Source organism: Rhodococcus sp. UFZ-B548 (genome assembly GCF_903819475.1).
GTDB lineage: Bacteria > Actinomycetota > Actinomycetes > Mycobacteriales > Mycobacteriaceae > Rhodococcus_F > Rhodococcus_F erythropolis.
Window position 1 is genome coordinate 1 of the sequence record NZ_CAIJDS010000023.1, and the last position, 57,175, is coordinate 57,175.

General features: G+C 61.4%; 58 protein-coding genes, 1 tRNA gene and 1 other RNA gene (1 of these 60 cut by a window edge). 23 read left to right on the plus strand and 37 right to left on the minus strand.

All coding sequences use genetic code 11. From position 1 onward, the window contains the following. The first annotated feature begins 366 nt into the window (after positions 1-366). Positions 367-1,371, plus strand: a complete 1,005-nt coding sequence (locus H7C86_RS19745) for an AraC family transcriptional regulator (RefSeq protein ID WP_021342611.1) — start codon at positions 367-369, stop codon at positions 1,369-1,371. Here H7C86_RS19745 and H7C86_RS19750 read toward each other — a convergent pair. Then, positions 1,364-2,410 (minus strand): YeiH family protein, encoded by a 1,047-nt coding sequence (locus H7C86_RS19750; protein WP_021342610.1) that lies wholly within the window; start codon positions 2,408-2,410, stop codon positions 1,364-1,366. The genes H7C86_RS19745 and H7C86_RS19750 overlap by 8 nt on opposite strands. 101 nt (positions 2,411-2,511) lie before the next feature. Between H7C86_RS19750 and H7C86_RS19755 the strand changes: the two genes are divergently transcribed. After that, a complete protein-coding gene (locus H7C86_RS19755) occupies positions 2,512-3,420 on the plus strand; it encodes a LysR family transcriptional regulator (protein WP_182262102.1) in 909 nt (302 codons plus the stop codon). A 7-nt stretch (positions 3,421-3,427) separates the two neighbouring features. On the opposite strand, the gene H7C86_RS19760 is transcribed toward H7C86_RS19755, so the two are convergent. The 4 genes from H7C86_RS19760 to ffs form a co-directional block, all read right to left on the minus strand. Then, on the minus strand, positions 3,428-4,009 hold the full coding sequence (locus tag H7C86_RS19760) for an HhH-GPD-type base excision DNA repair protein (RefSeq protein WP_019746526.1): 582 nt from the start codon (positions 4,007-4,009) through the stop codon (positions 3,428-3,430). 18 nt (positions 4,010-4,027) lie between these two features. Then, a complete protein-coding gene (locus tag H7C86_RS19765; RefSeq protein WP_020968199.1) occupies positions 4,028-5,383 on the minus strand; it encodes a glycosyltransferase 87 family protein in 1,356 nt (451 codons plus the stop codon). A gap of 98 nt (positions 5,384-5,481) precedes the next feature. Then, positions 5,482-6,774 (minus strand): aminotransferase class I/II-fold pyridoxal phosphate-dependent enzyme, encoded by a 1,293-nt coding sequence (locus tag H7C86_RS19770; RefSeq protein ID WP_019746524.1) that lies wholly within the window; start codon positions 6,772-6,774, stop codon positions 5,482-5,484. A gap of 42 nt (positions 6,775-6,816) precedes the next feature. Beyond that, positions 6,817-6,916: signal recognition particle sRNA small type (ffs, locus tag H7C86_RS19775), an RNA gene on the minus strand. Between the two features lie 136 nt (positions 6,917-7,052). Between ffs and H7C86_RS19780 the strand changes: the two genes are divergently transcribed. After that, positions 7,053-7,140, plus strand: a tRNA-Ser gene (locus H7C86_RS19780). 56 nt (positions 7,141-7,196) lie between these two features. On the opposite strand, the gene H7C86_RS19785 is transcribed toward H7C86_RS19780, so the two are convergent. The 4 genes from H7C86_RS19785 to H7C86_RS37290 form a co-directional block, all read right to left on the minus strand. Next, on the minus strand, positions 7,197-7,628 hold the full coding sequence (locus tag H7C86_RS19785) for a YbaB/EbfC family nucleoid-associated protein (RefSeq protein WP_182262103.1): 432 nt from the start codon (positions 7,626-7,628) through the stop codon (positions 7,197-7,199). Beyond that, a complete protein-coding gene (locus H7C86_RS19790) occupies positions 7,625-8,215 on the minus strand; it encodes a hypothetical protein (RefSeq protein ID WP_020905887.1) in 591 nt (196 codons plus the stop codon). The genes H7C86_RS19785 and H7C86_RS19790 overlap by 4 nt, the downstream gene beginning before the upstream one ends. Then, complete coding sequence (locus H7C86_RS19795) at positions 8,212-8,490, minus strand: hypothetical protein (RefSeq protein WP_182262133.1); 279 nt, start codon at positions 8,488-8,490, stop codon at positions 8,212-8,214. Before H7C86_RS19795 ends, H7C86_RS19790 begins: the two co-directional genes overlap by 4 nt. A 112-nt stretch (positions 8,491-8,602) precedes the next feature. Then, entirely contained in the window at positions 8,603-8,821 is a 219-nt protein-coding gene (locus tag H7C86_RS37290; RefSeq protein WP_197941371.1) for an alpha/beta hydrolase, read from the minus strand. A 139-nt stretch (positions 8,822-8,960) separates the two neighbouring features. On the opposite strand from H7C86_RS37290, the gene H7C86_RS19805 reads away from it, so the two are divergent. Next, positions 8,961-9,779: a pentapeptide repeat-containing protein gene (locus H7C86_RS19805; RefSeq protein WP_182262104.1), complete on the plus strand. Its 819-nt coding sequence runs from the start codon at positions 8,961-8,963 to the stop codon at positions 9,777-9,779. Positions 9,780-9,833: 54 nt separating this feature from the next. Here the strand turns inward: H7C86_RS19805 and H7C86_RS19810 are convergent, their stop codons facing one another. Beyond that, positions 9,834-10,142, minus strand: coding sequence for a DUF6191 domain-containing protein (locus tag H7C86_RS19810; protein WP_007731580.1), 309 nt, complete (start codon positions 10,140-10,142; stop codon positions 9,834-9,836). 134 nt (positions 10,143-10,276) lie between these two features. Here H7C86_RS19810 and H7C86_RS19815 point away from each other — a divergent pair, with 134 nt between their 5' ends. Together H7C86_RS19815 and H7C86_RS19820 are read left to right on the plus strand one after the other, a co-directional pair. After that, positions 10,277-10,948: a response regulator transcription factor gene (locus H7C86_RS19815; RefSeq protein WP_019746521.1), complete on the plus strand. Its 672-nt coding sequence runs from the start codon at positions 10,277-10,279 to the stop codon at positions 10,946-10,948. Positions 10,949-10,987: 39 nt separating this feature from the next. Beyond that, on the plus strand, positions 10,988-11,767 hold the full coding sequence (locus H7C86_RS19820; protein WP_182262105.1) for a helix-turn-helix domain-containing protein: 780 nt from the start codon (positions 10,988-10,990) through the stop codon (positions 11,765-11,767). A 22-nt stretch (positions 11,768-11,789) separates the two neighbouring features. On the opposite strand, the gene H7C86_RS19825 is transcribed toward H7C86_RS19820, so the two are convergent. Together H7C86_RS19825 and argE are read right to left on the minus strand one after the other, a co-directional pair. After that, positions 11,790-13,079 (minus strand): MFS transporter, encoded by a 1,290-nt coding sequence (locus H7C86_RS19825; RefSeq protein WP_182262106.1) that lies wholly within the window; start codon positions 13,077-13,079, stop codon positions 11,790-11,792. Between the two features lie 27 nt (positions 13,080-13,106). Beyond that, complete coding sequence (gene argE / locus H7C86_RS19830; RefSeq protein WP_020905882.1) at positions 13,107-14,294, minus strand: acetylornithine deacetylase; 1,188 nt, start codon at positions 14,292-14,294, stop codon at positions 13,107-13,109. A 111-nt stretch (positions 14,295-14,405) separates the two neighbouring features. On the opposite strand from argE, the gene H7C86_RS19835 reads away from it, so the two are divergent. From H7C86_RS19835 to H7C86_RS19855, 5 genes are all read left to right on the plus strand, one after another. After that, positions 14,406-15,473, plus strand: a complete 1,068-nt coding sequence (locus tag H7C86_RS19835) for an Lrp/AsnC family transcriptional regulator (protein ID WP_232253112.1) — start codon at positions 14,406-14,408, stop codon at positions 15,471-15,473. A 51-nt stretch (positions 15,474-15,524) separates the two neighbouring features. Beyond that, entirely contained in the window at positions 15,525-16,085 is a 561-nt protein-coding gene (locus H7C86_RS19840) for a TIGR03086 family metal-binding protein (protein ID WP_182262107.1), read from the plus strand. Between the two features lie 51 nt (positions 16,086-16,136). Continuing rightward, on the plus strand, positions 16,137-16,745 hold the full coding sequence (locus H7C86_RS19845; RefSeq protein ID WP_019746515.1) for a TetR/AcrR family transcriptional regulator: 609 nt from the start codon (positions 16,137-16,139) through the stop codon (positions 16,743-16,745). A gap of 1 nt (position 16,746) precedes the next feature. Continuing rightward, positions 16,747-17,643 carry a tRNA glutamyl-Q(34) synthetase GluQRS gene (gluQRS, locus tag H7C86_RS19850; protein WP_182262108.1) on the plus strand — a complete coding sequence of 299 codons (897 nt, stop codon included), beginning with the start codon at positions 16,747-16,749 and terminating at the stop codon, positions 17,641-17,643. 255 nt (positions 17,644-17,898) lie between these two features. Beyond that, positions 17,899-18,639 (plus strand): EAL domain-containing protein, encoded by a 741-nt coding sequence (locus H7C86_RS19855; protein WP_019746513.1) that lies wholly within the window; start codon positions 17,899-17,901, stop codon positions 18,637-18,639. A 30-nt stretch (positions 18,640-18,669) separates the two neighbouring features. Here H7C86_RS19855 and H7C86_RS19860 read toward each other — a convergent pair whose 3' ends face one another. Further along, positions 18,670-19,323 (minus strand): DUF4190 domain-containing protein, encoded by a 654-nt coding sequence (locus tag H7C86_RS19860; RefSeq protein WP_020968190.1) that lies wholly within the window; start codon positions 19,321-19,323, stop codon positions 18,670-18,672. Positions 19,324-19,453: 130 nt separating this feature from the next. Here H7C86_RS19860 and H7C86_RS37860 point away from each other — a divergent pair, with 130 nt between their 5' ends. From H7C86_RS37860 to H7C86_RS19875, 3 genes are all read left to right on the plus strand, one after another. Then, on the plus strand, positions 19,454-20,176 hold the full coding sequence (locus H7C86_RS37860; protein ID WP_020968189.1) for an RDD family protein: 723 nt from the start codon (positions 19,454-19,456) through the stop codon (positions 20,174-20,176). Positions 20,177-20,186: 10 nt separating this feature from the next. Further along, positions 20,187-21,131 (plus strand): hypothetical protein, encoded by a 945-nt coding sequence (locus H7C86_RS19870; protein ID WP_230091064.1) that lies wholly within the window; start codon positions 20,187-20,189, stop codon positions 21,129-21,131. A 117-nt stretch (positions 21,132-21,248) separates the two neighbouring features. After that, positions 21,249-21,983 (plus strand): queuosine precursor transporter, encoded by a 735-nt coding sequence (locus H7C86_RS19875; protein WP_019746509.1) that lies wholly within the window; start codon positions 21,249-21,251, stop codon positions 21,981-21,983. Here H7C86_RS19875 and tgt read toward each other — a convergent pair. Further along, positions 21,974-23,263, minus strand: a complete 1,290-nt coding sequence (tgt, locus tag H7C86_RS19880) for a tRNA guanosine(34) transglycosylase Tgt (protein WP_019746508.1) — start codon at positions 23,261-23,263, stop codon at positions 21,974-21,976. The genes H7C86_RS19875 and tgt overlap by 10 nt on opposite strands. Positions 23,264-23,454: 191 nt before the next feature. Here tgt and H7C86_RS19885 point away from each other — a divergent pair, with 191 nt between their 5' ends. From H7C86_RS19885 to H7C86_RS19905, 5 genes are all read left to right on the plus strand, one after another. Further along, positions 23,455-24,246: an enoyl-CoA hydratase/isomerase family protein gene (locus H7C86_RS19885; protein ID WP_020723626.1), complete on the plus strand. Its 792-nt coding sequence runs from the start codon at positions 23,455-23,457 to the stop codon at positions 24,244-24,246. Positions 24,247-24,272: 26 nt separating this feature from the next. Further along, the gene (locus tag H7C86_RS19890; RefSeq protein ID WP_007731596.1) at positions 24,273-25,244 is read left to right on the plus strand and encodes an ABC transporter substrate-binding protein; all 972 of its coding nucleotides are present in this window, start codon (positions 24,273-24,275) and stop codon (positions 25,242-25,244) included. A 119-nt stretch (positions 25,245-25,363) separates the two neighbouring features. After that, on the plus strand, positions 25,364-27,700 hold the full coding sequence (locus tag H7C86_RS19895; RefSeq protein ID WP_259349251.1) for a CoA transferase: 2,337 nt from the start codon (positions 25,364-25,366) through the stop codon (positions 27,698-27,700). A 50-nt stretch (positions 27,701-27,750) separates the two neighbouring features. Next, positions 27,751-28,698 carry a zinc-binding alcohol dehydrogenase family protein gene (locus H7C86_RS19900; RefSeq protein ID WP_021332885.1) on the plus strand — a complete coding sequence of 316 codons (948 nt, stop codon included), beginning with the start codon at positions 27,751-27,753 and terminating at the stop codon, positions 28,696-28,698. Between the two features lie 15 nt (positions 28,699-28,713). After that, positions 28,714-30,237 carry an AMP-binding protein gene (locus H7C86_RS19905; RefSeq protein WP_182262110.1) on the plus strand — a complete coding sequence of 508 codons (1,524 nt, stop codon included), beginning with the start codon at positions 28,714-28,716 and terminating at the stop codon, positions 30,235-30,237. Between the two features lie 7 nt (positions 30,238-30,244). On the opposite strand, the gene H7C86_RS19910 is transcribed toward H7C86_RS19905, so the two are convergent. From H7C86_RS19910 to H7C86_RS19980, 15 genes are all read right to left on the minus strand, one after another. After that, complete coding sequence (locus H7C86_RS19910; RefSeq protein ID WP_182262111.1) at positions 30,245-31,147, minus strand: IclR family transcriptional regulator; 903 nt, start codon at positions 31,145-31,147, stop codon at positions 30,245-30,247. A gap of 167 nt (positions 31,148-31,314) precedes the next feature. Then, the gene (locus H7C86_RS19915; RefSeq protein ID WP_021342540.1) at positions 31,315-32,139 is read right to left on the minus strand and encodes an alpha/beta fold hydrolase; all 825 of its coding nucleotides are present in this window, start codon (positions 32,137-32,139) and stop codon (positions 31,315-31,317) included. Then, positions 32,139-32,459: a DUF362 domain-containing protein gene (locus H7C86_RS19920; protein ID WP_021342539.1), complete on the minus strand. Its 321-nt coding sequence runs from the start codon at positions 32,457-32,459 to the stop codon at positions 32,139-32,141. The genes H7C86_RS19915 and H7C86_RS19920 overlap by 1 nt, the downstream gene beginning before the upstream one ends. A gap of 3 nt (positions 32,460-32,462) precedes the next feature. Continuing rightward, a complete protein-coding gene (locus H7C86_RS19925) occupies positions 32,463-33,473 on the minus strand; it encodes an NAD(P)/FAD-dependent oxidoreductase (RefSeq protein ID WP_182262112.1) in 1,011 nt (336 codons plus the stop codon). Positions 33,474-33,607: 134 nt separating this feature from the next. Then, a complete protein-coding gene (locus H7C86_RS19930) occupies positions 33,608-34,393 on the minus strand; it encodes a class II aldolase/adducin family protein (RefSeq protein WP_182262113.1) in 786 nt (261 codons plus the stop codon). A gap of 13 nt (positions 34,394-34,406) precedes the next feature. Continuing rightward, the gene (locus H7C86_RS19935) at positions 34,407-35,243 is read right to left on the minus strand and encodes an ABC transporter permease (RefSeq protein ID WP_021342537.1); all 837 of its coding nucleotides are present in this window, start codon (positions 35,241-35,243) and stop codon (positions 34,407-34,409) included. Further along, on the minus strand, positions 35,240-36,103 hold the full coding sequence (locus H7C86_RS19940) for an ABC transporter ATP-binding protein (RefSeq protein ID WP_007731623.1): 864 nt from the start codon (positions 36,101-36,103) through the stop codon (positions 35,240-35,242). The genes H7C86_RS19935 and H7C86_RS19940 overlap by 4 nt, the downstream gene beginning before the upstream one ends. Continuing rightward, on the minus strand, positions 36,100-37,083 hold the full coding sequence (locus H7C86_RS19945) for an ABC transporter substrate-binding protein (RefSeq protein ID WP_007731624.1): 984 nt from the start codon (positions 37,081-37,083) through the stop codon (positions 36,100-36,102). Before H7C86_RS19945 ends, H7C86_RS19940 begins: the two co-directional genes overlap by 4 nt. Before the next feature lie 204 nt (positions 37,084-37,287). Next, positions 37,288-38,244 carry an NAD(P)-dependent oxidoreductase gene (locus H7C86_RS19950; RefSeq protein WP_019746501.1) on the minus strand — a complete coding sequence of 319 codons (957 nt, stop codon included), beginning with the start codon at positions 38,242-38,244 and terminating at the stop codon, positions 37,288-37,290. A gap of 109 nt (positions 38,245-38,353) precedes the next feature. Continuing rightward, positions 38,354-39,226 (minus strand): alpha/beta fold hydrolase, encoded by an 873-nt coding sequence (locus tag H7C86_RS19955; RefSeq protein WP_019746500.1) that lies wholly within the window; start codon positions 39,224-39,226, stop codon positions 38,354-38,356. 30 nt (positions 39,227-39,256) lie between these two features. Continuing rightward, complete coding sequence (locus H7C86_RS19960; protein ID WP_138871458.1) at positions 39,257-40,213, minus strand: catechol 1,2-dioxygenase; 957 nt, start codon at positions 40,211-40,213, stop codon at positions 39,257-39,259. Beyond that, positions 40,213-41,556 carry a M20 family metallopeptidase gene (locus H7C86_RS19965; protein WP_021342534.1) on the minus strand — a complete coding sequence of 448 codons (1,344 nt, stop codon included), beginning with the start codon at positions 41,554-41,556 and terminating at the stop codon, positions 40,213-40,215. Before H7C86_RS19965 ends, H7C86_RS19960 begins: the two co-directional genes overlap by 1 nt. Before the next feature lie 122 nt (positions 41,557-41,678). Continuing rightward, positions 41,679-42,968 carry a Rieske 2Fe-2S domain-containing protein gene (locus H7C86_RS19970; RefSeq protein ID WP_097388006.1) on the minus strand — a complete coding sequence of 430 codons (1,290 nt, stop codon included), beginning with the start codon at positions 42,966-42,968 and terminating at the stop codon, positions 41,679-41,681. Between the two features lie 81 nt (positions 42,969-43,049). Next, on the minus strand, positions 43,050-43,448 hold the full coding sequence (locus H7C86_RS19975; protein WP_021332874.1) for a hypothetical protein: 399 nt from the start codon (positions 43,446-43,448) through the stop codon (positions 43,050-43,052). After that, positions 43,445-43,930, minus strand: coding sequence for a MaoC family dehydratase N-terminal domain-containing protein (locus tag H7C86_RS19980; RefSeq protein ID WP_182262114.1), 486 nt, complete (start codon positions 43,928-43,930; stop codon positions 43,445-43,447). The genes H7C86_RS19975 and H7C86_RS19980 overlap by 4 nt, the downstream gene beginning before the upstream one ends. Before the next feature lie 101 nt (positions 43,931-44,031). On the opposite strand from H7C86_RS19980, the gene H7C86_RS19985 reads away from it, so the two are divergent. Beyond that, a complete protein-coding gene (locus H7C86_RS19985; RefSeq protein ID WP_046377785.1) occupies positions 44,032-44,883 on the plus strand; it encodes an alpha/beta fold hydrolase in 852 nt (283 codons plus the stop codon). A 7-nt stretch (positions 44,884-44,890) separates the two neighbouring features. Then, a complete protein-coding gene (locus H7C86_RS19990; protein ID WP_182262115.1) occupies positions 44,891-46,072 on the plus strand; it encodes a multidrug effflux MFS transporter in 1,182 nt (393 codons plus the stop codon). A gap of 5 nt (positions 46,073-46,077) precedes the next feature. Here H7C86_RS19990 and H7C86_RS19995 read toward each other — a convergent pair whose 3' ends face one another. The 5 genes from H7C86_RS19995 to H7C86_RS20015 all read right to left on the minus strand — a co-directional run bounded on the left by H7C86_RS19995 (position 46,078) and on the right by H7C86_RS20015 (position 53,723). Next, on the minus strand, positions 46,078-46,821 hold the full coding sequence (locus tag H7C86_RS19995; RefSeq protein ID WP_007731643.1) for an IclR family transcriptional regulator: 744 nt from the start codon (positions 46,819-46,821) through the stop codon (positions 46,078-46,080). Between the two features lie 70 nt (positions 46,822-46,891). Next, positions 46,892-48,823, minus strand: coding sequence for an ABC transporter ATP-binding protein (locus H7C86_RS20000; RefSeq protein ID WP_182262116.1), 1,932 nt, complete (start codon positions 48,821-48,823; stop codon positions 46,892-46,894). Beyond that, on the minus strand, positions 48,820-50,553 hold the full coding sequence (locus tag H7C86_RS20005) for an ABC transporter ATP-binding protein (RefSeq protein WP_021332868.1): 1,734 nt from the start codon (positions 50,551-50,553) through the stop codon (positions 48,820-48,822). Before H7C86_RS20005 ends, H7C86_RS20000 begins: the two co-directional genes overlap by 4 nt. Positions 50,554-50,667: 114 nt before the next feature. After that, positions 50,668-53,022 carry an MMPL family transporter gene (locus H7C86_RS20010; RefSeq protein ID WP_141487946.1) on the minus strand — a complete coding sequence of 785 codons (2,355 nt, stop codon included), beginning with the start codon at positions 53,020-53,022 and terminating at the stop codon, positions 50,668-50,670. A gap of 71 nt (positions 53,023-53,093) precedes the next feature. Then, entirely contained in the window at positions 53,094-53,723 is a 630-nt protein-coding gene (locus H7C86_RS20015) for a TetR/AcrR family transcriptional regulator (RefSeq protein ID WP_007731646.1), read from the minus strand. Positions 53,724-53,973: 250 nt separating this feature from the next. On the opposite strand from H7C86_RS20015, the gene H7C86_RS20020 reads away from it, so the two are divergent. After that, positions 53,974-55,083 carry a sensor domain-containing diguanylate cyclase gene (locus H7C86_RS20020; protein WP_182262117.1) on the plus strand — a complete coding sequence of 370 codons (1,110 nt, stop codon included), beginning with the start codon at positions 53,974-53,976 and terminating at the stop codon, positions 55,081-55,083. 12 nt (positions 55,084-55,095) lie between these two features. Here the strand turns inward: H7C86_RS20020 and H7C86_RS20025 are convergent, their stop codons facing one another. Then, positions 55,096-55,551: an Rrf2 family transcriptional regulator gene (locus H7C86_RS20025; protein ID WP_003943908.1), complete on the minus strand. Its 456-nt coding sequence runs from the start codon at positions 55,549-55,551 to the stop codon at positions 55,096-55,098. A 128-nt stretch (positions 55,552-55,679) separates the two neighbouring features. Between H7C86_RS20025 and H7C86_RS20030 the strand changes: the two genes are divergently transcribed. Further along, a complete protein-coding gene (locus H7C86_RS20030; protein WP_182262118.1) occupies positions 55,680-56,621 on the plus strand; it encodes a sterol desaturase family protein in 942 nt (313 codons plus the stop codon). Here the strand turns inward: H7C86_RS20030 and H7C86_RS20035 are convergent. Both H7C86_RS20035 and H7C86_RS20040 read right to left on the minus strand, forming a co-directional pair. Further along, positions 56,587-56,925 carry a DUF202 domain-containing protein gene (locus H7C86_RS20035; RefSeq protein WP_029254269.1) on the minus strand — a complete coding sequence of 113 codons (339 nt, stop codon included), beginning with the start codon at positions 56,923-56,925 and terminating at the stop codon, positions 56,587-56,589. The two genes, H7C86_RS20030 and H7C86_RS20035, sit on opposite strands and share 35 nt — an antisense overlap. Then, positions 56,926-57,175: the 3' portion of a YidH family protein gene (locus tag H7C86_RS20040; protein WP_029537421.1), read on the minus strand. 101 nt of this gene lie beyond the right edge of the window; only the last 250 of its 351 coding nucleotides appear in the window; the start codon falls outside the window, past its right edge — the gene reads right to left on this strand; it ends in the stop codon at positions 56,926-56,928.

The window sequence follows — 57,175 nt, forward strand, 5'->3', positions numbered from 1 at the left end:
ACCGACACGCCGTGCCTACCGTGCCTTCATCCTGATGCGGCGCTAGAGATAACACCGCTTCATGACGAACCCGAACCTCTCCGGTACCCGGTCGTCCTACCTCGATCTCTTCCCAACGCATGACGGACGGTGTGCCGATCTCGTGGAACCGAATGGCGTTTGCCATCAATGCTCTCCAATTCTGTGGGCGGGCTCGACTCGATTACGGTCGAGCTGTATTCGTACGCAACAACTTCCAGAAGTCGGTGCTCGACTTCGCGGTCGTGCCGAACTGATGTGAACAAAACTATGTGAGATCCGGCTCACATGCTTAACTTGACGAGACACACAACACAACATTTCGGGACATCGAGTAAAGGGGGCCCTATGAAGCCACTCGCCCGCTACGCGTCACTGAACCGATACGTCGACCTGTGCCGAACAGTGGACGTGGACGCTGTGGCCCTCATGAGAAGTGTCGGCCTGAGCCCGGCAAGCCTGGCGAACCCCGACCAATGGGTACCGGCCGCCTCCATCGCATCGCTCCTGGAGCGATCGGCAGCGGAGTCCGGACACGAAGACTTCGGGCTTCTACTCGCCGGCCTGCGTCGACTGTCCAATCTCGGTCCCCTCAGCTTGGTCATCAGGGAAGAACCAGACGTCAGGAGCGCGCTCGACGTATTGATGCGATACGAGCACACGTACAACGAGTCATTACGCATTCGACTGAACGAGGTCAACGGACTCGCCACCCTGCGAATCTCGCTCGAGGTCGGCGAACCGGTCGACACCAGGCAGAGCGTCGAACTCGCAGTCGGCGCGACGCTGCAGATCCTGCGAAGTTTCCTGGGTTCTCGATGGCATCCGGTCAGCGTGGGATTCACGCACAATGCCCCGAAAGATACGAGCACGCATCGACGAATCCTCGGCGACACCGTGGAATTCGATCACGAATTCACCGGAATCGTTTTCTTCGCCGCCGACCTGGATGCGGCAAACCAACTGTCCGACGAGTTGCTCCGGCCGTACGCTCGCCAGTTCCTCGACTCACTTCCCGCATCGGAAACCTCCGACACCCTCAGCCGCACCAAGGAATTGATCGAAGTTCTGCTTCCGACCGGCCGCTGCTCTGTCGAGCAGGTGGCACGAAGCCTCGGGTTCGACCGGCGGACACTGCACCGTCATCTCGCCGAATCCGGAGATACGTTCACGGCCGTTCTCAATTCGGTCCGAAGCACCCTCGCGGAACGATTTGTCGCCAACCCTCGCTATTCATTGACCGAAGTGGCGGTCCACCTGGGGTTTTCGACGCAGGGTAGTTTCTCGCGCTGGTTTCGCACTCAGTTCTCGACGAGCCCGAGCGCATGGCGGACTCAACGCTCGATCAGCTGACCAGCACGACTCCGACGTAGGCGATCGTCGCCACCCACACGGTGGAAATCGCGGCCAGAACGAATGGTCGTGCGCCCACTCCACGAATGACGCTCAGCCGCACCCCCAGCCCGAGAGCGAACATCGCAGCAGCCAACAGCGCCGTCTGCACGGTCTTCGCCAATCCGAGAAGCTCATTTGGCAACATTCCGGTGGAGCGCAAACCCATGCAGCCGATGAATGCCACGACGAACAACGGAATCAGCGGGGGCCGCTTGGTGGCGGTGTTGTCGACCATCGTGCGTTGCCGAATGCTCAGAAACGCCATGACCGGCGCCAACATCAATACGCGCGCAAGTTTGACCACGGTCGCGACACCCAACGCGGTGGCGCCGAGAGCGCTGCCGGCAGCCACTACTTGTGCCACTTCGTGGATCGACCCACCGGCCCACATGCCCGCCTCGATCTCGTTCATACCGAAAGCATCGGCCAGCAAGGGGATCGTCGGAATCATCAGAGTTCCGAAGATCACCACCAGCGCTACAGCGGTCAGCAACTCTTCCTCTCGCGCATTCACCACACCGTCCGCAGCAGCCACAGCGGCTGCGCCACAGATCGAGAAGCCGCAGGCAATCAGAATCCTCTGCGACCAACTCAATCCCAGAAGCTTTCCGGCATACATGGTCCCGGCGATACCGAGGAACACTATCGCCACCACAACGGCGATCACTCCCCAACCCAAACCGACGATGTCGGAGAACATCAATTGCAGCCCGAGCAGAGCGATACCCACCCGAAGTAGCCGTTTCGCCGAGAATGCCAGGCCAGGTTGGAATTTCGCCGGCAAAGAGACGGTATTCGCCAACACCGCACCCGCCACGATCGCAATCAGCAACGGACTCACGGCGGAGGTGAACCGACCGGCTATCAGCGCGACCGTGGCACCCAAGGCGCACAACGCAACTCCGGGCACCAATGCAGCCACACTCGACCACCGTCGTACTTCTGACGAAGGGGCGACTGCGGGTTTCTCGGCCACGGACTTCACATCACGGTTCACTCATCCAGCGTCCTTGAGCCACCATCGCTCCGGTAGGGCGATTTCTACCATCACGACATATCAGATCGATATGGAATAGATGCTGGGTATAGCCTGTCTGCATGACCAGAAGGTGGCCCGACCTCACCACACTCGAGCTACTCGTCGGCATCGACGATCACGGAAGCCTCAGTGCTGCAAGCCGTCTGGCTCACATCGCACAACCGAATGCCAGCCGCGCCGTCAAAGCCCTCGAGCGGCAGCTCGGGACGCCACTCATACACCGAAGGTCGACGGGTGCGACTTTGACTCCGCAGGGGACCGTCATCGTCCACTGGGCGCGCCGCGTCCTCGCCAACTCGAGGCAGCTTCTCGACGTCGCCGAAGGGATGCGGACCGAACGATCCGCGGAATTGACCGTGTGTGCCAGCATGACCGTCGCCGAACATCTGATCCCGGCCTGGCTCGGCGTCTTTCGATCACTGCATCCTGGTGTCACCGTCCACCTTCAGGTCTACAACTCGACACGCGTACTCGAAGCCGTCGAAGTAGGAATGTGTGACCTCGGATTCGTCGAGTCACCGACCGTTCCGAAGAGCCTGCCCAGCGTCACCGTCGCTCGTGACTCGCTGGTCGTGGTCGTTCACCCGGATCATCCATGGGCGCGTCGACGAAAGCCGCTGACCGTCGCCGAACTGGCAGCGACACCGCTGCTGGTGCGTGAGCCCGGATCGGGAACCAGAACGACTCTCGACCTGGCGTTACACGAATACGAGCGCGGTGCACCGTTGTTGGAACTGGGTAGTTCGGCCGCGATTCGAACCAGCGTGCTCGGTGGCGTCGGCCCGGCGGTACTGAGCACGCTGGCCGTCGACGACCAGGTGAAGCAGGGAGAACTTCGGGTCGTAGCCGTCGAAGGCTTGGAACTCGACCGATCCCTGCGTGCAGTGTGGCGCCCGCCGCGTCAGCTCGAGGGCCCCGCAGGCGACCTGATGAAAGTAGTGCGTGCGAGCGGGTCCCGGAAATCCTGAAAGCGGCTTACTTCTTGTCGGCCTTCGCTGCGGCCTTTGCGGCCTTCTTGAACTCGCGGACCTCGAGCAAAGACTGTTCGTCGACCACGTCTGCAATCGAGCGCCTCGAGCCCTCGAGCCCGTAGTCGCCGGCCGCTTGGCGCCAACCTTTCGGCTCGACGCCGATCTGTTTTCCGAGCAACGCCAGGAAGATCCGGGCTTTCTGATCCCCGTAACCGGGTAGGGCTTTGAGCCGCTTCAGCACTTCCTTGCCGTCGGGATTTCCCGAAGTCCAGATCGCCGCGGTGTCGCCGTCGTAGTTCTCGACGATGAACTGGCACATGAGCTGGATACGCTCGCCCATCGACTTGGGGAATCGGTGCACAGCCGGAGGCTCGGCACAGATGGCGATGAACTCGTCGGTGTCCATGTCGGCGATACGCCTGACGTCGATACCGCTGAGCCGATCCGCCAGCTTCTTCGGACCGAGGAAGGCCGTTTCCATCGGAACCTGTTGATCGAGAAGCATTCCGATCAACAACGCCAACGGGTCCTCGGCGAGGAGGGCATCAGCTTCGGGGTCACCGACAAGGTTCAGTTGAAGTGCCATGAGTCGGATACTGCCACGTCAGGCGGCAGTTGTGACCGGCGCCGACGCATCCGGAGCCGGAATCTTCCACTTCTTCCAGCCGAACAGAACCAACGTCGAGACCGCGGCAAGCGTGAAGACCCAGAGGTAGACGCCGACGGTCGGAATCCGCAGATACTCGGGTGGCACGAACATGAACAGGCCCATTCCGACAAAGCGATCCGTACCCGGAATGACCGACGGGTCCCACCAAGTGTGAGACCAGTTCAAGACTGGGAGCAGGAAAACGAACGGCGCCACCCACGCCCAGCGCTTCTTCGACACCATCGCGTAGTGCGCGGCGAGGACGACCAGCGGGACGAACCACACCCAGTGATGACCCCACGAGAACGGCGAGACAGTGGTCGCAGTCAACCCCGTCATGGTGAGGCCGAGCAATTTCTGGCCGTGCCGGTGAGCAATCCACGCGGCACCGAGTCCGAGGCATACCGCCAGCGCACTGAAGACGAGGACCAGGACCCGCGACGGCGTCGGAGTGTGAGTGAGCTGAGCAATCAGACCGGACACGGACTGGTTGCTCGGAGCATCCGTCGGTCCGACGCGTTCGCTGTCGACAAGAGTGCCGGTCCAGTACTTGTACGCATCGTTGTAGATCACGACGAAACCAATCGCGACGGTCGCCGCGAACGTCACGACGGCCGTCACCAACGCACGCCATTGACGAGTGATGAAGAGGTACGCCCAGAAGAAGGCCGGAGTGAGCTTCACACCGGCGGCGATGCCTGCCCCGATTCCTCGGAGCCGACTCTTCTCGTCCCGACCGAGGTCCCACACGATCAAGAGCAGCAGGAAGATGTTGATCTGCCCGAGCCAGAGCGTCGTACGTATCGGTTCCATGAACAGAAAGATCGTGGTGGCCAACGCACTGACGGCGTAAGCCTTCACGTCGAGCCGATAACCGAGGTACTTCCAGCACAACACGATCACTGCGAACAACGCAGCGATGTTCAAACCCGTCCACACGACAATCGCCTGTTTGAACGAGAGCACCGCCCACACCGTGAACAGCAAAGCCGCAAACGGGGTGTACGTGAACATCATCCCTTCCAGGACTGGCCCGTCGTACAACGGAAGGCCCTGAACCACAACGCTGCCGCCGTGGCGGTAGACGTCGAGATCGAGGAAATTTTCGAAGATCCCCCAGTACCGCGTATTCATCGGCACGGCGAAAAGAACCATCAGCACGGACGCGACTGCCAGAACACCGAGCACAGAGAATCCGAGAACACCGACACGGAGACTGCGTCGCGGTATGTCAGCTTCGATGACCGACTCTGATTTCGCGGTGTGCGCCTCGAAAGAAGGCCCATCCGAAGCGTTGATCGCGCCCGTCACTACAACCTCCGGGATTTACACCCTATGTCGGGAATTGATGCTCCGAACGGTACAAGACGAGACCGAAAAGTACCGACCGGGCACGCCGCTTAGAGAACTCAGATCTCGGAGAGACGCGATTCGGTGGCTGCGAGCAGGACACACGTCGCCACGCCGTCCATGGCAACTTCGAGTTCAGCCGTGGACGGGAAGCTCGGGGCCAACCGGATGTTCCGGTCGTCCGGATCCGTGCTGTACGGGAAAGCCGATCCGGCAGCGGTGAGCGCGATACCCGCGTTCTTCGCCAGTTCGATGACGCGCTTGGCCGTGCCGTCGACCACGTCGAGGCTGATGAAGTATCCGCCCTTCGGCTCCGTCCAGGACGCGACCTTCGAAGCACCGAGACGATCCTCGAGGATCCGCAGTACGAGCTCGAACTTGGGCGCGAGGAACGCGCGATGCTTCTCCATGTGCGCACGAACGCCGTCGGCATTGCCGAAGAAACGCAGGTGGCGAAGCTGATTGACCTTGTCCGGTCCGATGCTCTTCTTACCCAGGAACTTCTGGTACCAGGCAAGGTTTTCCGCCGAGCTACCGAAGAAGCTCACACCAGCGCCGGCGAAAGTGATCTTGGACGTCGACGCGAACACGAGCGGACGGTTGGGGTGTCCGGCCTCCGCTGCCATCGAGAGAATGTCGTAGGAAGGCGCGGTCTCGCCGACGAGAGGGTGCACGGCATACGCATTGTCCCAGTACAGGCGGAAGTCCGGTGCGGCCGTCGGCATCGACGCGAGCGTCCGGACAATTTCTTCGGAGTACACGGCACCGGTGGGGTTCGCGTAAACCGGAACCGCCCACATGCCCTTGATCTGCGGATCTGACGCAACAAGTTCGGCGATCTTGACGACATCCGGGCCGTCGTGGTTCATCGGCACCGCAATCATCTCGATGCCGAGGGACTCGGTGATCGCGAAGTGGCGGTCGTAGCCCGGTGCGGGGCAGAGAAACTTGATCTTCTCTTCCTGTGCCCACGGCCGGGCCGAATCCGGAGTGCCGTGCAGCAGTGAGAACACGACGTTGTCGTGCATGATCTCGAGGCTCGCGTTGTTGCCGGCGAGAAGGTTCGCAACGGGGATACCCAGCAGCTCACCGAAGATGGCGCGCAGTTCCGGCAGACCGGTGAGTCCGCCGTAGTTACGGCAGTCGGTGCCGCTGCCGTCACGGAAGTCACCGTCACCGGGCAGCGTCAGCAGCTCTGCGGAAAGGTCGAGTTGTTCCGGGGAAGGCTTACCGCGGGTCAGATCGAGTGCGAGCTTCTGCGCCTGGAGCTGCGTGTACTTCGCGCTCTGGCTCTCATGCTCGGAGGTGAGTTCTTCATGGCTCATCAACCCGATCTGGGTTTGGATAGGCATCCGGAGCGGCCTTTCACCGACGAGGCGGGGTCGGGTATGTGAAAAAAATAGAGGACCCCGCGCACCCGGCAGAGCCCGTTGACCCTTGCTGCCTTCCGGCCCTGGGGGAGTTCACAGGATGCGCGCCGCGCGGGATCCAATGAACAGTGTAGACGGCTTTCGTCGGCCGCTGCACACCACCTACCGGGGCGGAGATGCAAACCCTGAGATCCACCGGTTCTTCGCAGGTCAGGTACCCGTTTAACGCTTCACGCTCGCAATTGGGTATGCTGCTCCACGGAGGATTCGCCTAGTGGCCTATGGCGCTCGCCTGGAACGCGGGTTGGGTTAACGCCCTCAGGGGTTCAAATCCCCTATCCTCCGCCAAAGGAACCCCTGTGAACTGCTGAGAAGCGGTTCGCAGGGGTTCTTTTTGTCCGGGCTCAGGCACGTCGCATGAACGAACCGCCGTCGAAGGGTAGGTCGTCGTCGACTGACGCGCGGTCGGCTCGTTTCACCACGTGAGGTTCAGGTGCGGCCGGCGCCTGATCGAACGCGTCCACTGCATTGAAAGCATTCATTGCCCTGGCGACGCGAGGGTCACGGAGGAGTGGGGCGCGTAGTTCTTGCGCGGCAGACGCTGCTGACGCAGAAGCGGTTCGGTGGGCCGCTGCGATCGAGGCGGAGAGCGCAGCCGCGCCGGCCCGGAGACCGCTCTCGGTGAGTTGCAAGTCAATGATCGCGCCGTACGCGTCGACCTCGACGCTGACTGCACCACCTCCAGCATCTGCGCGAGCGCGAACCTTCCCGACCTCGGCGTCGACTTGGCGAGCGAGGACAGTCAACTCGGGAAACGAGGACGCGGGCCCGGTCAAGGTTGATCGATCTGCACGGGCGCGTTCGGACGATCCGATGCATCGGGTCGGGGGAAACACGGCGACGACCCGGTCAAACTTGCTCCCCGCGCGTACTCCTCCAGAACCATTCGATATCCATCCGGCAAGATTGTCTCGGTGCTCGTCGAGTCCCCAGCGGAGTCGTACGTTCGAAACTTCCAGCCGCGCTCAGTCCACAGATTGCGAATCGGATCACCGAAACCTGGGATGTCGGCGGTTTCAGTTGAGGTGAGGAAGTACGTCACGCCGTAGTCCACGGATGTGTCCTTCGACAGATTGCTGTCATTGCACGGGACGGTGCCGCCCGGATCGAGGGTGACCTTCTGGTTCAGTTCGGAATACCGCGTCAAGTAGGCGCCCGGCGGCAGTACCGTGATCGTGTCCGTCATGTATTCGATCACCTTGGCCTGTGCCTGCATGAGGGTTAGATTCAAGTTGGCTTCCATCACTTTCCCGTTCTCCGTCGTCGTACACGCCGACAGCAGGGTCGTACACGCCGACAGCAGGATTGCCACCGCGATACTGCTCATGCCGAGTGCTTTACGGCGTCGCGTTGCGTTGGTCATGGCGCTCCTAGTCCGGCGATCACGTGGCCCATCCCGGCAAGAGCCGGGTTGGTGCGTTCCCAATACTCGCTGTGTGCGACTGGGCTGGGGAGCTCGCCCAACAGACCCGCGTCGATCCCGGTTCCGGGTGCTGACTCGACGACGGTGGCACCGAATCCGATCAGCGGAAGATCATTCGCGGGGATCGCTCCGTGCGAGAGACCGCCGTACACGTCCCCGATCATCGGAACCGGATCATTTGCCGGCGGCGGCGGCGTACACGTGGCCACCGACATGTTCCGGGGCTTCCCACGAAGAACAGATCATTCGCGTCCATTGATCGTCCGTCCGAGGCGCCGCAGCGCCGATCACGGTCGATCCGTAAATGTGTCCGATGACCGTGTTGCATTAATGCGTGCCGTCGTGGGATGCACGCAGTCCGTCTTGGAATCGATCCAGCGATCCCGCGCCGCCGTCGGCGTACCCGTCGAGCCCTGCTTGTGGAATCGTTTGCGGCGCATCATATCCACACCAGGCCATCACCGAAGTCGACCCGAAAGTTCCGGCCTTCCAACGCCTTTTGCCCCGAATCCAACCGCCGCCCGCTTGCAGTACTTCGTTCCCCACCCAAGCCCCCCGGCTTCGAATCGACATGCGAAAAGCAGCGTAGCAGCGCATCGACTGCTTCAGAACCACGAAAATTCGTTTGACAGACTCACGAACTCGAAGCCAGACTTTCCGTCCAACCCAACAATCGGGAGTACGCGTGCTTGCCGGCCAGACCAATCTGCTCGCGGATTGCAGCAGTTGCTTCGGCCTGTGCTGCGTCGCACTCCCCTTTTCCAAGTCCTCCGACTTCGCGACCAACAAGAATGCCGGCGACCCCTGCAAGAACCTGCAGCAGGATTTCCGTTGCGGCATCCACACCGGATTGCGAAAGAAGGGCTTCACCGGTTGCACCGTCTACGACTGTTTCGGTGCGGGACAGAAGGTTTCACAGCAGACCTACGACGGCATCAGTTGGCGTGATGCCCCGGAGACCGCGTCAGACATGTTCGAAACGTTCCCTGTCGTACGCCAGTTGCACGAACTGCTCTGGTATCTCGCCGAAGCCCGCTCGCTGAAGCAAACCCACTCGATACGAAAGGAACTCGACGCTGCACTCGCAGAGACGGAAAGCCTGACCAACGGCACGCCTTCGCAGATTCAAGCCGTCGACGTCTCAGCACACCGAGCGGCAGTCAACACACTGCTCTTGCAGACGAGTAACCTTGTGCGCTCGCCGATCTCAGGCAAGAAGGGTCGCAAACTCGACCACCGCGGCGCAGACCTCATCGGCGCCAGATTTCGTGGTTCCGATCTACGTGGAGCCAACTTTCGCGGGAGTTACCTGATCGGTGCAGACCTCCGCGACTGCGAACTCGATCGAGCCGATCTGATCGGTGCAGACTTGCGCGGCGCCGACATTCGCGGCGCAAAACTCCGCCGCAGTATCTTTCTCACTCAGTTCCAGATCAACGCGGCGGTTGGCGATTCGGCTACCACACTTCCCGATTCAATGACCCGCCCCGGCCACTGGGCCTGAGCCCGACGATCGTCAACTCCGTCGACTGTCAACTCCGTCGACTGTTGGCGACTGTCAACTCCGTCGACGGAGAACGACCTTGTTAGCTTCCGGATCGACGGATACCCACGGCGGGTCACCGTCGGTTCCGTCCTCACGATGCATCAACGCGCTCTGCCGCTGTTCGAATTCATGATGCTTGGACCCCTGAAACAGGGCAGCAACCTCTTCGAAGCCCGCAGCCGAGACCGGACGAGTCGTGCGCCCCCTGGTCCACGGCAGGGCCCGGCCACCGGTGAGCCGGTTCCAGAGAGTCTCGGCGAACGCGAACAGGACCAGCAGCACGAGCAAGCCTGGCAGCGTCAACGCGAACAGAGTGCCCATGAAAGAAGTCTAGCGACGAACGCCCCCAGGTTCCCTCAACTTTTGATCAGCCACCTTGTTGTGGCCATGCGGTGGATGATCTGCCAGAATGCAAGCTGTTACGACTAGTAACACCTTCGGGGGGAGGATTTCACGTGAGCTTGATACTTGCAGCTACCGACCGTTCGGAGCTTGCCCAGACACTCGGGGCCGAATTAGTACATTTTGGTCATCAAACACAGCTCGTCCGCACCGGGCGCCGCCTACTCGACGACCTGGACACCGACAGTTTCGATATCGCCGTGATCGATCTCTTGTTGCCGGACATCGACGGCTACGAGATTGCACGACAGATCCGCTTGCGCAGTTCGATGCCGATCATGATGTTGGTGGATACCCACGAGGACATCGACGAAGCACCACATGGCGCTGTCTCGGACTTCGTACTGAACCCGATCGATTCTCACGCGCTCGATCTTCGGGTCACCGCGATCCTTCGTGAAACCGCGCATCCCGCCGCCGGAAAACACCAACGTCACGGTGACCTGCTCCTCGATCGACGTGCTATGACGGCGACGATGGGCGGAAAGCTGCTCGTCCTCAGCCGGACCGAATGGCGGGTACTCCTGGAACTGTCGACCGAGCCTGGGCGCGTGTACTCGCGTGATCATCTGATCCGAAACGTCTGGGGTTCCGACCACGAAAAGACACGTGTGGTCGACGCGACCATTCTCAGCTTGCGGTCCAAACTCGAATCCAATCCCGCGAAACCGAAGTACATCAAAACCATCCGGGGGTTCGGATATCGCTTCGGCCCGGTCGAATGAACTCGCCTTCGTGTCGGTGGCGCTCGATAGGCTCTTGTCATGGGTTGGTACACACCACAATCGGTCGCCCCGGATCTCTCGGACATCCTGGTGTGTGGCTGGACGGCGTGCGCAGAAGGTGAACACCTGCTCGTGCCCGATGCTTGCATGGACGTGCTGTGGATACGTGGCGTCGGCATACGCGTCTGTGGCCCCGAAACCGCTGCATGGTCATTCACTCTTCCGCCCGGAACACGCTCCGTGGGTGTTCGATTCCGCCCTGGATCGGCATCGCCGATGTTGCGAACCTCGGCGTCCGAGCTTCGAGATTCTCGCGCTGACCTCAGCGCTGTAACCGACGCACGCACGGAACGAATACTGTTGAACCGCTTGGAAAATTCCGAAGACCACGAACAAGTCTCGATCCTCGAAAGCGCTGTCCGGAGTTGGGCAAGTTCGAGTTTCCGTCACGATCCGGTGATCAACCACGTCCGCACCGCACTGTCCGAACATTCGTGGAATGTCAGCACTCTCGCCGACGCGGCGGCACTGACTTCGCGCCAACTCCAGCGTCGATGCAACGACGCCTTCGGATACGGCCCTGCAACGCTGCGCTCGATCCTGCGCCTCCAGCGTTTCATGGCGCTCGCCCGCAGTCGACCCGCACTGGGCCTCGCTGAATCCGCAGCCCACTGCGGATTCAGCGATCAGGCCCACTTGACGCGTGAATGCCGCCGAATCTCTTCGCTGACCCCGGCAGCTCTACTGCGAACCCAAGCCCCCGACTGGCACGGGTCGGATACCGTTGTCGCGCCGGCAGAGGGAGACGCGGTCGCATGATCGCTAACGCGCTCCCCCGCCGTCACTTCTGACTGAAAAGCGTCCTGGCAGACCACAGCCCGCCGAGGGAGAGCACTGCGACCGTCATGTAGTAGTAGCTCGGAGCGTCGAGCGAGCCTGTTGTACTGATCAACCAGGTCAAGACCAACGGCGCGATTCCGCCGAGCAAGGTCACGCCGAGGTTGTACGACAAAGACATCCCGGTAGCCCGGATCTCCGCCGGGAACAGCGAACTCATCAAGGCAGGCAACGGGCCGAAGGCAAACGCCATGATGACGCCCAGGACCGAAACAACCAGGACGAGCGTCAGAGTCGAGGGGTGATCGACCATCAGTTTGAAGAGCGGCCAGGCCAGGACGATTGCCGCAACGGCGGCCCAGGTCATAACTCTCGCAGGTCCGACCCGGTCTGCAAGATGACCGATCAACGGCACGGTGATCAAGGTGACCAGCCCGGCGACGATTCCGCCGAGGTAGCCGGCAGAGGCGGATACTCCGAGGTTCTTCACGGCAAACGTCGGCATGTACAAGATGAGGTAGATCGAGATCGTCGCGACGCCGACTACTGCGGCGCCGGTCAGCACCCGGCCGAGATGCCTGGTCAGCGTCGTCTTCAGCGGGGTCTTTTCCGGGACGCTCGTCTTGAAATCGTCCGTTTCATCGAGCTTGGCGCGGATGTAGAGACCGACCGGCCCGACGATGATGCCGAAGAAGAACGGAACGCGCCAGCCCCACGAGTAAAGCGCTTCATGCGAGAGATGGGTATTGAGCACGTATCCGAACAACGATGCCAGGAAAACCGAAGCACCCTGGCTGGCAACCTGCCAGGAAGAGTAGAACGCCTTCTTGTGCGGTGCAGTTTCCACGAGGAAGGTTGTAGCAGTACCGAATTCACCGCCAGCGGAGAATCCTTGAATGAGTCGCGAAACCAGGATGACGACGCCGGCCCACGGCCCGATCATCGAGGTCGTCGGCGCCACCGCCATGATGAGCGTGCCGATCATCATCAGCATCATCGTCAACGTCAAGGCGTTCTTGCGCCCGCGACGGTCGGCATAGCTTCCGAGAACCATCCCGCCAAGCGGCCGGATGACGTACGAGATCGCGAACGTCGCGAACGTCAGTATCAAGCCGAGAGTGTTGTCGCCGCCGGGAAAGAAGTTATGGGCGATGACCACTGCAAATGATGCGTAGACGATGACGTCGAACCATTCGAGCGCAGCGCCGAGCGAACTGCTGATCACCGCCTTGCGAGCAGCGGCCAGGCGTTCCGGGGTGACTGCTCCGGAGGTTGGCGTAGTTGCCGTGGACATGGTTTTCCTTAGGGGGGTGAGGGTGGGTCAGGCGCGGGCGTGAGCGATGACGTTCCGAACGAACTGCTCGCACTGTGCCAATTGGTCAAGTGTCACGTACTCGTCAGGTGCATGCGCCTGAGTGATGCTTCCCGGCCCACACACAACAGTGGGGACACCGATACTCGCGAACATCCCGGCCTCGGTGGCGTACGCGACCTTTTCGTCCGAGGGCCGACCACCCCATTGTTCGACCAGTGCGGCCGCCGAAGCATTCGCATCCGTCTCCAGGGGAGGAACCGAGGCCGACACGTGCATCGTCACGGAGGCTGACGGGTTTTCTTCCTGCATCAGGTTTTCGATCCGATTCGCCTCGGCGGCAAAGCGTTCGAGCAAATCTGCGGCGCCAGCTGAGCTGATGCTCCTGAATTCGAAAGTGATGGAGCAATCCTCGGGGACAGTGTTCACTGCGATCCCGCCGGATACGAGATTGACCGAACACGTCGTCCAGGCCACGTCGAATGCGTCGTCGTACGGGCCGGACGCACGGAGCTCGTCGGCCGCGCTTCTGACGAATCGAATCAACTCCGCGCCGTATTCGATCGCGTTGACTCCTCGCGGAGTAAGCGACGAGTGCGCCGAAACACCATGCAGATCAACACGTATGACGTTCATCGACTTGTGTGCGCGAATGACCCGCATCTCCGACGGCTCTCCGACGACGCACACATCAGGGCGCAGGTTCCGGGAAACAACCTCCTCGACCAACCCGGCCGCACCGATGCAGCCGACTTCCTCGTCGTAGGAGAATGCAAAGTGAATCGGCTTCGCCAGCGGCCGAGCAACGATGTCGGGGATCGCCGCGACAACGATCCCGATGAACGACTTCATGTCGCACGTGCCGCGTCCGTACAGACTTCCGTCGCGAATTTCGGGAGTGAAAGGGTGGCTGCTCCAGTCTTGATCGTCGACCGGCACTACATCTGTATGGCCGGAAAACATCACTCCACCGGCAGTGCTTCCGTCAGGAGGCGTGAATGTTGCCAACAGGTTCAGCTTGGAACCCTCGTCGTCGGAAACGAGTATCGGCTCGACCCCGTGGCGACGTAGTTCCGCGGCGATGAGATCGATCAACGGTCGATTGCTCACGGCACTCGTCGTATCGATTCCGATGAGGCGCTGCACCCAGTCGAGACTTCTCTCGGTTGGAACAGCGGACAACGTGGTGGACGACATCTGGGTTCTCCTTTCACAGCACGAACGCGGTGGGCACTTGCCACCGCGTTCTGCCCTTCGAGCATGAATGAAGTGATCCCAGACACAATGAAGATGCACGATACTTGCAACATGATCGAAGAAACGCAGGATTCCGCCGTGCTCGACGACGTCGACCTCGCCCTGATCAATTGCCTGCAACTCGACCCGCGAGCGTCGTGGCGCACGGTTGGTGACGCGCTCAAAGTTGATCCGGTTACCGTCGCGCGCCGCTGGCAACGGCTACAGGACTCCGGCACCGCCTGGGTCTCCGCGAGGGCAACCGGCCACGGCCGTCCGGAATCGTGTCTGGCTTTCGTGGAAGTCGACTGTACGACTTCGAACGCCTTGGCGATTGCGGAACGTCTTGCCCGCTGGCCGCAGGTTCTGAGCGTCGAACACACAAGCGGCCCAGGCGACTTGACTCTTCTCGTCGAGGTCAGAGACATGGCTTTCCTGTCGCGTTTCCTGCTTCGCTCACTCGCGTCGGTGCCCGGGATCGTCAGTTCGCGTGCGCACCTCGTCACCGAGGTCTTCGCGATCGGAGACGACTGGAAATTGCAGGTACTCGATGCCACGCAGCGGGCGGTGATGACAGACCGGCCTGTGCGCTACAAATATGCTCCGACGGATCAGCGCCATCACGGGAAGACTTTCGACGCGGTCGACCGCCAATTGATATTGAAGCTGGGCGAGGACGGTCGATCCTCGATTGCCGAGCTCACGGTCGGTACCGGCCTCAGCGAAAGTACGGTCAGGCGGCGACTTGCCGAACTGACGTCGCGCAACCAAATCGTGTTCCGCTGCGACGTGTCTCTACCGCTGTCCGGCTGGCCCCTCGTGACCTGGGTGTGGGGATATGTCGATCCCACGGACCGGTCGACGATTCGTGCTCTGGTGGAGCGAGTGTCTGGAACACGAGTGTGCATGCGGATATCCGGTGGACGCGCCAACACACTGCTCGCGATCGCCGCACACTCCCTTCGCGAAACTCCCATTACCGAAGTACAACTCGCACAAGAGGCACCGGGCCTGGTGGTGCTGAACAGGTCAGTGGTGCTGCGATCGATGAAAAGGGTGGGCCGACTTCTCGATGACGAAGGCAAGAGCGCCGGGGTCGTACCGATGGACATCTGGGCGGAAGCCCCGGAGATCGAGTGAATGTCCGAAATAATCAATCATGACGCGCCGCGGTGGAGAAGGATTGCTGTCATGACTTCAACAGAGATCTCCCCCGCCCAGCGTTATCGGGATCTGGCCGCCGGATTCACGGCGCGGATCGACGCCGTACCCGCCGACCGCTGGGACAACGATTCCCCCTGCGAGGGCTGGACCGCCCGCGACGTGGTGAGACACGTGCTCGACAGCGAACGCGACATGGTCAAGGTAGTCGGCCTGGAATTGGCACCCGGTCCGTCGGTCGACGACGACCCGTCGGCAGCCTGGGCGGCCGTCCGAGATTCGATGCAGGCCATTCTGGACGATCCGGCAAAGTCCACCCTCGAATACGACGGGCACTTCGGCCGGACCAACCTCGGGGCCACGGTCGAGGGGTTCTTGTGTTTCGATCTGGTCATCCACGGTTGGGATCTCGCAGCCGCGACCGGCACCGATACGACGATGCGTAACACGGACGTGGAGTGGGTGTCGGAGATCGCCGCGGGCCTCGGCGAGTCGATCCGCATGAGCGGTGTGTGCGGCCCGGAAATACAGGTTCCGGACAACGCTGACAAAGCGACGAAACTCCTTGCCTTCCTCGGCCGGAAGGCGTGAAAAAGTACCCCTGACGTGGGCATTACTTCCATACACATGTAATGTCGCGGTATGCCGGAACGCCGAAAATCCTCCACGAGTCCAGACCTGCTTGCGGCGGCATTGTTCGATGTCGCCGCGGAATCCGGACTGGAAAATGCCAGCGTTCGCGAGGTCGCAAAACGGGCGGGTGTCTCGATCGGCGCAGTGCAACATCATTTCTCGACCAAGGACGAGATGTTCGCATTCGCACTGCGAACACTCGTCGATCGATTGTTGACCAGACTGGCCGAATCGTCCGCCGACGCGGACCCGCATACCGCCCTGTTCCAGGCGCTCTCGCAACTCCTGCCCCTCGACGAGCAACGCACGCGTGAGGCGCATGTGCTCGCCGCGTTTGCCGTGCGCGCCGCAACCAGTGAGTCACTCTCCGAAATCCGCCGGACAACCCTGTTCACAATCCGCACCGGCATCTCGACAGTTCTGATCGGGATCGGAACTCCGGAAGCGGAAACCAGAGCGGCACTTCTACTTTCAACCGTCAATGGATTGGCCCTCGACGCACTCGGAAGCCCCGCCATGTATCCGCCGCAGTACCTCGATCACGCTTTGGAAACCCAGATCCGCCTCACCCTGCACGACGCCGAGAACCCGCTCGCCTCCGTCGGGCTCGCCAGCTGACGTGGCCGGAGCAGGACGCTTCGCGCCGAGCCCGTCCGGCGATCTCCATCTGGGGAACCTCCGTACCGCCCTCTTGGCCTGGCTGTTCGCCCGCACCAGCGGGCGCGACTTCCTCATTCGCGTCGAGGATCTCGACCGTGTCCGACCCGGCTCGATGGAGCGACAACTCGACGATCTGCGCAGGCTCGGCCTCACATGGGACGGCTCAGTCGTCTTACAATCGCACCGTCTTCCCTTGTACCACAACGCTATCGAGCTACTACGCGAGCGCCACCTGACCTATCCCTGCTTCTGCACACGCAAGGAGATCCTGCAGGCACCGTCCGCTCCCCATGCTCCCGATGGCGCCTATCCCGGCACTTGCCGGAACCTGTCGGCGGCCGAACGCGCCGAGAAATCGGCAAGCGGCCGATCCCCCGCGCTGAGGCTACGGGCCGACATCGATTCGTTCACCGTGCACGACGAACTGTTCGGCGAGGTGACGGGGCAAGTCGACGACGTCGTCCTGCTCCGCGGAGACGGCGTACCCGCCTACAACCTCGCCGTTGTCGTCGACGACGGTGCGCAGAACATCGATCAGGTGGTCCGCGGCGACGACCTCCTGACCTCGGCGCCGCGTCAGGCGCACCTTGCTCAACTGCTCGACATCGAACCGCCGTCGTACGCCCACGTTCCTCTCGCGTTGAACAGTGAAGGCAAACGACTCGCGAAGCGCGACGGCGCAGTGACTCTGGCCGATCAACTCGAGGCCGGACGCAGTGCCGAACAGGTCCTGACAATGATCGCGTCGAGCATCGGTCTCGCTGAACCCGGCGAAGTTGTCACACCACCCCAATTGGCGGATCGATTCGACTCTCGCAAGATCCCCCGAACCCCGTGGATTTTCCCGGCGAAGTAAGTGAAGTTTCAATCGACACCTCGTCGGGACAAAAGCTCGATTGTCCGATATGACAAAGCCGTCCGCAATAGCTATTCGTTGGCAATTCTCGATTAGTGAAGTACGGTCAAGACTGGCGAAGGAAATTCAGGGCGAGTAGTCCCTGCAAAACTACGCCCGGGATCTGAACCTGGGATCCGACCGCAGTACCCACTTGCAGCATCCACGCTGACACGCACGTGCGGCACGGGCGACTCAGGACGAAAAGGAATACGCATGGTCCGCGAGCTTCGCGAGGCACTCGACGACCATCAATTCGAGGTGTTGTATCAACCCCAGGTCAATCTGAACTCGTCAGCAATTATCAGCTATGAAGCACTTCTGCGGTGGCGCCATCCGCTTCGAGGGTTGATCGAACCCCAAGATTTCATGCGCTCCGCCGAATCCTCTGGGCTCATCATTCCCATCGGGCTGCAGGCTCTGGACATGATCTGTGCCCAAACAGCGTCGTGGCCTGAGCACATGATGGTCGCGGTCAACTTTTCACCTCGCCAACTCGCTACCCCGCACGCCGCCCACGAGATCCTCGGAGCGCTGGACAGTTCAGAAACCCCACTTAGCAGAATCATCGTGGAAGTCACCGAACTCGGCGTCGTGGGTCGGCATGCCGCCGAGACCCTTCACGTCTTGCATAACGAGGGAATTCGAATCGCGCTGGATGATTTCGGGGCGGGCTTCGCGTCTTTCTCCGCGTTGTCGGAATTGCCGCTCGACATTCTCAAGATCGACCAATCCTTGACCTGGGCCGTCAGCGCAGCGGGTCGTGCTGGAGACCGCGCCTTCATGGTCATGGAGTCAATCGCCGACATCGCTCGAAAACTCGGGCTTGATTCGATCGCCGAGGGCGTCGAAACTGCCGAACACGCAGCCAACGTCTTGCAGGCCGGCTGCGACATGGGCCAGGGCTATTACTTCGGGAAGCCGCTTCCTGCGTCGTCCATAGTCACTCCCGTGTGAGCGCCAGCCACTTCAGTACGACGCCAAACTTCAGTACGACGACGATGCGCTCGCGATGAGTGCGACCACGAGAATCACGGCAAAAATGGCCAAGAAAGTTGCTCCGACCGCAATTCCGGCTATCGCAAGCCCGCGTCCCTCTTGACCTGTCTGCTTGATCTGATTGAGCGCGACAATTCCCAAAATGATTCCGATGATTCCGCCGAGACTGTAGAAGCAACCGCCTGCAAGCGATACCACCAACGACGCAATTGCGAGACCATTGGTGCCGACTGGCTGCATCGGCGGGATGTATCCACCAGCGAATTGGTTCGGTTGACCGTACGCATTCGGCGGTTGACCGTATTGGGGCTGTCCGTACTGAGCTTGTCCGTATTGTCCGGGTTGCTGATATTGATTCGGCTGATATTGATTCGGCGGTCCGAAATTCTGCGGCGGCAGGTATGGATTGGGTTCACCAATTCCACCCGGCTGAGGCGTATTACCGGTTGGGTTGTACGACGGCGGCGGATAACCCGGGTACTGCTCGTTGGGAGTGGTATATCCGGGAACTTCGGGTGAAGACTGCGTTTCGGACGGGGACACGCCGTACCCCTCGGGCGGCAGGCTCGGAAATTCTCCGTATCCAGGTTTTGCCTGGTAATCGCTCGAAGAATCGTCGTTGTTGCCCCCAGAACTCGTCATACAACGCAGCCTAAACCACAGGTGACCTCCGAATCCAAGTGAGCAGATGTCATCCACATCGCTCTTTGATCCCAGTAGGGTCATATCCACTGTCACACTCGAGCGCGATATTTACGACTGAGGGGAACACATGACAACCGGCGGGTACGACCCCAACCAGAATCCAGAAGGAGGGAAGCAATTCCCACCCCAGGATCCATATGGCCAGCAGGGAACACCTCCTCCCGGAAGTTACCCACCTCCCGCAGGCCCCCCGCAGGGCGGTAGCTACCCGCCTCCTCCACAGGGCGGGAACTTCCCGCCCCCTCAGGGTGGCAACTACCCGCCGCCCGGTGGATACCCGCCGCCTCCGCAGGGCGGCAACTTCCCGCCGCCTCCGCAGTTCAACGACCAAGGTGCGTACGGCGGAGGAAATCGACTGCCTTCGGGTGCTCAGCCGGGTGATCTGTGGATTCGACTCGGCGCCCGCATCATCGACGGAATCATCGTCGGCATCATCGCCGCGATTCTGGCTCTCTTGGTCAGTGACTCCGACAGCTTGATTCTGATCTCGGGACTGTTCTCGGGAATTCTGACCTTCGCTTACTTCATCGCAATGGAAGTAACGCAGGGTCGGACTTTGGGAAAGATGATTCTGGGCCTTTCAGTGCACGGTCCGGGCGGCGCACCTCGCCCCTCCGTCCAGCAGTCTGCGATTCGCAACGCCTTCACGTTGCTCTCGATCATTCCGATCATCGGCGGAATCCTCGCGCTGGTCGCCTACATCGTCATCGCGGTCACCATCAACAACAGCCCCACCAAGCAGGGCAAGCATGACGAGCTCGCTGGTGGGACTCAGGTAGTCAAGGGTTAGGTAGACATATATGACAACCGGTGGGCAAGACCCCAACCAGAACCCAGAAGACGGGAAGCAATTCCCACCCCAGGATCCGTACGGCCAGCAGGGAACACCCCCTCCGGGGAGTTTTCCTCCACCGGCCGGTCCTCCGCAGGGTGGAAGCTATCCCCCGCCCGGCGGCTACCCGCCGCCCCCACAGGGCAACTTCCCTCCACCCCCGCAGGGTGGAAGCTATCCCCCTCCCGGCGGAAACTACCCGCCTCCCGGTGGGTACCCGCCTCCTCCCGGTGGTGGCAACTTCCCGCCTCCGCCCCCGAATGACTACGGCGCAGGCTTCGGCGCCCCCCAGCTTTCTGTGGGTGCGGCAATTACCTACGGCTGGAACAAGTTCAAAGACAACGCACTGGTCTGGATCGGGATCTCGATCATCGCTTTTCTGATCGCCGGACTCATCCAGGGTGCTTTCAACGGCTTCGACTACACCAATACCGAATTCAGCGCGCTGTCGATCGTGGGTGGATTGGTCACCGCAATCGTCGGCTACATCATCCAAGCCGCATTCCTTCGTGGAGCGTTGAGCGAATTGGACGGAATCAAGCCGGCTTTCGGCACCTTCTTCCAATTCACGAACATCGGTGCAGTTGTTCTCGGCGGTTTCCTTGTCGCCGTCGCCACCTATGTCGGTTTGGTTCTGTGCATCATTCCCGGCATCATCGCGGCGTTCCTGCTCTACTACACGCTGACCTTCATCGTGGACAAGAATCAGGATGCGATTTCGGGCATCAAATCGAGCTACGCGTTGACCTCGTCGAACGTCGGAACGTTGATCCTGCTGGCGCTCGCTCTGATCGGTATCAACATCATCGGCGCACTGCTGTGCGGAATCGGTCTTCTCGTGACGGCGCCCGTCGCGCTGATCGCCAGTACCTACGCATACCGCGTGCTGACCGGCGGCCATGTAGCTGCCTGATCAGTTCGTTTGCATCACCGAAGGCCCTGCGGTTCCACGTGAAACCGCAGGGCCTTCGGTGTGTTCTGCGCAACTGGACGGTCGCCAACTCGCATCCGAGCGCCTTGTGGTGCTTGGATGACGGACGTGACAGCTCAGGATCAGCAAGACGAATCGACCCACGAAACCAAATTTGCGCACGTCAGCCGGGGTTATTACCCGACAATCGTCGCGCTCTTCACCGCAACGCTGCTGATCTCGAACGTGGCGGCGACAAAGGGGGTCGCCTTCTTTGCGGATTCCGACTTCTCGCTCGGTCCCTTGCAGATTCTGCCCATCATCACCGATGGTGGATTCTTCTTGTTCCCGCTTGCCTACGTCCTCGGTGACGTACTCAGCGAGGTGTACGGCTTCAAAGCGACCCGACGCGCGATCTACCTGGGCTTCGGCGCACTGATTCTTGCCGCCGCATGCTTCTGGATCGCTGTGCAACTCCCGTCGGCAGAGTTCTACGAGAACCAGGCCGCCCTCGAAACCGTGGTCGGCGTCATTCCCCGGCTGCTGGTCGCAGGATTGGCCGCCTACCTCGTCGGCCAGCTGCTGAACTCCCTGGTCCTGGTCATGATGAAAAAGCGCATGCAGGAGAAGCACCTGTGGGCGCGGCTGATCGGCTCGACCGTCGTCGGCGAATTCGCCGACACCCTTATCTTCTGTTCCATCGCAGCCGGTGTCATCGGCATCAGTACGTGGGAAGACTTCATCAACTACGTGCTGGTCGGCTTCCTGTGGAAGACGCTTGTCGAGGTTCTGGTCATGCCGATCACCTACCGCGTCATCGCCTACGTGAAGAAGCGCGAACCGACCTACGTCTGAGGTGCAGGCGTCTTCGCCGCATAGAACTTTCCGAGCATGTCCGCTTTGAAGTCGTGGAAGTATCCGCCTTCGATGCTGGCTCGGATGTCGTCGACCAACTTCACGGTGAATCGCTCGTTGTGGATGGTGCACAGCGTCGACGCGAGCATTTCCTTCGCCTTGAACAGGTGATGGATGTACGCGCGGGTGTAATTGGCGCAGGTGTAGCAGTCGCACTCGTCGTCGATAGGCGTGAAGTCACGACGGAATCGGCTGGTATTGATGTTGAACCGGCCGGAGCGGACGTAGATCGCGGCATTGCGAGCAACACGCGACGGATTGACGCAGTCGAAAGTGTCCGCGCCGTTCTCGATTGCGACGAAGAAGTCGTCCGGTTCACTGATGCCGAGCATATGACGCGGCTTGGTCTCGGGTAGTTCCTCGTTACACCAACGCACAATTGTGCCGAGGTTCTGCTTCTCGAGGGCGCCGCCGATGCCGTACCCGTCGAAGCCGTATCCGTTCTCGCCTTCGATCGACTCGAGGCCACGGCAGGCTTGACGACGCAGATCTTCGTACTGCGCGCCTTGGATCACCCCGAAGAGAGCCTGATAGGGCTTCTCGGCGCGTTCAGCGGTGAGCTTCTCGTGCTCGTTGATGCAGCGGATCGCCCACGCCTGCGTGCGCTCGACCGATCGCTCCTGATAGCCGCGGGTGTTGAGCAACGTGGTGAGCTCGTCGAACGCGAACATGATGTCGGCACCCAGCTGATGCTGAATCTGCATCGACACCTCGGGGGTGAACCGATGCTTGCTGCCGTCGAGGTGCGATTTGAACGTCACGCCCTCGTCGTCGACCGTCGCGAGACGCTCCTTGCCCTTTGCGATGACGTCGTCGGACTGCACGCCGACGGCTTCCATCGCGAGCACCTTCTTGAACCCGACGCCAAGGGACATCACCTGGAAGCCACCGCTGTCGGTGAAGGTGGGCCCGTCCCAGTTCATGAACTTGCCCAACCCGCCGGCCTCGTCGACGATGTCGGGTCCCGGCTGCAGGTACAGGTGGTACGCATTAGCGAGCAACGACTGCGCACCGAGTTCCTTCATGGACTCCGGCAGCACGGCCTTGACCGTGGCCTTGGTTCCGACGGCCACGAACGACGGCGTCGCGATATCGCCGTGCGGTGTGTGGATGGTGCCGGTTCGTCCGAGTCGGTCCTCGAGCCTGGTCCCTATGGTGAAAATCGACTCGGGACGCTTGTCGACGGAGGGCGCGGGCGGTGTCGGTACTGCAGAAGTCACGGGCTCAATCCTGTCACAGGAGCAAATATCGCCGTGATCACAGCGAAGAAAGTTCCTACGCGATCAGCATCCGCATTGGTCTACTGACCGAACCCGAGCGGTACCGCCGCGTGAGGGTCCCCACCATACTTCCCACTACACATCCCCCGGCTCGACCGGTTTACCCCGCCAACCCGCTGACAGGAGCTCACTTGACGAGACAGACCGGCCAGACCTACAACTTCGTCACCGTCGACGTCACAGACTCGATTGCCACCGTGACTATCGACAAACCTCCAGCCAACGCATTCAACCCCAGCATGATCGCCGAGCTTCTGGAGATACTGCCGGTACTCGCGTCGGACCAGACCGTCCGCGTCATTGTCGTGACGGGCACTGGACGGTTCTTCGTCGCCGGTGCGGACATCACCGTGATGCGCGAGCTGACGGAAGAAACTCAGCGCGCGATGCGCCCGTGGGTCGACGTACAGCGGATCCTCGAGTCGGCTCCCAAACCTGTCGTCGCGAAGATCAACGGGCACGCACTCGGCGGCGGAGCAGAACTGACGTTGGCCTGCGACTTCCGCATCATGGCGCAGTCGGCGACCATCGGCTTCCCCGAGATCGGACTTGGGCTTTTTCCGGGTGCCGGTGGCAGCCAGCGACTTCCACGCCTCATCGGCGCTCACCGAGCCAAAGTGCTCATGATCGAAGGCAAGCGCCTCAGCGCCGAGCATGCACTCGATATCGGCCTGGTCGACACCGTCGTTGCGGACGCCGACCTCGATGCGCATTGCGCTGACCTCGCACGCGAACTCGCGACGAAACCCACTGCCACCATCGGAATGATCAAACGCATTGTCGACGAGGGCATGTCGTTGCCGCTCGATCAAGCGCTGGATCTCGAATTCGAGGCAGTGCTCGACCTGATCAAGACGGACGACGCTGCTGAGGGACTTCAGTCATTCCTCGACAAGCGGTCCCCCACCTTCACGGGACGCTGACAGCTCCCATTTACCGAGAGGCCATCATGCTCAACAAATTTCAGAAGAAATGGGTGGGCGCAGTCGCTTCTCTCGCCGCCCTGACGATCGCGGTCAGCGGATGCACCCGGCCCGCTACCGACAACTCCGCGGAAAGTGGTGGCCTGGTACGGATCGCGGTGGGTGTAGACCCGTCGTACGCCCCGATTTTCCTGGCCGACCACGAGGGCATGTTCGAGGCCGCCGGCCTCGACGTCCAGGTCATCCAGACGGAAGGCGGGGCGGCGGGCGCCCAGAACGTCGTAGCCGGAACTTCGGAACTCTCCGGCAATGCCGACTCGACAGCACTGTCCGTCATGGCCGCCAATCCGAGCCTGCGGGCGCTGGGCGTATTTCAGGAATCCGACCGATACTTCCAGGTTGTACTGAGGAATGGCGTCGAGCCGAAGTCGATCAAGACCATGGGCGTCTTCCCCGGCATCGGCCTCTACTTCACGAACCAGTACCTGGCCAGTCTCGGCATCGACCCCACGACGGTCACACTCGTGAGCACAAGCCCGCCCGAACAGCCTGCTTTGCTGGCGCGCGGTGACATCGACGGCTTCCTGTCCTTCGACCCCTGGGTGACGCAGAGTGTCAATACCGGCGGGCGCGTTGTTGCCACGACCGGCGACTTCGGCGCCAAGTACGCCCAATGGATCATCGCTTCGGACAACTGGTTGTCCGCGAACGAAGAAACCGCAGGCAAGGTGTTCAAGGTGATCTCGGAAGCGTCGGCAATCGTGAACTCGGATCCGGATCGGGCTGCAACCGCAATTGCCGCGTCTATCCAGATGGACCCGGCCGAGGCCGCAGACCGGGTGACCCAAATCGATTTCGGTGGACGCGGATTCACCGAGGACGACGTGGAGCGCGCAAACGAACTTGTTGCATTCTTCCGCGAGCAGGGCAAGATCTCCGCGGACATCGATCCGTCCGCTGTCCTCCTCTCGGGATGGTTCGAGCAGAACGCCGCCTGAGCGGAGAGTGAGAACGGGTCCGGTGGGCAGACCGAAATCATGTCGCCCACCGGCCCGCAGAACTACGTTCGACACCAGTCGGTTCGGCGATATCTTTCGATTGAAACGGAGTAGTTGTGGTGCATCCCCCGGTACGGGTCGTAGAGATTTCCAGTCCGTTTGCGCGATTCGCCGGGCGCATCCTGGTCGGGCTGGGTTTCGAGGTCATTCTGGTAGAACCACCCACCGGTGACCCCAGTCGCACCGAGTCCCAGGGTGATTCGTACTTGCATTGGCATGCGGGCAAGAAGTCCGTTGTCCTCGATATCGACGACAGCAACGATCGCCTCGCTTTCGAAGCACTGCTGCGCAGTGCCGACGTCCTGCTCGACGGCAGCGCGACCGGCGCTCTACGCGACAACCGAGGATCTCTCGTTCACGTACGAGTGACACCCTTCGGCACAACCGGACCGCGAAGTGACTGGAAGGCAACAAATCTGACCGTCGCGGCACTCGGCGGGATGATGGCCCAGGTCGGCGATCCCGAGCACCCTCCACTGCTGCTCCCCGAACTCCAGGCTGAGCAGCTCGCCGGAATCAATGCCGCAATCGGCGTGCTTCTCGGACTGCGTTCGCGATCCAAGGGCCACAACCCGTTGCTGGAGATCAGCGCTCAGGAATGTGTTGCCGCCGCGCTGGAAGCGGGCACTCTTGCCTACATTCACGAGGACCGCGTACCACCGCGTCCGGGCCGGGTACATCCGCTCGTTCCGCACGGACTGTTCCAGGCCGCCGACGGTTATGTCGGTGGCGGCCTCGGCGGTAGCCCCCGCATGTGGGACGGCATGTTGGCCTGGCTGATCGACAACGATGCTCAGGACGATCTCGATCAACCGGAGTGGTCCGACGCGGTCTACCGAAAGACGCATCAGGAACACATTTTCGACGTTCTGTCCGCCTTCATCGCGAAGTGGCCGAAGGAAGAATTCGCGGTCAGCGCGCAGTCACGCAAGTTGCCGTGGGCAGCGGTCGACCGGCCCGAAGAACTGCTGCGTAACCCGCAACTCAACGACCGGGACTTCTTCACCGACGTGACCGGAGATCACGGTACCTACCGCGATCTCGGGTTCGGCTTCGCTTTCCCCGAAGGCCGGCGCATCGGAACGCTCGAGGCTGCCCGGTTGGGCCAGCATCAGGAACTCTTGAAGGCCACCTCGCCTGTGGCAGTGAACGAAACCCACGGGTTCAGCGGTGGCAGCACGCCCAGCCTCGAAGGTGTCCGCGTCCTGGATCTCACGTGGGTGTTGGCGGGCCCGTACGGCACCAGAATCCTTGCCGACCACGGTGCCGATGTCATCAAGGTCGAATCGATCGGACGCCCGGACCCGACTCGCTTTGCACCGTTCATGCATCTCTCGCGAGGACCGCACGACAATCCGAACACCAGCGGGTACTTCAACGACGTCAACCGCAACAAGCGCAGCATCACACTCGATACCCGATCCGCAGAGGGCCTTTCGGTACTGCGCGACCTGATCAGGAACTCCGACGTCGTGGTCGAGAATTTCAGCTCGTCGGTCATGGACAAGATGGGGCTCGGCTACGAACAACTCCGGGAGCTCAACCCGGACATCATCTACGTGTCGATGTCCGGGATGGGTCACACCGGTCCTCGCAAGGACTGGGTGTCGTATGCCGACATCGTTTCGGCAAGTACCGGTTTGACCGCACTGACCGGCTGGAACGCCGATGACGTTGTCGGAGTCATCTACGGCCATGGCGACATCGTCGCCGGACTGCAAGCCGGCGTCGCGATGCTGGCAGCCCTCGACTACCGCGACCGGACCGGCCGGGGACAGCACGTAGACCTGTCACAACTCGAAGCCATGGCAGCGCACATGGGTACCAGCGTTCTCCGAGCCGCCCGGTCACAGTCCCCCGATCCGATCGGCAACAGCCATCACGAACTGGCACCACACGGCGTGTACCCGTGCCTCGGCAGCGACCGGTGGTGCTCGATTGCCGTTCGCGATACCACGGAATGGAATGCATTGTGCCGCATCATCGAAGCAGAGAAATGGATCGGCAATCCTGACTTCGCGAGTGCAGAAAGCCGCCAAGCCGATCACGAACGTATCGACGACGCCATCGCCGACTGGACCAGGACTCTGTCACCCGAAACCGTCATGGAACGCTTGCAATCGGCGGGTATCGCGGCCGGCACCGTCCAGGACGGACGCGACCTGGTCGAGAGCGATCCACATCTTCGGGCACGCAGTTTCTATTCGGCACAGGAACATCCCCTCGCCGGAACATTCCTCCACGAAGGCATCCCCGTTCGCCGGAACTCCGAACCCGGCTCGATCCGACGCGCTGCGCCGGTGCTGGGCGCGGACACCGACGACGTCCTCGAGTCGGTGCTCGGATACAGCGACGAACTGATCGCCGGACTTCGCGACCAGTCGATCCTGTCCTGACCGCACTCATATTCAGTACATCCATTCACAGATCGCTCCTAGGAGACACAATGCGCGCGGCCCGACTCCATCAGTTCGGCACTTCACCGGTCATCGACGACATCGACATTCCCACACGTGAATCCGGTCAGACGCTCGTGCGCATCGACGCTGCCGCGCTCGGCCATCTCGACATCACCGTCGCGAGCGGAAACTTCGGAGTCAAGCCGAACCTGCCACATATCGGCGGAACCGATGGTGCTGCGACGGTAATCGAATCCGACACCTATGAGCCTGGCACCCGCCTTCTGGTCCGAGGCGGCGGAGTCGGCCTGTTCAAGAACGGTTGCTGGGCTGAGTATCTGGTAGCGGCAGACAAGGCGTTCACACCCTTTGATCCCGCACTGTCGCCGGCCGTCGCCGCAACCTTCTTCCTGCCCAGCACAACCGGCTATGTTGCCGTCAACGACATTGCAGCCGTCGCTCCCGGCGAACGAGTTGTTGTCGCCGGAGCATCCGGCGCTGTCGGATCGATGGCAGCACAGTTCGCTCTGCTTGCCGGAGCGTCCGAGGTAATCGGTGTTGTACCGCGCGAAGATCAGGCTGCCTTGCTTCCGGAGGGTGTGCGTCCCGTCGTCGGGCAAGGCGACGAACTTGCCGGGGTGCTGGGATCCGAGCCTTCCGTCGACGCCGTGATCGACACGCTTGGCGGCGACGGCTTGCCGCACCTTCTGGCGAGTGTTATCCCCGGTGGCCGGGCTGCCCTGATCGGATATACCTTGGGTAAGAGCCTCACCCTGGACTTGCCGAACTGGTTGCTCAGCGATGTCCGGATCCTGCCCGTCAACATGATTCGCAAGACTGCCCGGCAAGCCGAACTGGCACCTGAAATGATCCGGCTGCTCATCGAAGGCAAGATTTCCGTTGCAGTGCAGGAGTTTCCGCTGGATGACATCGCAACGGCACTGCAGTTGATGGGTGAGGGCAAGGTTGCCGGCCGGGCCGTCGTCGTACCCTGAGGGATACAATTACCCATGCCCCACGACGCACATGCCATTCCGCGCTCGCTTCCGGATTTGATCCGGAGGCGAGCTTTGGAGCGTCCGGAGCACCCGGCGCTCGTCGTCGACGGGATCACGGTCACCTACCGCGAATTGCGGGATCGTGCAGCGTCGATGGGGGCGGATCTCCGTAATCACGGTGTCGGCCGTGGGGAGCGCGTGGCGGCACTGTCCGGCAACAGGATCGAACTGGCAGACCTTGTTCTCGGATGCGCGTGGATCGGTGCGGTTGTCGTCCCACTCAATACGGCCCTCCGAGCCGACAGTGTTGCCAGCGCACTCGAACAGGCTGGTGTACAACGGATCCTGGTTTCACCCGAATACTCAGGCGCTGTAGCCGGATTCGACGGCACCGTGTGGGTCATGGGTGAACAGTGCGTCCCCACTGCCGGTTCGCATCCGGGCTGCGAGCCCGAGACCCTCGATCCGCTCGACCTAGCCGCGATACTCTTCACCTCCGGCACCACCGGTCTGCCCCGAGGCGTCCGATGCCCGCACGCGCAGTTCCTGCAGTGGGGCAAAGGCGTCGGCGCCTCACTGGGGCTCACCGCGGATGACGTCCTGTACAACTGCTTGCCGCTCTTTCACACGAATGCGCTCAATACATTTGTTCAGTCCCTCTGGGCAGGGTCGACTTTTGTACTGGGTCAACATTTTTCGGTTCGGCATCATTGGCACGAGGTTCGCCGGATCGGTGCGACTGTCGACTATCTCCTGGGCGCGATGGTTGCCATGCTGATGAACGCTGACCCGTCGTCACAGGATCGAGAGCACAGCGTCCGCGTAGCGCTTGCCCCGGCAACCCCTACACATCTGATCGAACCGTTCGCACAGAGATTCGGTGTGGAACTTGTGGACGGATTCGGAAGTACTGAAACCAATCTCGTGATCGGCACGCTTCCAGGAAACCGACGAGCCGGGTACATGGGTATGGTGATGAGCGGCTACGAGGCCGTCGTCGTCGACAACGGTACCGCTGTGGCTGACGGAGAGCCCGGCGAACTGGTAGTCCGCACCACGGTGGCAGGCGCCTGTTCACAGGGGTATCTGGGCGACCCTATCCCCGAGCCGGGAAGCTGGATCCACACCGGAGACAGGGTGATTCGCGAGGAGGGAGGATGGTTCCGATTTGTCAATCGGATCAAGGATGTCATTCGACGTCGAGGTGAGAACATTTCCGCCGCCGAGGTGGAAGCAGTCCTGGCGCTACACCCTTCGGTCAGTCAGGTTGCGGTCTTCCCGGTGCCGTCGGACCTGGCCGAGGACGACGTCATGGCAACCGTGATCCTCCGCCCCGGAAGAGATTTCGACCCCACCTCGATTCTGGATTTTTCCCAGATTCATCTTCCGTATTTCGCCCTTCCCCGGTATATCGACGTCGTAGAGTCGTTGCCACTCACAGAGACCGGAAAGGTGCAGAAAGCAGTGCTACGGGCTCGGGGCGTCGGCTCGCAGACCTGGGACTGCGAGAAGAGCGATTTCCGCGCACGTCGCTAGGTGCGCCCTACTTGCCGCAACCGTTGAAAGAGCACATCACCGGGCTGCAGATGGTACGTAGAGCGAGCGGGTCGCTGGGTGAATGTGTGCATTTCATGGCATGGAGCTTTCGAGTGATCCCGACGCCTGCAGTTCGCAGTGCGCCGGTGATCCGGCTGACGTTGAGCCGAGCCGTCGGAGCAGTCACCGACAGCGCACCCGCCAGGGTGCGCGGCCCACTGAACACGGGTACGGCAACACTCATGTATCCGAGCCGCGTCTCCTCGACTTCCACTGCGAGTTGTTCCTTGCGCATTCGCTCGAGTTGTTGGCGCAGCACGCTGACGGACATCGTCGTTCGGCTGGTCAATGCGGTGAAACCCTGCTCGACAACCTCGTCGAAAACCGACTGCGGAGAGAAGGCAAGAATGATCTTGCCAGTCGCAGTGCAGTACAAAGGGAGCCGACCGGCTACCCGCGACTGCTGATTGAGCCCGCGATGCCCGATGATCTTCTCGATGTAGAGAACGTCAATGCCGTCACGAACCGCAAAATGAACGGTCTCCTGCGTCGCCAACAGAAGGTCCTCCATATACGGAAGGGCTGCATCCCTGAGAATCCGCTGACGTGGCACCAATTGGCCCAGCTCGAACAAACGCAGGCCCAGCCTGTACTTGGTACCCGCGCGCTCGAGCAATCCCCACTCGACCAGCTCGCCGGCCAACCGGTGAACCGTCGCTTTCGCGACCCCACTGCGCCGGGTGAGCTCCGTCAGAGACAGGTCACTGTGGTCGGTGTCGAAAGCGTCCAAGATCATTCGAGCCTTGCCCAGGACCGAGGACAGTTCACCTGCAGGCTGCGATGCAGCGGTCGTTTCCGACGCGATGGGTAGTACGGATCCGAACCCGACGGATTGTTGTGGAGCGGCCATGAGTGTCCTCCTGAACGATCTGTGACAGCCTGCCGAGACCGAGTGCCACAGCGACCGAAATCGGTCGGGGCCCTCGCTGGGTGCAGGTGCTTCGATACTGAGACTATGGTGACTGTACGGTGAGACGCACGCCACACGGTCCGCTCAGTGAACCCGTCTCGCAGAGTTTACACCGGGCGTCTACCTGCGTAATTCTCTAGAAACACGCGGACGGCTTCGGCGATCTGGGGGGCGTGCTCTTCGATGAGAGCCACCGTCCCGGATTCGACGATTGCCGTTTCCACGACCGCCGCACCTGTCAGGTTCGTCTGCAAGGGGCCCAGGTTGGGCATCGAGAAGGGATCCTTCTGCGCTCCGATCAGCAGAACCGGGGCAGTCACCGAACCGATCCTCGTCTCCATGACGTAGCGGGCACAGGCTTTGTGGCCCTCCGCCGGATCAACCCGGTAGGCAAGCGCGTCCCGGATGAACCTGTCGAGTAGCGCGGTGCCTGGTTCCGGGTAGTAGGGGCGACGCATCTCCCACAGCCTGGTGAGATGGCTACCGTCTGCGGCTCGGTCGACGCAATCGATCCCACCGGGTCCCGAGTGCCCCTCGCGATAGTTGCAGTCGGTCCACGGGCACGACGAGAGCACGGCAGCGTGCACCCTCTCGGGGCGTGATGCCGCCATCTCGAGCGCCACTGCCGCACCGGTGTGGTGGCCGATGACCGTGACTCGATCGACGCCCAGGGTGTCGAGCAATTCCCACGCGCCTCGCGCATAGGTCTCGATGGTCTGCGGGCCGGGCACCGGAGCACTGTTGCCGTACCCCGGCATGTCCATCGCGACAACGAGGAAGTCGTCGGCAAGGAGTGGAATGAGCTCGCGGAACTCGTCCCACGAACGGGGCGCCTGATGAAGCAGGAGAATCGCATCACCCGAACCTTGTTGCGCATAATGCAATTGCCCGAAGGACGAATCCACGTATCCGAGTTGCAGGCCGCCAGTCATCAGAACGCCGAAACCATCGGAGTATCGACGCCGACGATGTCGATCTTTGCCGAACCACCCGGATTTCCGACAGGCTCGCTACGGGTAGGCAAGATCTCGAGGAAGAAGCGCTTGTTGTCTTCCTTGAAATCCGGGTCTGCTTTCCGGTCGACGGTGATCGCCTCCACCGGGCAGGCCAATTCGCAAGCGCCGCAGTCGATGCATTCGTTCGGGTTGATGTAGAGCTTGCGATCACCCTCGTAGATGCAATCCACGGGGCATTCTTCCATGCACGATCGGTCCGTGTAGTCGATGCATGCTTCACCGATGACAAATGCCATGGCCTAACCCTCCTGTTCGGTGGAGTGTCCGGGGAAGATCTCCGCTTCCGGATCCAGCGCTGCCGCAGCGTTGTTCACCGCAGTCGCGGCTTCACCGAAACCGACGGCAATCAACCGGACCTTGCCGGGATAATCCGTGATGTCCCCGGCGGCGTACACACGCGAAACATTCGTCTCCATCCGTGTATTCACCGCGATGTGGCGATTTTCGATATCGATTCCCCACTCCATCATCGGACCGAGGTCGGCCGTGAATCCCAATGCCGCGATGACGGATTGAGCTGGCAGGGTGGACGTGCTCTTGTCTTGTTTGTGGGTGATGTCGACCTCGCCGATCCACCCGTTTCCACGTACCGCCGAGACATCGGCGTTGACGAGAACCTGGACACTGCTTTCCCGCACCTTGGCAACTGTGGACTTGTGCGCGCGGAAACGATCTCGCCGGTGAACCAGGGTGACGGACTTGGCAATCGGTTCCAGGTGAACGGCCCAGTCGAATGCGCTGTCGCCGCCACCGACGATGACAACATCTTTCCCGGTGTGCGCCGACAAATCCGGGACGAAGTAACTCAGCCCCCGATCCATGAACTCCAAACCCTTCGCCAACGGCCGCGGGGTGAAGGTTCCGATGCCGCCGGTGATGACAACCGCGCCGGCCACCACTACCTGGCCCGAGCTGGTGATGATCCGCACCCGGCCGTCGTCGTCATGCGACAGCTCACGAGCCTGCATGCCCAGAAGGTAGACCGGATCGAACGGGGCGGCCTGCGCCATCAAACCCTCGATGAGGTTGCGTCCCTTGACCGAAGGGAATCCCGCGATGTCGAGGATCGCCTTCTCCGGGTACATCGCACTGACCTGTCCCCCCGGTTCCACAAGGGCATCGATCACGGCAACCGAGAGGCCGCGGAAGCCTGCGTAGTACGCGCCGTATAGCCCGGCGGGGCCGGCACCAATGATCAGAATATCGACGCCGATCTCGTTGTCGGTCGCCGTGGGAGACGTTGTTTTCACACTCGATACGGTATTGCGCCGTCGGACTCCCGCAAATGAAACCGGTCCGCTCAACAGACCTCGGTAACAGTTGCGGGACAACACGAAAAGGGCCCGCCGACCTCTCGGTCGACGAGCCCAATGCTCGCAGGAATTCAGTACGCGAATACCTCGGGTTCGTCTGCTGCGATCATCTGGATGATGGTCGAGTACGCAAACCACCCCACCTTCTCGGTGCCGACTGCCTCGTGGGTCTGCGCCGCGATCTTCTCGTGCAGGACAACCGGATCACCGGCGGCTCGCGCCGTCAACTCCGCCTGCATCGACCGCTCCATCGACACATACCACCACACTGCGCTCTCCACGGACGTTCCGACGGTCAGATGGCCGTGGTTGGTGAGGATCACGGCCTTGTTCGATCCGAGGGCATCCGCGATGCGAATCCCCTCCTCTTCGTCCAGCGCCACCCCGTGATATTCCTCGTAGATCGAGTGATCCTCGTGAAAGGCGCACGCGTCCTGAGTGATCGGCGTGAGGCGGGTGTGCAGCGAGGAGAACGCCTTACCGTTCAAACCGTGAGCGTGAACAGCTCCGATGACGTCGGGACGAGCCTCGTGAACCTTGCTGTGGATGACAAACGCTGCTCGGTTGAGCGGTCCGTCTCCGGAAATGACCGTGCCGTCCGACGCCACATGCAGCAATTCCTCCGGCTGAACCTGGGAGAAGTGCCGCCCGAACGGCGCAGTCCAGAAAGTCTCCGGATCCTCTGGGTCTCGGGCGGTGATATGTCCCGAGATTCCCTCGTCCAAACCGAATTTCGACAAAATCCGATACCCGCCGATGACAGCGGTCTTGCGACGACGCCGCTCACTCTCGATATCGGTGAACTCGGGCGGTCCCGGAATTCCGGCCTGCTCGGCAATGCTCAGCGGGTGATTCATGCTGCGCTCCTGACTATTTGACGCCGTAACGGGCGAGGTACCGCGAGGACAGAATGCGGAGAATCCGGTCGAAGATGAAGCCCATGATGCCCAGGACGATGATGCCGACGAACGTCCAGTCGATCCGGCCGTAGTTTCGAGCCTGCCAGATCATCGAACCGATACCCTGGTCGGCGGCGACGATCTCCGCCGACACGATGGTGAGGAAGCTGTTGCCCATCGCCAGGCGAGCGCCCGTGACGATGCCGGGGATCGACGACGGCAAGACCACCGTCTTCATGATCTGAAGTTTGTTGGCACCAAGATTTGCCGCTGCCTGCAGTTTGTTCTCGCTGATCGCTACAGTCGCGGCAATCGTGCTGACCGTGACGATGAATACCGAGGTGTAGAAGATCAGAACAACCTTCGACGTCTCACCGATGCCGAACCAGACGACGGCGAGAGTGACAAACGCAATAGGCGGAATGAACCGGAAGAACTCGATGTACGGATCGAGGAGCTGTCGCACGATGGAAATGCGGCCCATCAAAATTCCGACGGGAGCACCGATCACGACACCCAGGAACCAGCCGATGAGAATTCGCTGACCCGATGCGGTGATCGACGACCACAGAACGCCGCTCTCCCACAGTTCCTGTGCCGCCGACCATACTTCGGCCGGTGATGCAATGGTGGTCGGCCCGTACCACCACGCCAGGAATGACCAGATGCCCAAACCGATTGCCGCTGAGGCTGCATACATCAGCGTCGCTTTGACAATCTTGGATCGCCGCGCCGACGAACGCTTTTTTGTCTGCGCCACCTTCGCTGTTCTCACACCGGCTGAACCACCGGTCACTACAGCCGTCACAGCTCGTCCTCCTCAATGCCTTGGTTCCGCAGCGACGCAACCACTTCTGCCCGAATGTCGTCCCGCAGCTTCTCGTAGAGCTCGATCACCTCGGGATCGTTGCGGTCTCGCGGACGAGCCGCATTGACCTCGTAGACGCTCTTGATCCGGGCCCGCGGGCCGGCCGACATCACGATCACACGGTCAGCCAACGTCAGTGCCTCGTCGATATCGTGAGTCACGAATACCACGGTGCAGCGGGTGTGCCGCCAGATACGGTCGAGTTCGGTCTGCAGAACCTGACGAGTCTGAGCGTCCAACGCACCGAACGGCTCGTCCATGAGAACCAACGACGGCTGGTTGGCAAGAACTCGTGCGATCTGAACACGTTGCCGCATACCGCCGGACAGCTGCGAGGGGAACTTCGCACCCGCGTGGGGCAAGCCGACCATCGCGAGGTACTCGGCCGCGATACTCGCCTGCTCGCTGCGGTTCGCTCCACGCATCCTGGGGCCGTAGGCCACGTTCTGGCTCACGGTCATCCATTCGAACAACGCTTCGGAGCTCTGAAACACCATGCCGGCGTGGCGGTTACTGCCGGCGACGACATCTCCGTCGCACACGATCTCGCCGGCGCTGGGTTCCACGAAGCCGGCCATGGACGACAGCAGCGTCGACTTGCCGCAGCCACTCGGACCGAGCAGACAGACGAATTCACCTGGCTGCACGTGCATGTCGATTCCGGCGACGATCTCCGCCGCGCCGAAGCTGATTCCGAGGTCGACCACGTCGATGGCAACACCGGTGTTCTTCTTGCCGGGGCCGGCTGTCCCCGCGCTATTCGTCGAGCTGGTCGTTGAACCACTTGTTGCGATACTCACTGTGCACCATCCTTGTACCAATCCAGAAGCATTGCCGATTCGAGATCCGGCTGGTCGCTGAGAACACCGATCGACTTGTAGAAATCTACGATCGACTGAGCCGACTCGACATCCGCAGCTTCGAGATTCACCACGGCGAAGTCGATCTCGTCCACCGCGGCAATAGTCTGATCCTCGCTGACGTTCACAGCCGCCTTGGTCGCGGACGCTGCCACGCCCGGATCCGACTCGACCTTGCGCGTTGCCTCGTCGAGCACCTTCGCGACGGTTCGCGCTGTCTCTTCGTTGGCCGACAACCACGGAGCCGTCGTGATCGCCCAATGATGATAGAACCAGCCGTAGTCTCCGGTTACTGCCACCACGTGGCCGGTTCCCTGATCCAGGGCGGTTGCCGGCCACGGCTCCCACAGGACAAACCCATCGATGTCGCCGCGACTGAGCAGTGCGGGCATGTCCGTCGGGGTCGCCGAGATCATCTCGACCGAACCGGGGGCAATGGAGTTGGCAGCGAGGTACTTGTCCGTCGAAATCTGGCTGAGTCCCGGGACGATGCCCATCTTCTTGATCGCAGCCGGTGAGTCGACACCGTTACGCAGCACGACCTTGATGTAGTCACCCGACGCCTCGTACGAGTACATCGCGCGCAACGACGGATTCTGACGCAACTGGGCGATCGTTGTCGTATCGGAGCTACCGGCGATCTGGACCTGCCCGGTCGAGAGTGCGTCGACGGCCTCGCCACCACGACCGAACTGGACGAGTTCGACGTCCAAACCGGCAGCGTCGAACATGCCTTCCTGATCCGCTACGAAGAACGGAGCGTAGGAAGCATCGATTCCGACTGCGATACGCAGTGGTCCACTTCCGGCGGAATCAGCTGTGCTTTGCGTCGCCGGGCGGCTGCATGCGCCGGTTGCAACGGTCAGCAGCAGCGCAGCCGAAACAAGAGCAGTCCTTCCAAACTTTGACAGCGAGGCCATCTACTCACACCTTTGTTTGTGATCTGTGCCGCAGTTGCGGGTCGTGGAGAGCAAACCTAGCTGTGTGTACCTACACCCGAGAACCAACCGGGTCCACCGTGCGGACCGGGGACAGGAACTTACCTCGGCGAAACACTGCACCTGGAGGAACGTGCGGACCGAAATACTTCGGTAACACGGCCCTCGATCACAATGTCCACCGAATCACAATGTCCACCGAATTGTCTGCGAGCGCAGCGCACTGGCGACATTCTGCGCCGTCATCGAATAGATCGACGCACGCGCTCCGGCGCTGCCGCCGGCGACGTGCGGGCTCAGGAGGGTCGAATCGAATCCACGGAGCGGGCTCGAAATCGGTAGTGGTTCAACGTCGAACACATCGAGGGCAGCGCCGCCGACATGCCTGGAACGCAAGGCACGCGCCAATGCCGCGTCGTCGACGACAGCGCCGCGCGCCACATTGACCACGATCGCTCCGGTGGGCAACTGCGCAACTCGATGGGAATTGATCAGTCCCCGAGTTGATTCCGTAAGCGGGACGGCCAGCACCAGGACATCCGCGAGAGGCAGTAACTCGTCGAGTGACACAAACGTCGCAGCCACAGTGTCACGCGGTCTCGAACGCGCGGTGACGTAGACGTCGCAACCGAAGGCGGCAAACAATTCTGCACACCGGCGGCCGATCGAACCGACACCTACGACGCCGACCCGGCGCTGCGCCAGATCGCGGCAATCGCGCGTCAGGATGGATTCCTGTGGCCATCGACCATCGGTAACCTCGTTGTGCGCCCAGAACATGGAGCGGCACAACACACCTGCCGCGAGCACTGCCCACTCCGCAACCGAATTCGCGTTTGCACCGGGAGTATTCGCCACCGGAACTCCGGCGGCGCGCCAGGCTTCGGCATCGATGAAATTGGTTCCGGCACCAGGCTGTTGGACGAGGAGCACATTCCGGCCGAGCTCTGCTTCCTCCTTGCCCAGTGGCAGATCACCACTCCAGTCCCCCACCACGACGTCGCATGTCGGCAACTCCGCACGGAGCGCCCCCGTGGTGCGCTCAGGTAATCGAACTACCTCCGCCTCACCCCTGACGGCGTCACGGATTGCGGTACCGAGTCCGTTGTCGGCGTCGGCCGTCAGCAGAAGTACTTTCTTCACGAGAACTCCTTCGCTGTAAGACGATGACTGTACCTTCGAAAACGCGGAAGCCGGCCTCCCAATCGAGAGACCGGCTCCATTACGCAGCAGTATATTTGGCAGGAACTTCTCAGATAGCTGCCTTCGCGCTGGCTGATGCCTTTGCCAAGAACTCGAGGCTCAGCGGGTTGTACTTCGCTGCCTGCTCGTGCTGCGGCCAGTGACCGCACTCCGAGTAGAGTTCGAGCTGAGCGCCCGGAATATCCTCGGCCATCTTCTTCGCTTCCGGAACATCACCGAACGGATTTTCCTGACCCCAGACCACAAGAGTCGGCGCCTTGATGAGTGCCATTCGATCCGGGCGCAGCAGGTTCCGCTGGCGAACCTCCATCTCCTGCAAGGAAAGGAGGTTGTGGATGTTGGCGACAAAATCAGGCTGATGGTAGATCCGGTGACGAGCCTGAACCAATTCCTCGGTTGCATCGGCGGGATCATGCATGAGCAACTGCATACGTGCGCGGGTCAATTCGATGTCGTCGCTCTGGACGGCCTTCGCGGTCGACGTCTTGATGCGCTCCATGACTACCGGGTTCGCGACTGTTCCGCCTGCTGCCAGCAACTGCAGCGACAGAACACGTTCGGGCTGCTCGCTGGCCAGGTAGGCAGCGACCCAACCACCGAGGCTTTCGCCCACCAAGTGCACACGGTCCAGTCCGACCGCGTCGAGGTAGTTCACCAAATGCTCGACGTAGCGCGGAATCTCGTACGGGTAGTCAGGCTTGCCGGTGTAACCATGGCCGAGCATGTCGATCGCGTGAACCCGGTAAGACTCGGCGTGCGGTGCAATATTGCGTGCAAATGCCTCGAGGTGTCCGCTGGTGCCGTGCAGGAAGATCACGGCCTCGTCACCGGATCCTGCCTGCAGAGAGCGCGTGGGCACACCGCCGGCGTCGACGGTCGTCAACTCGAAATCGAGTCCGGCAAGTTCGTTCCAGATTGTCATCAGAGAAACTTCCTTTACTGAAGGTGCAGATTATGTTGTTGCGCTGGCTGTTCCAGCTGGATCGAGAATCGTGACACCCATACCGGTGAGCCACTCGGGAATCGCTTCGTAGGCAAGGCGTTCACCCGGAACGTAGTCGAGCATCGCGGCCATCATGAGCCAGGTCCGCAACTCCTGCGCACCGTTGCCCGCCTCGTCTTCGATCTGCTGCGTCGTGAACTCGGCAAGCTCACTTGCCTTGCCACTGGCAAACAGATCAAGAATTCGGTCATCGAACTCCGGAGTGATCGCGGCATCGGCCGCGCGGATGATCTGGCGTCGCCGGACGTCGTAGTCGGACCAGTTCTCCCGGCCGTCCAGCCAGGCTTGAACCATGAAATCCTCGTCCTCACCGTGCGGATCACGCCAGTCCGGCCAGGGCAGACGATGAGACAATCCGCCGGACGCGATCACCACGACGCGGGTATCCGCCGGATACGACGCAACGGCATCCCGCAGGGCCTTCGCCACTTCCTCACATCGCTTGAACGTCGGGAGAGGCGGCGCGAATACGTTGACCACCAACGGAACTATCGGAACATCGATACCGTCGAGAAGGTACTGAATCGCGTGAGACTGACCATGATCGATCTGCAATCGCGCCGAGTAGGCAAGATCGAACCGGCCACCTTCGATCAGCTCGTTTGCAAGGTGCCTGGCGAACTCCACGTCGACCCGTTGCGGTCCCTTGGGTGTTCCTGACTCGCCACTGGAAATGCACTCTCCGACGCCGAGAGTGAACGCCGGAATCAGATCCAGCCAGAAACCGCGAAAGTGGTTGGAGCCGAGAATCAAGACAACATCGGGTTTCGACGCCGCGATCTTCTCCCGGCTCAGATACAGCGCGTCCCTGAAGCGTTCGGCCTCCGCCTTGTGCGTCGTCTCTTCCCAATGGGTGTTCATCAAGGTGCTGTGGGAGGCACCGATACCCAGAACTATCTTCGCCATCAGTCGATTCCTACTTCCTCGAGCGAGCGGGTGACGGTGTCGAGGGCCACTCGGATCAGATACTTCGTAAATCTCTCCGCCGCAGCGAGATCCACAGTGTTCATCCCCATCGCGAAGTCCACCTCGAAGGGTGCGTCGACCACCTTGGGCATACCCACCCGAATCGTCGGGATGCCGCGGCTGCGCAGGATGTTTGCGTCGGTGGCTCCACTGGCGTCGAAGAAGTCCTGATGCGGCTCTCCTTCGGCAGCCTCCCACGCGTCGACTGCGGCGCGGCGCAACCACATTCGAGGGTCGGAACCCTCACCGGGGATGGCAAGAACCTGTTCGACGTCGATCTGTAGATCCAGCGATTGTGCGATCTCCGCCACGACAGCTTTGAGTTCACGCTTGGCTGCGGTGGGCGTCGTCCGCGGGCTGAGCCGCAGATCAACGGTAAGGCGCACCTGCTCGGGGGTGAACGACGCTGTTCGCTCCCACCCGCCGCGGATGTTGGCGACGATCCCCTGGGGCGCAACCAAACCGTCCTGATGCGCCGCCGAGTACTTCGGGAACCATTCCTCCAACTTGGCGACCACCTCGCCGGCGGCGGTAATCGCGTTGCGGTACGGCAACCGGTGGCGCGAGCCGACGTAGGTGTGCAGACCGTGCACCGTGATCTCGAACCAGGCCAGGCCCACTTCTTCCCAGGAAACCGTCCAGCCGGGCTTGGCGATCAGCGCGCAGTCCGCCCACACTCCCTGTTCCAGGAGGAACGAGCAGCCGACGCCCTGGCCGGTGTTGTGTCGGGGGTTTCCGACACCGGGGCGGGCATTGGTCGGCATACCGCCGGCGCCGAATCCGAGTACCAGGTCACCGCGGAGCGGAATGCCAGCTGCGGCAATTGCTTCGGCCGCTGCGACGATGCAGACGGCGTGGCCTTTGGGGTTCGACGCACCTAATCCGATCACGTAGTTCTCGTCGAACTGGGCGTGCGGCGTCAGATCCGCTCGCAGCTCGTTTCCCACCCACGGCAGGTCTTCCGCCGGATCGCCCGTCGTGACGGTGTCGATCGGCGCATACAGCAACAGGTCCGGTCCGGACCCGTCACCGCGGAGCCTTCCCCACGAGTTCGCTTGCCGATCATCGAGATCCATTGTGTGGGCCTCGATGCCCGACGCTGCCAGGACCGCCGTGATGTGGCGGGCCAGCGGTGCTTCGTCACCCGTCGGACTGGGAATGTTCACCACCGAAGTGGCGAGATCTCGCAATCGCGCACGATCGACATGGGCGTAGGCTCGCTCGACCCATTCCCGGCGCTCGTCGCCTAGGCCTGCGAGAGCGTCGGCCCTCGCAGTGGTCATGGATTGACCTGATGTACCTGAGTATTGCTGCGCTCGCCGGCCAGCTGCCACAGCTTGGGAACTGCCACTGCAACAGCGGCACCGATAGCGACAGCCGTCAGAATCTTGAACATGTATCTCTCCTATTCGCTGGTGCCGGTGGGAATCTGAGCGTCGGCGACAGGGGCCGAGCGGGACGTTGGCGTCCGGCGCTCTCGGGTGGGCCTGACCGGCGCCTTGGGGGTGTGCTTGGCCGCGTCGGCGATCTTCTCGGCGTACTCTTCCTCTGCCAGATTTCGCCACGTCGTCAGCGACACGTCCGGTCGGTACAGCTTCTCCGGCGGCGCGTCGGTGACCTCGACCATCCACGCATCCTGACCCGAGAACTGACCGTGGAACAGCCAGCGGATCGCGCCGAGGTACTTGGCGTAGAAGCCCAATTTTGCTGCGCCGGAGACGAAGTTGACCATGAGGCCGACGTACTTGTGGTTGTCTTCGTCCACCGGGACGTAGAACTCGTAGTGAATGAACTTGGGGTACGCGATGCGCAGGACACCCGGCATGGACAGTGAAGCAAAACCGGGGAAGTTCTGAGCTGCGATCACAGGATTGACATCCAGGCCGGCGCCGACGTTTCCGATCTGCGAAATCTGGGTCTCGTCCGGCTTCTTCTTCCACCACCGCTTGTTCGTCCAGGTTCCCACGCCCGGGAATTCCGCCTCCCAGTACACCTCTTCCTGCACGCGGTAGATCCAGCGTCCCTCCGGAACGATGCTCGTGATGTTCCACGTGGGCATCGGCTTGAACAGACGCCACAATGCGGTGCGGTGCAGGTACTTCGCATGTCCCTCGTCGAAACCGTTCTCACATGCGAAGCGCCAGTTGCCTTCTCGGGGCTGAATCCGACCACCGACGATACCCTTGTTCTCCACCAGCTCACGCGGCAACTGGTCGTCGATGGACGGCGCCGGCTCGTTGGCGATCGGGATGTACACCCACACCAGACCGAGTCGCTCCTCGATCGCATAGGTCTGGACGTTCAGCTTGCCGCAGATCTTGGAATCCGGACCGTCGGTGATGACCGCGGCCAGCTTGCCGTCAGTGAGCCGGTACGTCCAGCCGTGGTACGGGCAGCTGACGGTTCCCGGGAACTGCTGATCGCCCTCGGACAACGGAACGCCGCGGTGCGGGCACCGATCGTGCAGGGCATATGCCTTGCCTGCGTCGCGGATGATCGCCAGCTTTTCACCACAGATGGTGAAGCTCTTGGGGTCTTTGGTGATGTGGTTCGACCACGTGACCGGGTACCAGTAACCGCGGTATCCGCTGCCGGCTGCGTTGTAACCCGGCCATGCCGTCCAATCCTGCCGACCGGCCGCTCGTGGCCGGTCGGGCAGCGCGAACGTGGCTTCCGACGCCTCGACACCAGTCATGTGAAGTCCTCTCGACACTGAACGTTTGAATGAAACAGATCTTGGGTGAGATTGCGGTCTACGCCAATGGATTCGGTTCGCTCAGCAGACCCGGACCACCACAGCGGTTCCGACGGCACACAGCACGCCATTGTCCGAATGCTCCCGCAATGCCAAAGTTAGTTGGTCACTGTCGATTTGGGACACTTCACCCGACACCTCGAGTGTGGTTCCGACGGGCGCGGGCGCACGATTCTGCCAGGAGACGGACACAACTCCTTCGTATCCACCGGCAAAGTGTGACGCGGCACGAAAGAACAGCGTGCCCTGCAACTGGGCCATGACCACCGGTGCGGACAACCCCTCCGTCTGCGCATAGGAGGCGTCGTAGTGAATACGGTGCGAATTGTGCGTCGACGCCCCGAATCGAAGGATCCGAACCGGATCGCAGACCAAGGTCACCGATTCGATCGGCGTGCCCACGACTACTGTTTCGGTCATCGGACGATGAACTTCTCGACGACCTCGGCAAATGCGCCGGACTGCGCACCCCGGTAAGTCTTGGTGACCGAGAGCAGCAGAAACTCGTCCGGAGCCCGGCCCTTGGTCGTCACGGTATCGAGTACTCGCCCTACGACGACAGCCTCACCCAGCGGGGCCGGTCGCAAGAAAGTCACACTCTGCCCGCCGGCCATCAAGCGCACGTCGATACCGTCTGTGCCCGGCACTTCGTCACGGAACATGCCGTCTGCTCGGTACTCTCGATCGGAGCCACCTTGCGGTCCTCGCAAAAGCGAAGGCAGATACATCGGATGGACGGCAAATGCCGGGTGCTCCGGGTCGAGAAACCGGGGGGCCGTCTCGGCGGTGGCAACCGCAAACGCAACCGACTCCGCCGGACGCACCGTTCCCAACTCTCGCGTTTCCCGCGTACCGATCATCGCCTCCGCGCGATCACGCGCGTGCTCGAGTTCTGTTCTCATGCCAGCACGCTAGGCATTCGGAAGTCTCACAGCCACGAACCGGGTTCGCCTGCCGGACCGCGATACTTCCCATACCGCTCACCTCGAGGTCAGGTATAGCCATGGCTGATCAACCGAAGAGCTTGTACGCCAAAGCAGATGGCGTCACATTCCATTACTACGACCTCGGCGAGGGCGACCCCACGATTTTCCTGCACGGAGGCGGCCCCGGCTGCACTGCGTGGTCCGACTTCGGGCCGGTGGCACCGCTCTTCGCCTCGGATCGACGAGCGATTCTCGTTGATCTGCTGCAATACGGTCGGTCCGACAAGTGCACCATCGCCGGCCCAATGTGGGACTTCCACGCCGCCAAGATGGTTGCCCTGCTCGACGAACTCGGAATCGAACGCGCAGACTTCGTCTGCAACTCGTGGGGCGGCACCATAGCGCTCAATCTTGCGGCAAAGTACCCGGAACGCGTTCGCTCCCTGGTGATCACGGGCAGCATGCCCGTCTTCTACGGTCCACTCGCGCCGCTCCCCGAGGATGGCCGGCGTGGCCGCAACGCCCGCGACCTCTACTACGGCGGCACCGGCCCCACCCTCGAAAAACTCCGCACCTTGATCACCAGTCTCGAATGGTTCGACGGATCGAAGTTGCCCGCCGAAACCCTCCAGATGCGATACGAGCAAAGTCTCGACCCCGAAGAAATGGCCCTGGCTGCCTCGGCGGACTCACCTCGTGGCGATTGGCAGGATCTCACAGCTGAACTCGGCCAGATCCAGGCGCCGACGCTCTTCGCCTGGGGCATGCACGACGCATTCCTCACCCCGGACTACCCGCTCATGCTGGCGCGGATGATTCCCCATGGCCATCTCTACATCATGGACAAGGCGTCGCATCATCTTCAGGAAGAACGACCATACGACTACTACAGTGTAGTTTCGGGTTTCCTTGACCAACAGCACAACTGAACAAACGGTGATCGCCCCGACGGGCGGTGCACGGATCCGATTGGTACTGCTTCTCGGAATTCTCACCGCCCTCGGGCCGTTCACCGTCGACATGTATCTTCCTGCGCTGCCACAGATCACGAAGGAATTCGGCACGTCGGACACGATGGTTCAGCTGACCCTGACGGGCACACTGCTGGGTCTGGCTTTCGGCCAGTTGCTCATCGGCCCACTGTCCGACATCTACGGACGTCGACGTCCCCTGCTCGTGGGCACAGTAATTCACGTCGGCGCGTCGTTGGCCTGCTTCTTTGCTCCGTCCATCGAAGTCCTCACTGCGCTGCGAACCCTTCAAGGTTTCGGCGCCGCCGCGACGGGCGTGATCGCGATGGCAATCGTTCGTGATCTATTCACCGGACACGATGCGGCAGTTGCACTTTCGCGGCTGATGTTGGTCATGGGCGTAGCGCCCATCCTGGCCCCCTCCATCGGCGGGGCACTGATGTCCGTAACACAGTGGCGCGGAGTCTTTCTCGCTCTCTTCATCCTGGGCATCGCGATGATCGCACTCGCGGCAGTATCGCTGCCGGAAACACTTCCACCCGAGAATCGGTCGGGCAAGGGCATCGGCGCCATCGCGCGAAACTACATTGCGCTCGGCAAGGATGCCCACTTCATGGTGTTGGTGCTCGTGTGCGGTCTCGGCCGCGGCGTTTTGTGGTCGTACATCGCCGCGTCGTCCTACGTGATGCAGGAACAGTTCGGACTGAGCGCCACCGCATACGGATTTGCCTTTGCCGGCGGCGCCGTCGTTTTGATCGGTTCGTCCCAGCTCAACGTTGTGCTTCTCGGCCGGTGGTCGCCGAATTCCATCACGATCTGGGCAATGTGGGGCAGTAGTGCCGTCGGCGCTGCATTTGTTGTTGTTGCCGCCACCGACTCGTGGGGATTCGTCGGGTTTGCCGTCCCCATCCTGCTGATGCTCTGCGCAACGGGTTTTGTCATGCCCAACGCACCGGCGGTTGCACTGTCCCGTCACGGAGAAGCCGCAGGCTCAGCAGCCGCGCTGATCGGATTTGCGCAGTTCGGCGCTGCCGCTGTGGTTGCGCCCATCGTCGGCCTTCTTGGCAACACCAGTCTTGCCGTGGCCATCTCCATGACCGGGGCTTCGGTTCTCGGCGTGATCGCGCTGCTCTGCGTGCGTCGATAAAACGGTTATGCCGAGCGTTCGAGAACCGATACCTTCCGGCTGATCCCTTCGGCCGCCGCGCGCAACGGTTCGGCAAAACGCTCGGTATCCATTCGATACCGCGGACTCGACACACCGATCGCGGCAACTGCTTCACCAAGTCCACCGAAGATCGGGGCAGCGATACTCGATGTTCCCAGGCGAACCTCTTCGGTCTCGACCGCCAACTGCTGCGAACGAACAGCGTCGAGTTGCCTACGTAACCCGTCTTCCGAGTTCACCGTCCGATCGGTGAACTCGACAAATCCGTTGCCTGTCACCGCTCGAAAAACGGAATCCGGTGAGTACGCGAGTATCGCTTTGCCGGTTGCCGTGGCATACATCGGCAGCCGGCCAGCCACCCGCGACGGCAGGTCCACCCCGTGATGACCGGAGATCTTGTCGATGTACAGAACATCGAGGCCGTCGCGAATCGCGAGGTGAACCGTCTCCCGGGTCGCCGCGTGAAGATCCTGCACATACGTCAAGGACACCTCGCGCAGAATACGTTGACGAGGAACCAACTGCCCCAGTTCGAAGAGCCGTAACCCCAACCTGTACTTGGTTCCGACCCGTTCCAGTAGACCAAGAGACACCAGTTCACCGGCTATTCGATGCACCGTCGCCTTCGCAACACCACTCCGATTCGCAAGTTCGGTCAGCGACAGCGCACCCGAATCCGCATCGAAGGAATCGAGTATCAGGCGCGCTTTCCCCAGCAACGAATGCATCGCCGAGCGCCTCCAGTACACAGAATGTGGTCCACCCAGCGGACCAAGTCTGCTCCAGTCTACTGAGGCATCAGATCTCCGCGCCCACGAATTGGCTGTTGTACAGACGGAAGTACGCGCCGCGGGATTCGAGCAGAGCCTCATGGCTCCCCTGCTCCACGATCCGGCCTTCCTCCATCACCACGATCAGGTTCGCATCACGAATTGTCGAAAGACGGTGCGCGATGACAAAGCTGGTGCGGTCGTTGCGCAGAACCGCGGTGGCGCTCTGGACCAGCAGTTCGGTGCGTGTGTCCACCGAACTGGTCGCCTCGTCGAGGATCAGGATGGACGGCTGCGAGATGAAGGCGCGGGCGATAGTGATGAGCTGCTTCTCGCCTGCACTGACGTTGCTGCCTTCCTCGTCGATGACCGTGTGGTAACCCTCAGGCAGAGAGTGCACGAACTTGTCGACGTAGCTCATCTCGGCCGCACGACGAATCTCCTCGTCGGTGGCACCAGGCTTGCCGTAGGCGATGTTCTCGCGGATGGTTCCACCGAACAGCCACGCGTCCTGCAGAACCATGCCGATCCGTGAGCGCAGATCGTCTCGCGTCATGTCGGCGATGTCGATGCCGTCCAAAGTGATTCGGCCCGAATTGAGTTCGTAGAACCGCAGGATGAGGTTGACGAGGGTGGTCTTGCCGGCGCCGGTGGGTCCGACGATCGCAACCATCTGGCCCGGCTCGGCAGTCAGGGACAGGTCCTCGATCAGCGGCTGTTCCGGCTTGTAACTGAAGGTGACGTTCTCGAACTTGACGCGACCCTTGTCGACCGTGGGCGACTTCGCACTCTTCGGGTCCTCCGACTGCTCCTCTTGGTCGAGCAGCGCGAAGACCCGCTCGGCCGAAGCGACGCCGGACTGCAGCAGATTGGTCATCGACGCGATCTGCGTGAGCGGCTGGGTGAACTGCCGCGAGTACTGGATGAACGCTTGCACGTCGCCGAGGGTCATCGTTCCGGATGCGACGCGCATGCCACCCACCACTGCGATGGCGACGTAGTTGAGGTTGCCGAGGAACATCACGGCCGGCATGACCAGACCGGAGATGAACTGCGCCTTGAAACTCGACTCGTACAGATCCTCGTTCTGCTTGCGGAAGCGCTCCTCGACCTCCTGCTGGCGACCGAACACCTTGACCAACTCGTGGCCGCTGAATGCTTCCTCGACCTGCGCGTTGATTCCGCCGGTGCTCTTCCACTGCGCCACGAAGTGCTTCTGTGAACGCTTCGCGATAAACGCCGTCACCATGATCGACAGCGGAACAGTTGCCACCGCGATCAAGGCGAGCAGCGGTGAGATCCACAGCATCATCACCAGAATGCCCAGGACGGTCATCACCGACATGACCAACTGGCTGAGCGTCTGCTGCAAGCTCTGCGCGACGTTGTCGATGTCATTGGTCACGCGTGAGAGAACATCACCGCGGGCATGGGTATCGAAGTACCGCAAGGGAAGTCGGTGAATCTTCTGCTCGACGTCCTCACGCAGACGACGAACGGTTCGCTGGACCACGATGTTGAGCAGATACGCCTGCAGCCAACTGAACAGCGACGCGCAGACGAACAGCAGCAGCACGATCATCAAGACCTTGCCGACGGCGTCGAAATCGATTCCGGTTCCGGGCACAACGGCCATGCCGGACACCATGTCGGCGAGTTGACCCTGCCCCGAAGCGCGCAATCCTTCGACAGCCTGTTCCTTTGTCGTCCCCGGCTGGAGTTGCTTGCTGACGATGCCGTCGAAGATCAGATTGGTGGCGTTTCCCAGGATCTTCGGCGCGATCGAGGAAAGTACGACGCTTGCCGTCACCAAAGCGAAGATCAGGATGACGATCGGCCTGTCCGGGCTCAAGCGACCGAGGAGACGCTTGAGCGAAGGGCCGAAGTTCATGGCCTTCTTGGTGGGATCGCCGCCGCCGGGCGGGCCGATGGGAGGCGAGGAAGTCGATCGATTACTCATGATGCGTCCTGTACGGCTAGCTGAGAGGCGACGATTTCGCCGTAGGTGGGACAACTGACCACGAGTTCGTCGTGCGTGCCGATCCCCACGATGGCGCCGTCGTCGAGCACGATGATCTGATCGGCCTCGACGATGGTGGAGATACGCTGCGCGACAACGACGATGCAGGCGTCTTGCGTGACCGGCCGGAGCGCCGCACGCAGCCTTGCGTCGGTAGTGAGGTCGAGTGCCGAGAAGGAATCGTCGAACAGATAGATCTGCGGCTTACGCACCAACGCTCTGGCGATGGCGAGTCTCTGACGCTGACCGCCCGATACCGTCGTACCGCCTTGTGCCACCGGTGTGTCCAGGCCTTCTGGCATGGCGCGGACGAAGTCGGCAGCTTGGGCGATCTCGAGGCACTCCCACAGCCATTCGTCGGTAGCTTCGGGGTTTCCGTAGCGGAGATTGGTGGCGACAGTGCCGGAGAACAGATACGGCTTCTGCGGGACCAGACCGATCACCGAGCAGAGCAGCTCCGTGTCGATGTCGCGGACGTCGACACCGCCCACCGATACCGATCCGGAGGTGGAGTCGATCAAACGCGGAATCAGGTTGAGCAGAGTGGTCTTTCCCGATCCGGTGCCGCCGATGATCGCCGTCGTCTTGCCTGGTTCGGCGCGGAAGGTGATGTCGCGCAACACTGGCTCCTCGGCTCCGGGGAACTGGAACTGAGCCCCACGAAGCTCGACGACGCCCGGGTCCTTCAACTCCAGGACCGGATTCTCGGGCGGAATCACCGACGAATCCGTGTCGAGCACCTCGGAGATACGTTCGGCGCACACCGACGCACGCGGCAGCATCACCGCCATGAAAGTGGCCATCATGACGGCCATCAGGATCTGCATGATGTAGCTGAGCATCGCGGTGAGCGAGCCGATCTGCATCGAGCCCTCGTTGATCTGATGGCCACCGAACCAGATGACCGCGACGCTGGTGACATTGCTGATCAGCATCACGAGCGGGAACATCAGTGCCATGAGGCGGCCGACGCCGAGTGCAGTCTCCGTCAGTTCGCGGTTGGCGTCGCCGAAACGCTCTACCTCGTACGGTTCCCGTACAAACGCTCGGACGACGCGGATGCCCGTGATCTGTTCGCGAAGAACACGGTTGACGGCGTCGAGGCGGCCCTGCATGACCCGGAATCCGGGGACCATCCGGGCGATCAGGAAACCCATCGAGACTACGAGGAGCGGGACGCTGATCCCGAGGATCCAGGAAAGATTCAGGTCCTGGCGCAGAGCCATGATGATGCCGCCGATACACATGATCGGCGCCATGACGAGGATGGTGCAACTCATCACGACCATCATCTGTACTTGCTGGACGTCGTTGGTGTTGCGGGTGATCAGCGAAGGCGCACCGAAGTGCCCGACTTCCCTGGCCGAGAACGTCCCGACCTGATGCAGCACCGACGCTCGGAGGTCGCGCCCGACGCCCATGGCGACTCGTGCTCCGAAGAAGACGGCACCCACCGAGCACAGGATCTGCGTCAGCGTGACCATCAGCATCATCCCGCCGGTGGAGAGGATGTAGCCGGTGTCGCCTTTGGTCACGCCGTTGTCGATGATGTCGGCGTTGAGACTCGGAAGGTAAAGGGCCGCCATAGTCGAAATAAACTGCAGGACGACAACGCCCGTGAGTTCACCCCGGTACGGCGTCAGATAAGTGCGCAGCAGCCTGATCAGCATAGTGAGCGAAGGTTACCAATCCTGGCCGACATGTGCCGCTGGATATTTCGATACACAAAAACAGCTGTGCGCCTTTATTAACCGCGGGGGGTTAATAAAGGCGCACAGCAGAGATCAAGCAGATGCGGACTGCAGTTCCGCTTCCTTCTCGTCACGGAGGGCCTTGCTGAGCTTCTCACCCTCGATGTCGACGTTCGGCAGAATCTTGTCCAGCCACTTCGGCAGCCACCACGCCTTGTCGCCGAGCAGTGCCATGACGGACGGGATGATCACCATGCGCACGATGAAGGCGTCGAAGAACACCGCCGCGGCGAGCGCGAATCCGATCGACTTGATGAACGAGTTCGGTTCTGCGATGAAGGCACCGAACACGGAGATCATGATGACCGCGGCCGCACTGACCACGCGGGCACCGTGGTTGAAGCCGATGGTCACGGCCTCCTTCGCGCTCGCACCGTGGACGTACTCCTCACGCATACGCGTCACGAGGAACACCTGGTAGTCCATCGCCAACCCGAACACCACGCCGATCAGGAAGATCGGCATGAAACTCACGAGCGGTTGCGGGTTCGAGATGATGCCCAACCAACCGTGCTGGAAGATCGCCACCGTCGCACCGAATGTCGCGAGCACGCTGAGCAGGAAGCCGAGCGTCGCGGTCAGCGGAACCAGGATCGAACGGAACACCAAGAGCAACAGAATGAATGCAAGGCCGACCACTACGGCAAGGTAGGGCACCAATGCATCCTTCAGCGTGTCCGAGACGTCGCCTTCGAGTGCGGTCTGACCAGTGATGCCGTAGCTGACGCCGATCGAATCGTTGAGTCCGCCTTCTGCTCCGCGGAGGCTGCCCACCAGGTCCATCGTGGCCGGATCGGTCGGTCCGCTCTTCGGAGTGATCAGTACCTGCGCGGTGTCGCCGGCTTCGTTGACCCTCACGACCTGTGCGTTCTGGACGTCACCGAAGCTCGAGATGGTCGAGACGACCTCCGCAAAGGCCTCCCCGGCGGGGACGCTGGCATCTTTGGCGTCGACAACCGCGATCAGCGGTCCGTTGCGGCCGTCACCGAAGCCCTCGTCGATCAGGTCGTACGCCTGACGCGCACTGGTCGCCGGGTCACCGGTGGCCTCCGACGGCAATGCCAGGCTCAATCCCGTTGCGGGCAGAGCCAATGCGCCCAGAAGAACTACTCCACCGATCAGCGGCACGAGCGGACGACGAACGACGGCGGTGATGAAGCGCAGAGCCAGCTTCGGCTTGCCTGAATCATTGTTTTCGGACTCCTCCGCACGCTTGCTGAGGAAGGGAATCTTGCCGGCAAAAGCCTTGCGTCCGAACATACCCAGGATCGCGGGCAGCAAGGTCAATGCGATCAGTACCGCGATCAGCACGGTGAAGGCCGCTGCCGCACCCATGTCCGAGAGGAACGGGATGCCGACGACACGCAAGGCAACGAGCGCGATGATGACTGTCAAACCGGCGAATACCACTGCGGAACCGGCAGTTCCGACGGCGCGACCTGCTGCTTCGGCACGGTTGTCGGTGAGGGTGAGCTCATGCCTGAACCTGGACATGATGAACAGCGAGTAGTCGATCGCCACGGCCAGACCGATCATGATCGCCAGCGTCGGAGTCATCGAACTGAGATCCATGAATCCGGTGGCAACCGTGATTCCAAGGCTGCCGATAGCGATACCGATGATCGCGGTCAGGAGCGGAAGCCCCGCGGCCACAAGCGAACCGAACGTGATGGCCAGAACGACAGCGGCAACGGCGATACCGATCAGCTCGGTGACACCACCGGGCATCTCCGCTTCCTGAGCAGCAGAACCACTGACCTGGACGTTGAGTCCCTCGGCCCGACCGACATCGGCTGCGGAGTTGATCGAATCACGCAACGCCTGATCGAGATCGGCGAAGTCACCGCTGAACGGAACCTCGACGTACCCGACCGTGCCGTCGGCACTGAGCGGCGACAACGCGCGCGCGTCGTCCACGGCCTGCGTCTCGGAAGTTCCAGCCGCAGCAGCCTTTTCCTTGAACATCGCAACCATGGAGTCGTTGCCGGTAACCGGATTGACCAACGCCTTCGCGGCCTGTTCCGGAGTGGCAGTCGCCGGGTCCACCTTGGCGGAGTCGGCGACCTTGTCGATGCCACGAATACTCGCGAGCATGTCGTCCATGGCCTTGACGTTCGCCGGATCGGCCAGCGTCGTGCCCGCCGGAGCTTGCACTACGTATCGCGCGCTCAGCGAATCCATCGGGTTGGGCGCGTCGGGAAAACGCTCCGCCATCAGGTCTTGCGCCTGCTGTGCCGGGGTTCCCGGAATGGAGAACGAATCCTTGGTGGGGCCGGACAGAGTGGCTGCCCCGACGCCCATCAGGACCAGGATTATCAGCCAAACGCTGAGGACCGCGCCTTTTCGCCGGTAGGCGAACTTGCCGATCCGATAAAGATAGGTGGCCACGACGGGCTCCTTGCTGTTTCGGTGCGTGTACGTGGACAGGTATTACGTGTGGGGCTCAGAGACGGGACATCTCAGGGACGCGACATCTCAGGGGCGGGCGGCGGCGCGGGCAATCCGGCACGAATCTGCCGAAAAGCGTCGTGAACCAACTCCTCCGGACTGGAAGCCTCCGACTTTCCGCCAGTCCAGACGTCGATCACCGATTTAGCGGCTCCGCCCACCGCTCCCAGGAGGAGCGTCGGGTACAGGTCCTTCTCGGCGTCGGTACCGGTGCGTTCCGCCAATGCCTGAACGACTGCACGGTTGATCCGCTGATGCATGTCTGCGGCATCCCGGTAGAGCGCGGGACTCGAATCCGACAGCAGCCAGATACTTGCCTTCTCACTCCCACTCGGACCTGAGTCGTTCACGATTTCGACCACAAGTTCTTCGAGGACGTCGAGAATTGGTTCGTCCGCGGGCCGCGACGCAAGCGCCTCGATCCACAGGTTCACCGATTCCTCGAAACTGGCGAGCACTGCCTCCTCCTTGCTGGAGAAGTAGTTGTGGAACGTCCTCGTCGACACTCCGGCCTCGGAGGCGATCGCGTCAGCGGTGACGCATTCGATCCCCAGCGCACGAGCGAGCCGTGCTGCCGCGCCACTGAGTGCGGCACGGGTTGCTGCCTTCTTGCGGTCGCGAAGGCCTTGTTCGATGATCACCCCAACACGGTACCCAACTTGCAGAGCTCTGCAACTTTGCAGAGGTCTGCAATATTGTGCGATCGAACACACAGCGCGGAAACTCGAGGCGTACCTCACACTCACGCACGGCAAATGCCTGAACAGCGCGACAGAGAGAGTTGTGAGCAGCTCCACGGCGTGACGCCCACTGCCAAGTTGACGCGTGAATCAACATGGCCTGACATACTTTGCGGTGAATTAACCGCAATGTGCTCGGCGAAGGAATCTGATGGACCCGCTCCTGCATACCTGGCCGGTTTCGTCCACGGTAATGCTGTGGGGATCGAAGTCCGGACGAGGCTCCGTACTACGTCTCGTCCGTCTGACCATCGGATTCTGCTCACTCAATTTCTCGATCGTGGCGTTCCTGTTTCTCCTCAGCGGAGAGGGCCCGGACGGACCGTTTGCGCGCAGTTGGCTCGTCGGCATTGCGACCGTCAACCTGATCCCCACGATTCTCTGGTTTGTCGGCCGAATCAGAGGTTCACGCATGCTCAAGCTCTACGGTCTGTGGGCGGATCTCGGAACGGCCTCGATTCTCATCACCTTCACCAGCCATAACGCCGCCCTTTTCGGCGCGGCACTCTTTGTGGCCACCGGCGCCTACTTCACCTATTTTCTCGACCGCCGCTGGCTGGCATTCCACCTCGCCTTTGCCACGACGTTTGTCATCGCCCTGACCGTGCTCGGCCTGACGAACGGCGACTACTCGGCAACCAGCGTGATTGCACGCACCGACGTCGTACTGTGTGCCGTGATCTTCATTCCGGCCACCATTCAATTCACCTGGCGGCAATTACTCTCGCGCGCAACGGGATCCAAGGTGGATGCACTCACCGGACTCCTGAACCGGCGAGGGCTGTGGGACATGTCGGAGCGTATCTGGTCGGTCGCGTCGGCAAATCGTGCCGACATTGCTGTTGCCGTCGTCGACATCGACAAGTTCAAGGCTGTGAACGACACCTTCGGTCACGAAGTCGGTGACGCCGTCATCATCCGGACAGGAACGCGCCTGCAGGAGCATGTGAACGGTTTCGGCTACGCCGCGCGCACCGGCGGCGAGGAGTTCACCGTTGTGATGATCGGCACCCCGTACGGACTTCGCAAAAGAATCGCGACACTGCCCAAAGCCGTCGTGAACGCTTCCGACGACCCCTTGGCCACGGTCAGCGTCGGCGCAGCGACGCTACCTTTCATCCCACATCAGGAAGAGTTCGACTACAACGAGTTCTCCCGAGCAATCGTTGCGGCCGATCATCTGATGTACGACGCAAAATCCGCGGGAGGCAACACCGCGAACACTGCTCCTATGGCAGTTCCGCGTCGACGGGCACACTGAAACCGGGCTGTATCAGCGCCGATTCCACGCCTCGGGATCTGCCGTCAGTTCGTGAATGAACTCGGGCAACTCTCCACCTGCAACATCGGTGAGTGTGACATTTTCGAGCACAGCACGGAGGTTGACTCGCACTGCAATCCACACCTCCTTGAGGGGCGTTGCCGGTCCCCCGTAGTCGACGTCTTCCGGTCGCTGACCCCGAATCGAAGCCAGCGGTCCCTCGACAGCTCGTATGACGTCGGCAATCGTGATCTCGTCCGCGGACCGAGCGAGCCAGTATCCCCCGTCCGGGCCTCGACGGCTGTTGACCAAGCCGCCGCGCCGCAGGTCCGAGAGCACCGCTTCCAGGAACTTGTGGGGTATTACCTGGGATTTGGCGAGAAACTCGGCCTTGGCCGGGTCAGGACCAACTGCCGCGAGCTCGACCAGAGTCCGCACGGCGTAGTCCACCTTCGCGGTGATATGCACCGGCAATTCCTACCATCGTTCTATGAATAGTCGCAACAAACCTGCGAGTTCTTCGCCGCAAAGGGTTCCCTGACGTTACATTTTGATGCATGATGTAACGATCAGAGCTAGAGAACAGGACAAATCGCGTGTGGGAAACCCTTCTCGAATCATGGAAGTCACTGCTCGAACCGCTCCATGATCCCGTTACGCTCGCAATCCCCGCGTTTGTCATCTTCCTCGCAATCGAATGGTTCGCGGCCCGTGCGCTCGAAGATCATCCCGACGACGCCGACGGACGCGCACGGCCGGCACAGGGCGGCTACCGAAGCGTCGACGCCAGAACCAGCGTTCTACTCGGACTCGTGTCGATCGCAACGAGCACCTTCTGGAAAGTGCTGGCGCTGATCGGCTATTCCGCAATCTGGGTGTATCTCGCTCCGTGGCACCTCTCGCCGACTGCCTGGTACACCTGGGTGATCCTGCTGCTCGGAATCGACGTCCTCTATTACGCGTATCACCGCATCGCACACCGAGTTCGAGTCATCTGGGCCACACACCAGGCTCACCATTCGAGCGAGTACTTCAATTTCAGCACCGCACTGCGACAGAAGTGGAACAACAGCGGTGAGATCATCATGTGGTTGCCGTTGCCGTTCCTCGGGATCCCGCCGTGGATGGTGTTCGTCGGCTTCTCCGTCAGCCTCGTCTACCAGTTCTTCGTCCACACCGAACGTGTCGGAAAACTCTGGCGGCCCATCGAATTCATCTTCAACACGCCGTCACACCATCGCGTCCACCACGGCTCCGACGCCGAGTACCTCGACCGCAACTACGCCGGAATTCTCATCATCTGGGACCGGATGTTCGGAACCTTCGCGGCCGAAACCCACCGGCCCACCTACGGACTCACGACGCCGGTCGGAACGTACAACATCTGGAAGCTCCAAACACGCGAATACGCTGCCATCGCTCGCGACTGGAAAGCGTCGAAGTCGTGGCGCCAGCGCGCAGGCTACGTGTTCGGCCCACCCGGCTGGGCACCCAAAGCCGAGGTTACTTCAGCAGAATCCACAGCCCCGTCGCACTGAGCAGGAGCAGGGCGACCGCGAGAGCTGCACCCATACCCAAAGCTGGCGTTGCCTTTTCGGCTGAGAACTGGGCCAACCGCCTGGGCCGCGACCGACGTTCGTAGACCGTCACCGCGACGACAAGCACGGCAGCGAGGGACGGGCCGATCAGTGCTAGCGAACCGAACGGCGGCAACCATCTCAAACAGGCGGCAGACAAGCCGAGGATCGACAGACTCGTCCGTACGAACGAGAGCGATGTGCGCTCGGACTGCAAGCCCTTGTCCGGAGGCTTGACACCTTCCGACGGTTCCAGCGCGGTCAATCAGTTCACGACCTCGACCACCAGGACGGTCGCGCAGATCACCAGCACGATGCCGACCACCGGCGCCATCAGCGGTACCGGCAACGAGCGCTCAGCACGCAGCGCTCGCTCGGCACTGATCCAGTGAACAAAAGAAGTAATGGCGATCAGAGCGCCTCCGACGAGTAACAACGCGGCCAAGCCGGCACGAACCGTCGGGTTGAGAATGTCGCCGCCGAACGCTTCGAGTCCGACGCCCGACGCGACAAAG

Bases quoted from the DNA above. Each gene is read 5' to 3' on its own strand.
- H7C86_RS19745 (WP_021342611.1), top strand. From the start codon at position 367: ATGAAGCCACTCGCCCGCTACGCGTCACTGAACCGATACGTCGACCTG.
- H7C86_RS19755 (WP_182262102.1), top strand. From the start codon at position 2,512: ATGACCAGAAGGTGGCCCGACCTCACCACACTCGAGCTACTCGTCGGC.
- H7C86_RS19760 (WP_019746526.1), bottom strand. From the start codon at position 4,009: ATGGCACTTCAACTGAACCTTGTCGGTGACCCCGAAGCTGATGCCCTC.
- H7C86_RS19770 (WP_019746524.1), bottom strand. From the start codon at position 6,774: ATGCCTATCCAAACCCAGATCGGGTTGATGAGCCATGAAGAACTCACC.
- H7C86_RS19790 (WP_020905887.1), bottom strand. From the start codon at position 8,215: ATGACCAACGCAACGCGACGCCGTAAAGCACTCGGCATGAGCAGTATC.
- H7C86_RS19795 (WP_182262133.1), bottom strand. From the start codon at position 8,490: ATGTCGGTGGCCACGTGTACGCCGCCGCCGCCGGCAAATGATCCGGTT.
- H7C86_RS19810 (WP_007731580.1), bottom strand. From the start codon at position 10,142: ATGGGCACTCTGTTCGCGTTGACGCTGCCAGGCTTGCTCGTGCTGCTG.
- H7C86_RS19820 (WP_182262105.1), top strand. From the start codon at position 10,988: ATGGGTTGGTACACACCACAATCGGTCGCCCCGGATCTCTCGGACATC.
- H7C86_RS19825 (WP_182262106.1), bottom strand. From the start codon at position 13,079: ATGTCCACGGCAACTACGCCAACCTCCGGAGCAGTCACCCCGGAACGC.
- argE (WP_020905882.1), bottom strand. From the start codon at position 14,294: ATGTCGTCCACCACGTTGTCCGCTGTTCCAACCGAGAGAAGTCTCGAC.
- H7C86_RS19835 (WP_232253112.1), top strand. From the start codon at position 14,406: ATGATCGAAGAAACGCAGGATTCCGCCGTGCTCGACGACGTCGACCTC.
- H7C86_RS19840 (WP_182262107.1), top strand. From the start codon at position 15,525: ATGACTTCAACAGAGATCTCCCCCGCCCAGCGTTATCGGGATCTGGCC.
- H7C86_RS19845 (WP_019746515.1), top strand. From the start codon at position 16,137: ATGCCGGAACGCCGAAAATCCTCCACGAGTCCAGACCTGCTTGCGGCG.
- H7C86_RS19855 (WP_019746513.1), top strand. From the start codon at position 17,899: ATGGTCCGCGAGCTTCGCGAGGCACTCGACGACCATCAATTCGAGGTG.
- H7C86_RS19860 (WP_020968190.1), bottom strand. From the start codon at position 19,323: ATGACGAGTTCTGGGGGCAACAACGACGATTCTTCGAGCGATTACCAG.
- H7C86_RS37860 (WP_020968189.1), top strand. From the start codon at position 19,454: ATGACAACCGGCGGGTACGACCCCAACCAGAATCCAGAAGGAGGGAAG.
- H7C86_RS19870 (WP_230091064.1), top strand. From the start codon at position 20,187: ATGACAACCGGTGGGCAAGACCCCAACCAGAACCCAGAAGACGGGAAG.
- H7C86_RS19875 (WP_019746509.1), top strand. From the start codon at position 21,249: ATGACGGACGTGACAGCTCAGGATCAGCAAGACGAATCGACCCACGAA.
- H7C86_RS19890 (WP_007731596.1), top strand. From the start codon at position 24,273: ATGCTCAACAAATTTCAGAAGAAATGGGTGGGCGCAGTCGCTTCTCTC.
- H7C86_RS19900 (WP_021332885.1), top strand. From the start codon at position 27,751: ATGCGCGCGGCCCGACTCCATCAGTTCGGCACTTCACCGGTCATCGAC.
- H7C86_RS19905 (WP_182262110.1), top strand. From the start codon at position 28,714: ATGCCCCACGACGCACATGCCATTCCGCGCTCGCTTCCGGATTTGATC.
- H7C86_RS19910 (WP_182262111.1), bottom strand. From the start codon at position 31,147: ATGGCCGCTCCACAACAATCCGTCGGGTTCGGATCCGTACTACCCATC.
- H7C86_RS19915 (WP_021342540.1), bottom strand. From the start codon at position 32,139: ATGACTGGCGGCCTGCAACTCGGATACGTGGATTCGTCCTTCGGGCAA.
- H7C86_RS19920 (WP_021342539.1), bottom strand. From the start codon at position 32,459: ATGGCATTTGTCATCGGTGAAGCATGCATCGACTACACGGACCGATCG.
- H7C86_RS19930 (WP_182262113.1), bottom strand. From the start codon at position 34,393: ATGAATCACCCGCTGAGCATTGCCGAGCAGGCCGGAATTCCGGGACCG.
- H7C86_RS19945 (WP_007731624.1), bottom strand. From the start codon at position 37,083: ATGGCCTCGCTGTCAAAGTTTGGAAGGACTGCTCTTGTTTCGGCTGCG.
- H7C86_RS19955 (WP_019746500.1), bottom strand. From the start codon at position 39,226: ATGACAATCTGGAACGAACTTGCCGGACTCGATTTCGAGTTGACGACC.
- H7C86_RS19960 (WP_138871458.1), bottom strand. From the start codon at position 40,213: ATGGCGAAGATAGTTCTGGGTATCGGTGCCTCCCACAGCACCTTGATG.
- H7C86_RS19965 (WP_021342534.1), bottom strand. From the start codon at position 41,556: ATGACCACTGCGAGGGCCGACGCTCTCGCAGGCCTAGGCGACGAGCGC.
- H7C86_RS19970 (WP_097388006.1), bottom strand. From the start codon at position 42,968: ATGACTGGTGTCGAGGCGTCGGAAGCCACGTTCGCGCTGCCCGACCGG.
- H7C86_RS19975 (WP_021332874.1), bottom strand. From the start codon at position 43,448: ATGACCGAAACAGTAGTCGTGGGCACGCCGATCGAATCGGTGACCTTG.
- H7C86_RS19980 (WP_182262114.1), bottom strand. From the start codon at position 43,930: ATGAGAACAGAACTCGAGCACGCGCGTGATCGCGCGGAGGCGATGATC.
- H7C86_RS19985 (WP_046377785.1), top strand. From the start codon at position 44,032: ATGGCTGATCAACCGAAGAGCTTGTACGCCAAAGCAGATGGCGTCACA.
- H7C86_RS19995 (WP_007731643.1), bottom strand. From the start codon at position 46,821: ATGCATTCGTTGCTGGGGAAAGCGCGCCTGATACTCGATTCCTTCGAT.
- H7C86_RS20000 (WP_182262116.1), bottom strand. From the start codon at position 48,823: ATGAGTAATCGATCGACTTCCTCGCCTCCCATCGGCCCGCCCGGCGGC.
- H7C86_RS20005 (WP_021332868.1), bottom strand. From the start codon at position 50,553: ATGCTGATCAGGCTGCTGCGCACTTATCTGACGCCGTACCGGGGTGAA.
- H7C86_RS20020 (WP_182262117.1), top strand. From the start codon at position 53,974: ATGGACCCGCTCCTGCATACCTGGCCGGTTTCGTCCACGGTAATGCTG.